Source organism: Xenorhabdus doucetiae (genome assembly GCF_000968195.1).
GTDB classification, from domain to species: Bacteria; Pseudomonadota; Gammaproteobacteria; order Enterobacterales; family Enterobacteriaceae; genus Xenorhabdus; species Xenorhabdus doucetiae.
Genome location: NZ_FO704550.1, coordinates 1,672,468 through 1,729,307, shown reverse-complemented (window position 1 = coordinate 1,729,307; position 56,840 = coordinate 1,672,468). Strand labels below are relative to the sequence as shown.

Sequence of the window (56,840 nt, the reverse complement as noted above, 5' to 3'; positions counted from 1 at the left end):
AAACGCGCAGCTTCCAACTGCACTTGCAAATCTTCACTCGTCAGCCGTTTGTTATAGGCGAATATCACATCCTTACGCTCTTCTTCCGACAGGATAGATAATGTACGTTCCCATTTTTCCGGGAAAAAACGAGAAGCGCCTTCTTGATAATACCACTGCAATTCTTGGGGACGGAGCAAGAAGATCCCTCGCAATACTAATTCTGACACCCTGTCCGGATGTTTTTCAGCGTAAGCTAAAGACAGCGTTGATCCCCATGAGCCACCAAAAACCAGCCACTTCTCAACGCCCATAAGATGACGCAGCCGTTCAAGATCTTCGATCAAATGCCAGGTTGTATTATTTTCCAGGCTGGCATGAGGCTTAGAACGCCCGCAACCACGCTGATCAAATAACATAATATGGTAACGTTCGGGATCGAATAACCGGCGATGATAGTTTGCTATTCCACCACCAGGGCCACCATGAATGAATACCGCAGGCTTACCTGCCGGATTACCGCACAACTCCCAATAAATCTGGTGCCCGTCTCCCGTCTCTAAGTATCCTGTTTGATACGCATTATAAGCGGGGTAGAGTTTTCGTCGTTCCGTCATAAGGCCCTCTCACTGTTTAAACAAAACGGGATACTCTCCAGTATCCCGCACATATTTACAGAAAAGATAGTGTGACAAATTTTTACTTCACTTCACTATAACTGATAGTCTCTTTTTGACAATCAATGGTGACATTGTAACTTTTGTCTTTTTTTGTCCCCCGGACGATAAGTGGAACCTGTAACGTGTTCGCATCACCCGTAATATCATTGACATTTACCCATGCAATCGGTTTTGACGTGCCTAATTGCTTTCTGTCTTTATCCCAATGATTAATCCGATTTTGTAAAAAATCTTGCTTAACCTGTGCCGCCACTTGATCTTTGGTTAAATTTTGGCAAGAAATAAACTTCGCCACACGCTCGTTTTCAGCCGCGCTTGTAGTAAACGAAACAGCAAGCAGAACACCTGCACTCAATAAACCAATACGATGAATAAACTGATTTGCCTTCATATTTACCTCCTATTACCTTGCAAATAATATGGATTAAAAGTTGCGATAAATTAACATGTAGTAGAAAGTAATTATGTGAGTTTTGTTAAAAATGCGTTGCGATTAGTTTTCGTCATCCTCAAATAAAACAGGGATCTGCTCTTTACCCTGATGCTTTTCGCGCAATTCCTTAGCAACAATGGCAATGGCTTCGCCACTGCCCATCCCTTCGGAAATGAGCTGATGGATCTTTTCTACGGCAGCTTGCTGCTCTTCATGGGATAGTGCCGGCATACCTGAAAACATAGCGATAACCTCAAACAAAACATAACAATTAATGGCAGGCAGCGATTATAGCCTTTTTTATCTCAAGTCAGGAGTGGGATTATGTGATAATCTCCGCCGATTAATATGTTACTCCTTGTGAATTGCCAAACACGATACTGATTCTGTCATGAAAATTGCATTACAAAAACGGCAACTACCTTATTCTCCTGATCTTGCCATTCACTATTTCGCCCCGCTTTCTGCATTACCTTGGGCGATGCTGTTACATTCCGGAACGGCTGAACATCCGCATAATCGCTTTGATATCCTCGTCGCTGAACCTGTGACAACATTTGTCACTCAAGGAAAATCGACCGAAATTAATCATCATGGTCAGGTTGCTCTTTCTCAGGAAGATCCCTTCCTGTTGCTGAAAAACCATCTTCACGCCTCTGGTGTCAATGCGCAGTTTGATCCGGATCTCCCTTTTCAAGGAGGCGCATTAGGGATATGGGGATACGATCTTGGGCGACGCATCGAAAAGTTACCCGAATTAACCGCCAATGAACTGGGCTTCCCGGATATGGCCATCGGTATCTACGATTGGGGGGTCATTATTGATCATCAGCTCCAACAGGCAACATTATTGAGCTACCACAATATTGACGAACGGCTGATATGGCTGGAGTCTTTGCAAGAAAATCGGCAAGAAGATTTTTCTCTGACCAATCCGTGGCAATCCAACATGACAGCCCAGCAATACCATGAAAAAATTGCTCAAATCCACCGCTACCTGCGAGAAGGGGATTGCTATCAAGTCAATTTATCCCAACGGTTCCATGCCAATTATCAGGGCGATGAATGGCAGGCATTTATCCGGCTCAATGAGAGTAATCGGGCGCCTTTTTCTGCCTTTATCCGCTTACCTGAGCACTGTGTTATCAGCATCTCACCTGAACGTTTTATTCTTCTGGAAGATAACCACATTCAGACTCGTCCAATAAAAGGAACGCGGCCACGATTACCAGACCCCGCAGAAGATCAACGGCAAGCCGAGAAATTAGCCAGTTCACGGAAAGATCGCGCTGAAAACCTGATGATTGTTGATCTGCTGAGAAATGATATTGGGCGGGTGGCGACTCCCGGCTCAGTCAAAGTCCCTGAGTTATTTGTTGTCGAACCTTTTCCGGCCGTACATCATCTGGTCAGCACCGTCACCGCAACCTTGCCTGACACCTATCACGCCACTGATTTACTGCGGGCCTGTTTTCCGGGGGGATCAATTACGGGAGCGCCTAAAATTCGCGCTATGGAAATCATTGAAGAATTGGAACCGCATCGCAGACATGGATATTGTGGTGCGATTGGCTATATTAGTTTCTGCGGTACAATGGACAGCAATATTACTATTCGTACCTTACTGACAGAAAAAGGAAAAATTTACTGTTGGGCGGGTGGTGGTATCGTCGCAGACAGCATTGCTGAAAAAGAGTATCAGGAAACATTTGATAAACTCGGGCGGATCTTACCTCAATTAGGGGAACTCTCTCTACCATGATATCGATTTCTGACTTCATCCATCGGTTTCAATTACAGCTTCCTGCACGGCCGGCACATTTGGCGCACAACCCACGGAATGCTGCGGTGTTATTGCCGATCATATGTAAGCCAGAACCCACGCTGTTACTCACTCAACGCTCCGCACATCTCCGCTCCCATGCGGGGCAAATTGCTTTTCCCGGCGGAGCGGCAGATCCGGAAGACGCTTCCCTGATTGCTACTGCCTTGCGTGAGGCAGAAGAAGAAGTCAGCCTGCCGCAGAATAAAGTGCAAATACTGGGGCAATTAGCCCCGTTGGACAGTATCGGCGGTTATTGTGTGACTCCGGTCATTGGGCTGGTTGCCGAACCTATCGTTTTTCGAACCAATCCAGCCGAAGTCGCCGGCATTTTTGAAATTCCCTTGTCTGATGCCCTTTCCCTGCCCCATTATCGCTATCTGGATATAAAACGTCGCAACCAGCAGCGCCGGGTCTATTTTTACTGGCATCAGGAGCATATGATTTGGGGATTAACCGCGGCTATTATTTATCGTTTAGCGCAGCAAGTGCAAAAAACATCCTGAACTGGACAAAAAATGCCATAAAACTGTGCATTACTTATCCATAATCATATCAATTGCTATTATAATTAAAAAAAAACTGTAAACTCCTTTATCAACACTACCAAATAACAGTAAAGTAGCGCGCTTTATATAAATAACTATATCTCTTTCTTCTTAAAGGAGTCTGGCGTGATTAGCGTTTTCGACATGTTTAAGGTGGGTATTGGCCCATCCAGCTCTCATACTGTTGGTCCTATGAAAGCAGGCAAACAATTTGTCGATGATCTTGTAAACCAGGGGGTAATGTCCTCTATCACGCGTGTAGCTGTTGATGTGTACGGCTCACTTTCATTAACCGGGAAAGGTCACCATACGGATATCGCTATCATCATGGGTTTGGCAGGTAATATGCCGGCAACCGTTGATATTGATTCAATTCCAGGTTTTATTCGTGATGTTGAGCAAACTGAACGTTTGCCGCTGGCAAATGGTTTACACGAAGTCGATTTTCCTCGCGATGGCGGTATGAACTTCCGTAGCGATAACCTATCACTGCACGAAAACGGCATGCAAATTCATGCGTTCGCCGGTGACGAAAAAGTTTACAGCAAAACCTACTACTCTATCGGTGGTGGTTTTATTATTGATGAAGAACATTTTGGCAAGCCATCCCAAGATTCCAAACCTGTTTCTTACCCTTACAGTTCGGCGGCAGAATTGCTGATGAACTGTAATAAGACAGGCTTGTCTCTTTCTGGCTTGATGATGAAAAATGAGTTGGATTTACACAGCAAAGAAGAAATTGCTGAGTATTTCGCGGATGTCTGGGCAACCATGCAGGCCTGTATTGAACGTGGCCTGAACACCGAAGGGGTTTTGCCAGGCCCCTTGCGTGTTCCCCGCCGTGCAGCAGCCTTGCACCGTATGCTGACATCCTCAAACAAATTGTCTAATGACCCAATGAATGTGGTTGATTTAATCAATATGTTTGCCCTGGCCGTCAATGAAGAAAACGCCGCCGGCGGCCGTGTTGTTACCGCACCAACCAATGGGGCATGTGGTATCGTCCCTGCCGTCCTGGCCTATTACAACCACTGCATTGAACCGGTGACACCGGAACTGTACACCCGCTATTTCCTGGCGTCTGGTGCCATCGGCATCCTGTATAAGATGAATGCTTCTATTTCTGGTGCGGAAGTTGGCTGTCAGGGTGAAGTTGGCGTTGCGTGTTCGATGGCGGCGGCCGGCATTGCAGAATTACTTGGCGCCAGCCCTGAACAGGTTTGCATCGCAGCAGAAATTGGCATGGAACATAACCTCGGCCTGACTTGTGACCCTGTCGCGGGACAAGTGCAAGTTCCCTGCATTGAACGTAATGCGATCGCTTCAGTCAAAGCGATCAATGCTGCCCGCATGGCACTCCGCCGTACCAGTGAACCGCGGGTTTCTCTCGATAAAGTGATTGAAACCATGTATGAAACCGGCAAGGACATGAACGCGAAATACCGTGAAACTTCACGCGGGGGTTTGGCGATTAAAGTTCAGTGTGACTAATATAAGGTATCACTCACTGATCTTGTGATGAGCGATATTTTTGACTGTTTTTTTGCCATATCTACATGCTAGCCTAAATAATATCCCTGCCATTTGGTGGGGATATTTTTTTTGGCTGAAACGAATTAACAAAGTACATTATTTTCCATTTTCCGCTAAAAATATCACGATTTTTTTATGAAGAAATTAATAAAATGTTACCGGAAACAGAGATAAAAACCCATAACATGCAAATTTACAGTATTTAAAATCTATAATTTCTATTTACAAAGAATAAAACATCGTTTTAGCCTGTCAAAACAGTCTGTCTTAATTTTTCTGACTGACAGCAATTTTCTTAAAGGCTGCAAATGATAATCTAATGACATATTTTCTTATGTAACAAAATATAAAACCACGGGAAATGAAATTTTCAGTGTATTTTCCATACAGTTTTATATTCGTGACTATCCTTTTGATTGATAGGAAGTTCAATACATTAGAAATATTGAGTGTGAGCTTGCAGTAGTTTTAAGTTCAATTGTTATAGAAAGGGGAAAACAAGTGAGTATAGCCATTATGATTGGCACACACGGGGCGGCGGCAGAACAACTGCTGCGTACCACAGAGATGTTGATTGGAGAACAGGAAAATGTCTCTTATATCGACTTTGTATCCGGTGAAAATGCTGATACGTTATTCGAGAAATACAATGAAAAACTGAAGTCGCTGGATACAGGGCAAGGCGTTCTGTTTTTCGTCGATACCTGGGGCGGAAGTCCATTCAATGCCGCAAACCGTATTGTGCTTGATAAAGATAACTACGAAATCGTCACGGGGGTAAATGTCCCGATGCTGGTTGAAGCGTTCATGTGCCGTGATGATGATCCTTCTATGGAAGAGCTGGTTTCCGTTGCATTGGAAACCGGCAGAGAAGGTATCCGGGCGCTTAAAACCGTACAAGCTGAAGAAGAAGAAACTGCAAAACCTGAGCCTGTCAAACCAACCGCTGCACCTGCTGTTTCAGCAACCCCCATTGCAACAACTTCTGCGGGCGGCCATATGAAGATTGCCCTCGCACGTATTGATGATCGCCTTATCCACGGTCAAGTTGCTACCCGCTGGACGAAAGAAACTAACGTCAAGCGCATCATCGTGGTCAGTGATGACGTTGCCCAAGATACGGTGCGTGCTACTTTGTTGAAACAAGTTGCACCTCCCGGTGTCAGCGCACATGTTATCGACGTTGCCAAATGCGTTCGGGTTTACAACAATCCCAAATATGCCGGTGAACGCGTTATGCTGTTATTCACCAATCCAACCGATGTCCTGCGTATTGTCGAAGGAGGTGTCGCCATTGAATCCATCAACATCGGTGGCATGGCTTTCCGTCAAGGAAAAACCCAGATCAACAACGCCATTTCCGTTGATCAAACTGACATTGACGCCTTTGGGAAACTGAACGCTCGCGGTATAGAACTTGAAGCCCGCAAGGTTGCCAGTGATACTCGATTGAACATGATGGATCTGCTGAAAAAAGTTTAAAAATAACAACAGATGTCACTTTACTCACCATTACTGAATAACAAAATTCTTACCAAATTACATTTGGTTACAGGAGAAAAACAATGGACATTACCGTTGTTCAACTTGTGTTGATATTCATCGTTGCCTGTATTGCAGGTATGGGTTCCATTCTTGATGAATTTCAATTTCACCGCCCGTTGATTGCTTGTACATTAATCGGCTTAGTGCTCGGCGATGTGAAAACCGGCATTATCATCGGCGGTACACTGGAGATGATTGCCCTTGGCTGGATGAATATCGGTGCCGCCGTCGCTCCCGATGCTGCATTGGCCTCCATCATTTCGACTATTCTGGTTATCGCAGGTGGGCAAGATGTCGGTGCCGGTATTGCGTTAGCCATTCCTCTGGCGGCGGCAGGTCAAGTTTTGACGATCCTTGTCCGTACCTTGACGGTGGGTTTCCAACACGCGGCCGATAAAGCGGCAGAAAACGGCAATCTTCGTGCGATCAGCGTTCTTCACATTTCAGCGTTAATGCTGCAAGCCATGCGGATCGCCATCCCTGCCCTGATTGTTGCGATATCCGTCGGCACCTCTGAAGTTCAGCACATGTTAAACTCCATTCCCGAAGTCGTCACCAGCGGCCTGAATATCGCCGGCGGTATGATCGTGGTTGTCGGTTATGCCATGGTGATTAACATGATGCGCGCGGGTTATCTGATGCCTTTCTTCTATCTCGGCTTCGTCACGGCGGCGTTCACTGACTTCAACCTGGTTGCATTAGGCATGATTGGTATTGTTATGGCAATCCTGTATATCCAGCTTAGCCCAAAATACAATCAATCACAGGCAGCCGCTCCTGCTGGCCATGCCGCAAACGACCTTGATAACGAATTAGACTAAGAGGATCAATAACATGTCAGAGACAACAAATATGGGTCAGAAGAAGCTGACACGCAGCGATATTCGCGGTGTATTCCTCCGCTCTAACCTGTTTCAAGGTTCATGGAACTTTGAACGGATGCAGGCTCTCGGTTTTTGCTTCTCAATGATCCCTGCCATTCGTCGTTTGTATCCAGAGAATACCGAAGAAAGGAAGCAAGCCCTCAAACGGCACATGGAATTTTTTAATACTCATCCTTATGTGGCGGCGCCTATTCTGGGTGTCACGATGGCAATGGAAGAGCAGCGTGCCAATGGCGCTGACATTGATGACGGTGCTATCAACGGTATCAAAGTCGGTTTGATGGGCCCGCTGGCAGGAGTCGGTGACCCTATTTTCTGGGGAACCGTTCGTCCCGTCTTCGCCGCGCTGGGTGCCGGAATTGCCATGAGTGGTAGCTGGATGGGCCCTGTGCTATTTTTCCTCCTGTTTAACTTAGTCCGGTTACTGACCCGTTACTTAGGTATCGCTTATGGCTACCAAAAAGGATTGGATATCGTTAAAGATATGGGCGGTGGCTTCTTGCAGAAAATGACGGAAGGCGCGTCAATTCTGGGTCTGTTTGTCATGGGAGCACTGGTCAATAAATGGACCAAAGTGAATATTCCGCTCGTGGTTTCAGAACTGCCTGACCCGGTCACGGGTGAGATGAAAATCACGACCGTACAAACCATCCTCGATCAATTAATGCCCGGCCTCATGCCGTTGTTATTAACCTTCGGCTGTATGTGGTTGCTGCGGAAAAAAGTCAACCCATTATGGATTATCGTGGGCTTTTTCGTGCTGGGGATCGTCGGTTTCCGTTTTGGTTTCCTCGGCTAGATCGATTTATTGCCGCATGACAAAAGTCGCTTATTATCTCCTCGCAACGCGGGGAGATAATAAAATATGACGAAGCCCACGCACGATGAAAATAGGGATTAAAAATGGGTTTGCATGATATTGTTTTGATAGTTTTGATTGTATTCATGCTCGCTTTTGCGATTTATGATGAATTTATTATCAATCAGCTCAAAGGCAAGACGTTGTTAAATATCAAACTTAAAAGAAAACAGCGGATTGATGCCCTGATCTTTATCGTTTTGATTGCCATTGTTATTTACAATAATATTACCTCACATGGCAGCCAGTTCACGACTTATTTATTGTCATTTACCATTCTGGTGACATTATACTTAGGTTATATTCGCTCACCGAAATTAATCTTCAAAAAAGACGGTTTTTATTATGCGAACCATTTTTTTTCTTATGAAAGCATTAAAGCCATGAATTTGTCTGAAGATGGTATTCTTATGATGGACTTAGCGCCGCATAAAATATATCTCTCAGTAACAAATTTGGATGATTTAGAAAAAATTTATCAATTTCTTATCAACAACAAATAATTTCACTTATTCACCCTCGTCGTATTTCAAGATGCCTTAATTATCTCCCCCGCACCGCGGAGGAGATAATATGAATAAGAAGATAACGATACGCATTATCATTTTCATATTTGAAATAGGGCGAAATACTTTTTGCCTTTTAGGCTAAATATGATATCGTCCGCTACAGTCATTGGGGAGTAGCCTGTTCCAGAAAATCGCTGGAATATTCGTATCAACATGCTCGTTTGAAATAAAACGTGGTACGAATGCCTAAAGAACCTATACGGGTATAAATCGGTTGGCAAGACCATAGACACATAACAGCGCCATAGGTTGGGGGTGCGTTGTGTGTATATGGAATCACCCAGCCGAGGCTATTTTGATGAATCTTTACGCAACACTTATTCTCGCGCTCGCCCTTTCTATGGATGCTTTTGCCGCTGCCGTAGGAAAAGGTGCCGCCCTGCACCGACCTAATTTCCGCGAAGCTATCCGTACCGGTATTATTTTTGGTTTGGTCGAAGCCTGTACTCCCTTAATTGGTTGGTCATTGGGCCTGTATGCCAGCCAATATATTATGGAATGGGATCATTGGATTGCCTTTTCCTTACTGTTGATTCTTGGCTGCCGAATGATCATCAATGGTTTCAAGCACGAGCCTGAAATTTCCCGTAAGGCCACGCCTCAACGCTACAGTTCAACGACATTAGTCTTTACTGCCATTGCCACCAGTTTGGATGCGATGGCAATCGGTGTCGGGCTTGCTTTCCTGCAAGTTGATATTCTTCACACCGCAATGACAATCGGTCTTATGACGATGATTATGGCGACATTAGGCATGTTAATTGGTCGCTATATTGGCCCGCTATTAGGTAAAAAAGCCGAATTAATTGGGGGATTGGTTTTAATTGCCATTGGCTTCAATATATTATTCGAACACCTTAATTTATTTATGTATGCAGAATAAGCCATTATTTATTGCCAATACTCTCACTTTCGAATAGCAGTTTTATTAACTGTACATCAACCGGAATATCGTTCGCTATATTCCGGCATTGCTTTCCCTTGCCACTACACTTATACAGTTTAATCCGATCGCAGTCGTTTTTTATTATCAGATGCGTCGATATACTTTTAGCGTGAAATCGGCTTCACAATTAAACTGTTCTTTCGATATTAACTGCGTTTTTACTTCGTCTGATGCCCGCCAGGCAAAAGGCGTCATCTGCAATAAATGATGAGCTTGTTCACCACTCAATGACATAGCGTAGGCCAACGTTTCAGTTGAAATTAATTCAAACGCTTCCCACTGTTCATGATTTTCAGGATGCAAATGCACTTCCTGATAAATCAGCTCCTTCAATTGATACAGGTGGCGAGGACCCGGTGTCACCGTCAGCACAATACCCGCTGTTTTTACTACCCTGGCCAATTCCGCGGCCTTGCAAGGGGCATAAATCCGCAAGATACCATCCAGTGAGCTATCCGCAAATGGCAGCCGATGGCTGGATGCCACGCAAAAATTAACCTCAGGATAACGCTTGGCACCATAGCGGACTGCAACTTTCGCCACATCCAATCCATATACCGCCAATTTCCGCTGCAACTGTTCCTGCACTGCGGCGGTGTAATAACCTTCACCACAACCAATATCCAGCAAAGTTTCCGCGCCTTCGGGTAAATATGCGTTAAGCAATTCAATCGCTTTTTGTTGCAGCGCCCAATAATGGCCTGAATGCAGAAACGCCCTTCTTGCCTGCATCATCTCCACACTGTCACCCGGTTCTTTTGAGCGTTTATGCTGCACAGGCAGTAAATTAACGTACCCTTCTTTTGCACAATCAAACTGGTGATTGTTTTCGCAACGCCATTGATGGTGAGCAAACAGTAAGGGTGAGTGACATAAAGGACATTGATAAGACATAACATTTCGCTGGGTAGGAAAAATCAGGGGCGTACTATAGCATATTTTTGTCCCCCATTATTTTGCTAAGCTAAAGAAATTGAATTGACTATTTTCAGCGCTAAATTATTAGTGCTGTACTCTTTGCCTGGAAAATTGCGCTTGCAAAAACGGTAGTAATAATAAACCTATCATGACAGCACAGACAGAAATGGTGATAAATAGCCCCGTCCAGTGGTAATGCTTTAAAATAACCGCAAAAGGATAACCGCCAAGTGCCGCACCAGTATAAGCAAAGAGGCCAACAAACCCCGTTGCGGCTCCCGCTGCATCTTTATGAGAACATTCCGCAGCCGCCATGCCAATCAACAGTTGCGGACCAAAAACGAAAAAACCAATGGTAAAAAACCCAATGGATTGGAAAATCAAACCAGTCACGGGCATCAGCCACAAGGCCGCCACGGACAAAAAAATCCCCATCGCAAATATCAAGTTCATTGGCCCACGGTTACCGCCAAACACGCGATCAGATCCCCACCCTGCCACCAGCGAACCGACAAAGCCACCAACTTCAAAAAGTGATAATACCGCGTTTGCACTCACTAAATCATAGTGGTGATATTCCGTCAGATAGAGATTTCCCCAATCGTTAATGACTGTACGAACGAGATAGACCAAAACGTAACTCAATGAAAGCAGCCAGATATATTTATTGCAAAACACATAGGTTTTCAGGATTTCTTTGGTCGTTAACCCTTGCCCTTGATTTTCCTGTATCTTCTCTAAGTGATCATTACGAAATTGACCAATGGTCGGCAGCCCCATTGTGGTCGGCTTGTCCCGTAGTCGCCAACATAAAAATATTCCGGCCAGAATAGCTAAACAGCCTGGCACAATAAAGCCTTCCCGCCAGCTAAAATGTAACATCAAAAAACTAATGAACAGGGCAATTAGCGCACTGCCTATATGGTGTGACGTATTCCATAAAGACCACCAAAAACCCCGCTCTGAGCGAGAATACCAACTGGTGAGCAATTTGGCACATGACGGCGCTCCCCATCCCTGAAACCACGCATTTAATATCCACAAAAAGGTGAACATCACAATCGAACTGGACAGACCAAAAAAGATATTAATGATCCCCGTGGCAATTAACCCGACGCCCATGAAATAACGCGGATTAGAGCGATCAGAGATAATGCCTGACAAAAATTTAGAACAACCATAAGTGATATAAAACAGCGTCCCAATCAGGCCAATCTCCCCTTTATCAAGGCTGAGATCAGTGATCATGGCGGGCATCGCATAGTTAAAACTTTTGCGGGTAAAGTAAAACAGCGCATATCCCACATAGAGACTCAGCATAATATGCAGGCGCCAGTAACGATATTGTTCCCTGATTTCTTGATCAGATAAGTGCTTATCATGTATTAGCTTGGGTTGAGGGAAAACGGTCATGGCTGGATCTTAAAGTTTAGGCAAAATAATAGACAAATCCGTTCCCGCAGAGATCGAATCATCGGGTCGTTTTTCACTGTGAATGGAGAACGTTCCGCCGAGGGCCTGTACACGCTCTCGCATACCACGTAAACCAAATCCTTTCATATGATCTTCGGCCTTGCAGCCAACACCATTATCTCTGATCAGTAAATGAATCTTTCCCTTAACAGAAAAATGCAATTCAATACGATCTGCCTGAGAATATTTCATCGCATTATTCAGAGCTTCCTGACAAAGACGATATAGCGTAATCTTAGTTGTATCACTGAGTTGCTCGATGGCCATCGCGGAATCCGCTGCCCAATGAATTTCGACGAATATACCATGAGCGTCAAATTCCATATCCCGCAATAATTGTTCAATCGCCTCTTTCAAACCAAGGTCATCAAGAATTTTAGGTCGCAGCCAGCTCAGTAACCCTTTCGTCGTATCATAAACATTCAGGGATAATGATTCGATCGTTTTCGCGCAGTTAGCGCTAATAGGGGCCACTTCTACCCGCTGGATAATATTCGCTTGTGTACGAATAGCGGTAATATTCTGACCAATTTCATCATGCAGTTCACGCGCAATCTCCCGCCTTACCGACTCCTCTGCTTTCACCAATTGACGGGACAGGCTGTGATTACGATAGAGCTGGCGCTTTAACTGTGCATTCAGGTCACGCTGACGCTGCACTGCCATTCCCAACATGATCCCCGTTAGCGTTTGAGCCAACAGGGATAACAAGAGATCCGTGATCTCCAGATTCGAAACACCACTACGCGCGGCAATTAAGGCAATACTGTTCAACAACGTACCGACCACCGCGCCTTGCCAGCCATAACGAAAAGCTAACAGGATAATGGGGATTGCCAGACAGAATGGCGCAAAATAGCGCAACTCATTCGGCAGGCCAACCTGAATAATAATATTCAGTATAAACAATAGGGTATACAGAATAATGGGTTTCAGGTGAAACTGAATCCGCTGGGATACAAGGTTGGCAGTCAGGGGCAGCCAAATCTTTTGAAACAAATAGTGCCATACTAAATAGCACAAAGGGATCAGCATGACACCGCCAGTTAAACTCACCAAAAACGCAATGCTCAAAGCAGAATGATGGTTGCTGATCGCCACCACATTCATCATGGACGTTGTCAGAATAAGACCAGCCATGACCGCGAATCGCTGCCATTGACTGCCACAATAGTAGTGCCTGGCAAACCAAACCAGAGGAACACTGGCCATACTGGCAGTCAACACGGTAAGCCATTGCGGCTGACTCATTAACAGCGCCAAACAGACAGTCAGCCCCCACTCTGAACAATAAATAACCGACCAATAACGCTTGGGTGTATGAAGTGCAATACCGAGGCGTAAGGCAAAAGGAAAAAATAAGATCGCTAGTTCAGAGTCATTGACAAAATAGTAAGCGATGACCCATAAGCAAAACCACCAACAAGAAAACAGTAACCAGCCGCAAAGCGAATTGATCAGATACTGACGCATCAGAGATCACTAGAGGCAAAATAGTTCGCCAAACCCACGTTATTGGTTACCCCTAATTTACTCATCGCATTGGCGCGATGGACATGCACTGTCTTATGGCTTAATCCCAATTCAGCCGCTACCGCTTTCACATCCATGCCGCTCGCCAACATCTCCCCAACTTGCCGTTCTCGTTTAGTCAAGTGTTCCAATGAAACCGGATTGCGCTTTGATGACGTCAAATTAAGGACAATATCCGGCGTAAGATAACAACCATTATTGGCGGTCGTCCGCACCGCTTGGATCAGCTCATCCGGGCTGCAACGTTTACTGAGATAGCCGCGCGCTCCCGCCTTTAACGCATTTTCCACCATCGAGGCAGAATCATGGACACTCAGCATAATGCAGTTAATGCCTGAGGGGAGATCTTTCAGTAGTGAAAGCCCGCTTTCCTCTTTCATCGAAATATCGAGAATACAAACCGTTGCCCCCGATCCCGGTAACCCTTGCCGGGCTTCAGCGCATGAACTGAATTCACCCACCACTTCAATATCGGGCTCTAAATTCAGCAATTGAGCGAATCCCGAACGTACAACAACATGATCATCAACTAATGCTACTTTAATCATCATCATTTATTATCGAATTAAGCGTCGGATTAAACTACTCTTATTAATATCGCTTCGCAACAGTTCACAAAAGGTAGTTTGTAATAGGCGGTTTGCAATAAATAAAAAGTGGAACATGAGGGGAAATAAAGGCAAAGCGTCATGAAAAGATGCTACTGTGGATATACAGCAGCATCCGTACAGGGTTCAGTATGGTTTAATGCGTTTTCTTCGCTTTACGAATTTTTCGCTCTTCCGCAATAGCGACGAAAACAAGTAAGCTAAGGCAAACAAATGCGGAAGCATCAAGGGCAACAAACGTCCCTTTCCAGCCTGTCAAACCAAAGATCGGCACACCGTCAGCAATCATCCCTAAACCGAGCTTGGCAAAGCTGTCACCGATTAAATAAGCAAATGTTCCTTTCACACCATCAGCCACGCTGATCGCCTTCTTCGGTACAAAACCAACCGCCGCCACACCAATCAATAATTGTGGTCCAAATACCAGGAAGCCCAACACAAACAGCGATCCTAAGTACATGTATTCACTGGATGCGTGTTGGTAGAATTCAAGGCAGACAATAATCAAACCTAACGAAACACAGGCCACCAGAGCACGGCGGCCATTCGCCAAGTCTGACAGGTATCCCCACATTAATGTGCCTACCAATGCCCCGATTTCGAACATAGTAAAGCCAGTAATGGCGGTTTCTTTTGATTGCCCTAATTCCTGATACGCATACACGGTTGACCATTGGTCGATACCAATGCGCACGATATAAAGGAAAATATTGGCAAAACAGAGTAACCAGATAACTTTGTTTTTTAATACATACTCAACAAAGATCTCACGTTTGGTCATCTGGTTTTCTTCTGCCGCGATATCTTCTTCGCTGACAGGTTCATCAAATAACTCTTCTACCTTACCCAAACCGTAACTTTCCGGGGAGTCGCTACCATAACGCAATCCAATAAAACCAATGATCAGCGCGATAATCGACGGGAAAATAAACATCCCTATCACATGGCCATTAAAGAAATAGTTGGCACCAAAAAGCGCAACCCCGGCCGCAGCGGCACCACCGGCATTATGTGAGATATTCCAGACACCCAGATAGGTTCCACGCTTGTTACGCGGCGTCCATTTCGTAATAGTAGAATAGCTGGCAGGCCCGCCAATACTTTGGAAAAAGCCACTTAATGCATAAAACGCCACCATCAGGAAAATGCTGATGCTGAAACTCCCCATGCTCATGCTGAACCCTAGCATAGCGATACCAGACAGGATCAGCATAAAGGGCAAGAATTGTTTGGTGTTTTTGCCATCCGCATAATAAGCAACGACGGTTTTACCTATCCCGTAAGTAATCGAAAAACCTAACCCTATCAACCCCAGTTGCGTCATCGACAAACCGTAAGTCGATATCATATCGTTTTGGGCGATGTTAAAGTTTTTACGTACCAAGTACATCGCCATATAGCCAATAAAAACCACCAGATACGACTGTATAAAGGGTTTGAACCACATTTTACGGCGCACTTCCACTGGAAGATCCAGCGTTGGCTTGCGAATTTGTTCTAGAATCTTAAGCATTTGAAATCCTTAGATAACCACGAGAAAAAGGGCCTTTTTGAAGCAGGTGAAAATAAAAAAGGCAAATCGCAAGAAAGCGATACTCTTCGTAGATATATTTTTCGTAAATATAATTTTCGCAGATATAGTTATTATCTGGTCAGTTTAGAAAACTAGAGGAAGATTGGCTTGAGCTAAGGTCTTAGTTGAGTTAGGAATATTTCCTAGTTTTGTACTATTCGGGCATAAAGCGTGAAAGTAATCACACTTTTTGCTCAGTCAGTAAAGGGCAAAGTAAGAGTTATTTCGGGGATCATAGATTCGTTAGCACACAATCATGCAGTGAACTTACTGTGAGCTGAAGTTCTTGCTGGCGATTTTGCCAATCTTCTCCACACCCATTCAAATAGGTCTCGCGCGTATCTGCGGGGGCGAAGACCATCAACCACAGCCGAACCCTGAAGGTAGACAGCTACCAGCGATGCCGCTAATTGCTTTTAAACGATCAACAGTGCTTTATCTGCTTCGGCAGGAATAGTCACTAAACAGCTCATCTTGGTTAAAGGTTTCCAAAATAATTAATTAAGCGCTTGGATTCGCATAGTAAGTGCAATTTCTAAGAAAGGCGGTCAGTTGCTATAGTAGGCATCTTTCTCGCCAAAGGAAAATGCACTATGGCCTATACGCAACTGACCGAAACAGAAAGATACCAGATTTTCGGCTTAAAAGAAGCCGGTTTTACACAACGTTTTATTGCAACGTCGCTTAATCGGGCCCCATCAACAATTAGCCGGGAATTGAGACGAAACCGGGAAGCCGAGAAATATGAACCTGAACAAGCTCAGCGTAAAGCATTAGAACGCCGTCATTCTAAGGTAAAAGCCGTAAAAATCACGCCAGAGATAACAAAGTGGATAAAACAGTTAATTTGGCAAGATTTAAGTCCGGAACAAGTTGTGGGTTATCTCAAGCGGGAAGCGAAAATCTCTTTACATCATGAAACAATTTATCGATTGATTTATAAAGATAAAATAAATGGCGGTGATTTATGGCAACATCTTAGGATAGCGAAAAAACCGTATCGTAAACGCTATGGAAGCCATGAGCACAGAGGAAAAATTAAAAACAGAGTCAGTATTGATAAGCGCCCAAAAATTGTTGATAAAAAGCAGCGTATTGGGGATTGGGAAGGGGATACTATCGTTGGCAAAGATCGTAAAAGTGCCTTATTGACTTTAGTTGAACGAAAATCGTTATTTACGATCATCATTAAACTTGAAGATAAAACAGCAGAAGGTGTTGCCAAAGCGGCGACAAGACATTTATCGATGATAAAACATAAAGTTAAAACAATTACCTTTGATAACGGACTCGAATTTGCCGAACACGAACGGATCGGTAAAAATTTAGAGACAAAAATTTATTTTGCTCATCCGTATTCCCCTTGGGAAAGAGGGATAAATGAGAACATAAATGGATTAATCAGAGATTACTTCCCAAAAGGAACCGATTTTAATAAGGTATCAGAGCGGGAGGTTAACCTTGTGGCAAACCGACTAAATAATCGACCACGTAAGACACGAGATTATAAAACACCGAATGAGTTATTTACAGGAACCCCAACTCATTTACTTCGTTCATTACGGTGTTGCGCTTAATATGCGAATCCAAGGCGAAAAATTATTTGGTTAAGTCAATTTAAGTCCAATTATTATACTTATTATTTGTTTTTTTTATTAAAAACGTTATCAAATTCACATAATCATAAATATTGGGGTTTATTCCTATTATTATTTTTAGCAGAATTTATCGTCTTTTAATGCTCTTAAAACATTATAGTTGCATGTATTGCAAAGGAAAAAATAACACTATGAAAATGAAAGCTCTTGTTGCGGTAGCTGTTTCTACTGTGATTCTGACAGGTTGTAAAAATCTCGATCAAGGAATGCTGGTTCACTCCGGAATGCAATTATTTCAGGCGGCGACGCTGAGTGATTCTGATGTCAGACAGATAACTGACCAAGCATGTAAGGAGATGGATGCACAGAATAAAATTGCACCAGCATCCAGCCAGTACACTAAGCGTCTGAACAAAATCGCCAAAGCCTTAGGTAACGAAGTTGACGGTACTCCCGTTAACTATAAAGTTTACCTGACTAAGGATGTGAACGCATGGGCAATGGCTAACGGTTGTGTGCGTGTATACAGCGGCCTGATGGACATGATGAACGACAACGAAGTTGAAGGTGTTCTGGGTCATGAAATGGGTCACGTTGCGCTGGGCCATTCCCGTAAGGCAATACAAGTTGCTTATGCCGCCGTTGCTGCACGCACCGCAGTTGCATCAGCCGGTGGAGTAGCAAAACAACTAAGCGACTCTCAGCTTGCAGAATTGGGTGAAAAACTGATCAACTCGCAGTTCTCACAGCATCAGGAAAGTCAGGCTGATGACTTCTCCTATGATCGACTGAAAAAACGCGGTATCAAAACTGAAGGTTTAGCAACCAGCTTCGAGAAACTGGCTAAACTGGGCAGTAGTGAAACCAGCATGTTTGATTCACATCCGCCTTCACAGGAACGTGCTCAACACATTCGTGATCGTATCATTGCAGACAAGAAATAATAAGTTCTGTACAGATTGTAGCGGTGTCAGTGGCACCGCTTTTTTATTCATAACTGAATAAAGGTTATGCTATCAAACATTGACAATCAAAACGGTCACTTATTAGTAGAGTCCGGTTTTAACAGCAACATTAGTTAAGTAATGTCTTAAATTATTTGGCCTGTGTATCTCTTTTATCCTGGAATGGCCATCCCTGCTCGCTCTCCTATACATATTATCAATTAAACTATCAACGAGTTGAGGAAACATTTCTTTATTTAAAGCCCCACAAATAGAATGATATAAAAGACCACCACAATTCGGTTCAAATATAAATAATTTGCTACTATCCCAAACGATAACTCCCACGTGATTACTCTGCGATTTGTAACTGTTATAATGATAACCAGGGTGAGAGCTACGGTTATTATCATTATCAATACGCACCATAGATAATATACCATAGCCATTTTGTTCATTTATGCTTACATTTTCTGATAACCTAAGATAATCATCCTGTGATTCACGCTGTTGTTTTTTTATAATATATTGATACATGCTTTTATCATCATGTGAAAATGAATGCCTCAGTTTATCTATATATATTCTTGCAAAATTGAATGACATCTCTGGACATAGTATATCTGAATGTCTTTTAAAGATTAAGTGTGATAAAAGACAAAAACTAATACCAAAACATAATCCTTTTCCTATATTATAATTAGGATTTCGAAGGTATCTTTGATCAAAATGAAAAAATTCATTTATATTAGGATGGCCTATCTCTGTTTGGGTCATACATTCATTCATAACAATTAACTTTAATATACCTTTTATCTTTCAAATTGCAGATTAGTTAACTGCGAGACGAGAACAATTCCCGAACACCAACATGCAATTATCCTATGTTCCTGGAAGTTTGTTCTGTCGCCAAAACTTGAAATCCACGATGTTTGTAACGCTATACTAGGATTAGCATCGTTACAATTAGAATTACAAATCTTTAATATGAATATAAAGGCATAGCAACAAAAGTAATTTCCTGAATTTCGATGACAAAAAATAAAAAACTTCAATGATCGCCCCATTGATGGCTGGATATCATAACGAAAACGGCCGTTAGCGGATAGTGATTTATGTTTTCCATCACGCCAGTATCGTGAGATGATAACGACAATATATTTCGATATTCCACTAAAAAGTGTCACAATACGCCAAGATAACTTTTAGAGCCTATCTTAGGCATCAACTACTGAAAACACATGATACAAGCACCTCCTTTTCATCGTTCATTTTTACATCCCCGCTACTGGCTGACCTGGCTAGGTATCGGCATACTTTATTTACTGGTTTTATTGCCTTATCCCGTGATTTACTGGATAGGCACCCGACTTGGCCGATTATCAATGCGTTTTTTAAAAAAACGGGCTAAAGTTGCAGAGCGCAATCTGACTCTTTGTTTCCCCGATATGCCAGCAGAGAAACGGCATGAATGGCTAGTCAAAAATTTCGAATCGGTTGGAATGGGCGTGTTTGAAACTGGCATGGCCTGGTTTTGGCCTGACTGGAGGATCAAGCATTGGTTCAAAGTCACTGGACGGGAACATATCCAAAAAGTGCAATCCACAGGCCAAGGAATTATCGTCATTGGTATCCACTTCTTAACACTGGAATTAGGCGCGCGTATTTTTGGCATGCTCAATCCAGGTATTGGTGTTTATCGTCCAAATGACAATCCTGTTATAGATTGGCTACAAACTTGGGGACGGCTCCGTTCCAATAAGTACATGCTGGACAGGAAAGATGTTAAGGGTATGATCCGATGCCTGAAAAATGGTGAAATTGTCTGGTACGCTCCTGATCACGATTACGGCCCACGCAACAGCGTATTTGCCCCACTATTCGCGGTTGAACATGCTGCAACCACGACCGGAACTTCAATTCTCGTCCGTTTAGCCAAACCTGCGCTGCTTCCTTTTACGCCCCGAAGATTAGCCAATGGAGAAGGATATGAATTAATTATTCAACCCGCCGTGGAAAATTTTCCGTTACAAGATGAAGGAGAAGCAGCAACATTTATGAATAAGGTGATCGAAAAAGAAATTATGCAGGCCCCTGATCAATATATGTGGTTGCATCGTCGTTTCAAAACTCGTCCCGACGGTATGCCATCTTTGTATGGTGACAACGATAATATTCACTGATAAACACAATCCGGCTGTTATTTTCCAAGTAACAGCCAATACCCTCCGCTCAAATGTTATAAATCTCCATTACCGAGTCAGAAATACTCAGGAAAAGCTTATTATCTTTGTATTAAGATTTTGTTTTTATTGAATAAGATCCCAGTTTTGCAATAAATATTGCATACGCTTTTTATTCAGAGTTCACATATGGATTACCTTAATTTATTATAATCATTAGAGGATTCATATCATCAAGGTGGGATTCCACTTTGCTCAAGTATGATCCGTCCGATAGATATTGATAACTTTATCCATTCAATACTCTTTTCTTGATAGGTGCTGATAACCATTCAGTGTGATTTTAGAATTTAAAGTGTATTGTTTTTAACCAAAAAACCAATTAAAAATGCGAGATCTTGCCCTATGCCTTCTATAGAAACACTTATTACATTTATCAGTATTTCAACTTTCCTGTGCTTCTTGCCTGGCCCTGACAATATTTTAGTTTTAAGTCAATCTGCAATAAATGGACGAAAATCTGGAGTATTAATTACCCTTGGCTTATGTATTGGATTAATAATACATACATCTTTAGTTGCACTAAATGCCTTTTCATAATGCTGAGACTCTGATATTTCTGATTCCTTTCAACGTCTTTTTTCCTGACGCCGTTTTTAAAAAAATTTTCACATTTTTAATCAGTTGCCACATAAATTGGCAACCATGATTACGGGTAACCGTTTCATGTAACGATTGCCATAACCGCTCTATTTTGTTCAACCAGGGCGAATAAACCGGAAGGAATAAAAGTGTCACGCTTGGATTCTGTCGTAACCACGCTTTTACTGACTTACTTTTATGAATAATGTAGTTGTCTAAAATCACGGTGAGCGTTTCTGCGTGACGATATTGGCGTTTTAATTCTTCTAACGTATTGATAAATAATTGAGCGCTTTTCTTCATGTAACCCGTAAAAACAATTTTGTTGGTCCGGACATCAAGACAACCCGCAACGTAGTATTTTTGATTTTTACCCGGCGTATTAATGCGTTTTTGCTGGCCTTTAAAATACCAGCCCGCCCCGATTTTCGGGTTCAAGTGAATATCCACTTCATCTTCATAAACAACAGGATGTTTCTCTGACGCCCGGGAAAGCGCTTCGGTAATGCGGGCCATTTTTTCTTCATATTCCGGATCGGGTAACTTGACTGTCGGGGCCGCTCTTCTCCAGACAATCCCTTGTTGACGGAAATAACGGTAAAGCGTGCTCATTGAAAGGGTGATATTAAGTAACCTTTTGATTAAAAATACAAAAAAGGCCAGGCTCCATCGGGAACCGAGATAACCGAACTGTTGGGGAGAATGTTCCAATAGATAAGACAGAAAAGGCCAAAGTGGGGTTAAATGCCATCGGGTATGGCGGCCTGCCGGTAAACTGAGTAACCCCATCCATCCCAGCTCCCTAAACCGCTTAATCCAGCGCCAGACAGAAGACTCAGCGCAACACAGTTTATCGGCCACTTGGGAGACCGGCTCTCCTTGGCATAACCAGAGTATGCCCATGATCCGGCGGGCATAATTTTTATCTGTGGTTTTTTGAACGACTTTTTTCATCTGGCGCCGTTCATTTCGGGAGGTTGGTGGTAAGATAAGCATAACTCAGTCCTTCCTTTTGCGGTTTCTTTTATTGCAATCAAGACATTCGCAAAAATAGGACTGAGTTTCTTTGAGACTCCTACCATTTTGGCAAGCCATTTAGGAGTTTCAGCACTATTACGATCCAATACGGTAATCTTTGAAATTATCAAATTATTTGGCGCATTTTATTTAAGTTATCTGGCTTGGGGTGCCTTTAAAGCCAAACCTATTCAGGTTAAAGGCAATACTGAAAATTTTAACGATAATAAAAAACTTATTAAAAAAGGTTTGATAATGAACTTATCGAATCCCAAAGTTATTATTTTCTTTCTGGCTTTCTTTCCTCAATTTACCACTAATAATGTGAATGCCATTCCAGTCTCTCTGCAACTATTATGTCTAGGTTTACTATTTGTTTGTATTGCTTTTATTGTATTTGCACTAATATCCTATTTGTCCGGCTTTTTAAATAGTGCTATATCCAATAACCCATCAATACAAACTGCCCTTAATAAAATTACATGTTTAATATTTATAGCATTAGCTGTTAACTTACTGATTAGTCAGTTTTAAACCGTTCCTTAGCATGGTTCAAAGGGCTCACACATTCCTGCGAAAGTCTTTCACCCACAACTGCTGGGTGACTGCATTGCCACGCCAGTGACTGCTAACTTTGCGAATCCTTTCGCTATCTTCCAGCAGCCTTGCACACTATTTCACAGTTTTTGTCCAGCCTCAAAGATAAATTTAATTCTTTATTAACAATGGGATAATCTGATTAATAATAACCACAAGTATCAGCGATATCAGCATAGGAATAGCCATTCCCCTGCTCTTTCTCTAACTTTTGCCTTGTTTCTCTATAGCAATGGCGTTTAGTCTGTTCTCTAAGGTGCTGCATAAATTGGTTGTTTTCCATATAGGGAGAAGTCTTAAGATGTAGTTCACCCCAATCAAAAGGAAATTTCACGTCATTTTTCTGCTTAAATTTATCATGATATTCTTTTAGTTCATCCTCCCGCTTCTCGGCCAAGGCATTATCTTCAGCCAGTTTCTCCGTATTCCAATGTCCATGATCTAAATTGTTTCTCTTTTTCAGATACTCTTCTGAGGGTTTGTTATCCGCTGGTATGTCGCTTTTGTAGCTCAAATCAAAAGCCAAGGCTTGAGAAAAGCAGACTGACAAAATAAAAAATAGGCAATAGGTTCCTTTGATTTTCATCTCTTTCCTTAGGGAATGGTAACAACGAATTACTATTTAATAATCATTATTACCTGAGGTCAACATGCTAATTTCTGTATGTTTTGCAGCCAAATAAGATAACTCTTTACAAATCAATATCATTTCAACATGCTGTATACGGTTTTCCATTATAAAAAAATAAGTGAGATTCTGATGCATTCATACCCTATTTATCATGTCGATGCCTTCACAGAAAAATTGTTTTCAGGCAATCCTGCTGCTGTTGTTTTACTGGACAAATGGCCAGAGGATGAAACACTCATTTCTCTTGCTGCTGAAATTGGCCTTCCTGAAACTGCTTTTTTAGTAGAAAACCATCTGCGTTGGTTTACACCTAAAGTCGAAGTAGATTTATGTGGGCATGCAACATTGGCGACCGCGTTTGTCCTTATAGCCCACCGCAATATTCAAGATAAATCCCTTACATTCAAGAGCCGCTCTGGTGAACTCCGCGTTTCTCACCAAGATGGCATTTTTACATTGGATTTTCCTATCACCGATTGCCATGAAGAAAACGCCCTCATTCCTGTTATCCAAGATGCTCTGGGACAAAATGTTTCTGCCGTGTTTGCTTCACATGATCGCTATATTTGTGTTTTGGATTCCGTAGAGCAAATAACCCATACTCAACCTGATTTTGCTAAGATTGCTGCCCTGCCCTTGCCAGGACTGACTATTACCGCTCTCGGTGATTCATCCGCTGATTTTGTTTCACGCTATTTCGCGCCTGCCAAAGGTGTTGATGAAGATCCTGTCACTGGCTCCAGCCATTGTGTTCTTGCCCCTTTCTGGGGAAAGCGGCTTGATAAAACTGAGCTTCTTGCCCGTCAATTATCCGAACGAGGGGGTGAGATGTTATGTCGAATCGATGGAGATCGTGTTTATCTGACAGGCAAAGCAAAACTCTTTTCATACGGTGAGATACTGCTTGAGAATATATAACGCCTTATTTTTAATAATAATCGGCACAAAGTCACTGTAGATAAGTGTTATTAACAAGAATAAGTAGGGAAAAAATGCCTCAATTATATATGTTCTATCTTGGTGGAAATGCTGGAAAATCCAATATTGAAGTTCACGATGTCCAATTTGCGGTAGTCGAAAAAATAGAGGAAGCGTATCCCCTGTTACGCGAAGTTTGGTTTGGTGATAAAGACAAACTTCATCTGGATGGTTATATGCCCTTAACGTGGGCTGATGGATATGACATTGCAATCAGTCATCAAGAATATCACGGAAAAATGCGACTCTACTTTGTAAATCTTGGTGGTTACCAAAAAGATTCGCTCGCAGAAGCGCATGAGTTCGGGTTCTTTGTCGCCAGCTCAGTAGAAGAAGCAAAAGAAAAAGCGAAAGAAAGCTTACTGTCCGGTTATGGTCAATTACATAAAGATAATCTGAAAGATGTTGATGACTGTTTGCTCCTTGGACAAGTCAATGGCTATCACATCCATTTAACTGAAAATCCTCACGGTCAGCCAGATAAACCTGAATGGCAGGGATATCGCCCTATCGGTATTTAAAGGATTAATTTAATAGGGTCAGCAGAGCATATTCTGCTGACCAACAATGGCAGCCATTAGCCTTGATTACGGACCAATAAATCCGCATTAATCTCCGAGATTGATCTCGCTCCGGTTAAGGTCATCGCCACCCGCATCTCTTTCTCAATCAGATCCAGCAAATTGGAAACCCCCGCTTCACCTGCCGCTGCCAACGCATAAACAAAAGCACGCCCCAATAACACACTATCTGCCCCCAGAGCAATCATTCTCACCACATCCAATCCTGTTCGAATACCGGAATCAGTAAGAATGGTAATCTCATTTTTGACGGCATCCGCAATCGCAGGCAAGGCGCGTGCCGTTGACAGAACCCCATCAAGCTGGCGTCCGCCATGATTTGAAACCACGATACCATCAGCGCCAAAACGGACAGCATCTTTAGCATCTTCTGGATCGAGGATACCTTTAATTATCATCGGTCCCTTCCAGAAATCACGTATCCACTCCAAATCTTTCCATGAAATGGAGGAATCAAAATTACTGCCTAACCAACCCATATAATCTTCCAATTTAGTCGGTTTACCACGATATACGGAAATATTGCCCAGATCGTGTGGCTTGCCCCACAATCCCACATCCCATGCCCATCGCGGATGCGTTATCGCTTGCAAAAGACGGCGCATAGCCGCATTCGGGCCACTCATACCAGAATGTGCATCCCGATAACGCGCTCCAGGAACTGGCATATCAACGGTAAATACCAAATTTTTGACTCCCGCAGCCTGCGCCCTTTCCAGGACATTGCGCATAAAACCACGATCTTTCAGTACATAAAGCTGGAACCAGATTGGGCGATCGATTGCGGGAGCGACTTCTTCAATCGGGCATACAGATACTGTCGATAAAGTAAATGGAATGCCTTTTTTGGCTGCGGCACGCGCAGCCTGTACTTCGCCGCGACGCGCATACATTCCTGTGAGTCCAACAGGCGCCAGTGCCACCGGCATTGACATTTTTTCTCCGAATAGGCTGGTTTCCAGACTCAATTCGGACATATCTTTCAACACACGCTGACGTAACTCAATATCAGATAAATCGGCGGTATTGCGTTTAAGGGTATGCTCTGCATAGGCTCCGCCATCAATATAATGGAACAGAAAAGGCGGTAACTTAGCTTGTGCTGCAACCCGATAATCAGTTGAAGCGGAAATAATCATAATATGTACCTTAATGTTGAAAAGTTATTCGCACAAGATCCTCACGTGGTTATTTTCACAGGATAAGAAATGATTAAATATTATCAGGCTTTCCAACACTAACAACAAAATCGTCAAAATAAGCATATTGTTCCACTGGCGGAGCCCAATCCAGCGTGGAGCCGCCGAAAAAAGAACTCCATTTTATCGCATCAATGAAAACATCATTTTTATTTCTCAATTTAAGACTGTTTGTTCTAAAAACCTCTTGATTATCGACATATTGTATATAGATACCATCGTGTTTGCCGATATTATTTAGTTTTACATATTGTGTCAGGGTATACCACGTATTTTTCTTTAACGAAGTTTCTAATTTAATATAATCACCGCATCGTTCATTTTTTTCAGGATAATAGAGATAACCAAATAACTCGCCTGCTTTTCTCCACATCAAGCGACTACTAAAACCATCGAAACTGTCATTATCGATACAGCCTGATGGGTGATCGCCACCAGCCAAACCCGGTAGTTTTCCACCTTTAACCCACATAAATTCTTTACTGAACATCACTCTATATTGCAACCATAACGCTTTATGCACACCATGAATCGGTACATTAAATGAGGTTCCGGCCTCAGAGCCGACAGTATTGGCAAGATAAGTCAACTCTAACACTTTGTTTTTATCATTTTGAGGATCAATAACGATATTTAATCTTCCCTGATTAAGACCAGATGATAAAGTCGGTGAAATACCCCAGTCAGATTTGAAATCTTTGGCAGAATATTTTCCTATCTTGTGTTCAAAGTCCACATGAACCAAATCACCATTATTGACATTAGAAGTAATGGGAGAATAAGTTGGCACCATAATTAACTCCTTAGTAAATATATTTATACTGTCATACAAAACCCCAAACAGCATAAAGCAAGTTAAAAAAGAACCACAAAATATATTCTTATCTTGTCCCTGTTTAAAATGATAGTCAAATTTTATAGCCAACAAACCATATTTAAAATAACTCACTGGTCTTTTATATTTAATCCCCCCCAGATTAAACCCAATAAACTGGAGGGTTATAAGATATCATTTATCTATATTTATTCTGATAACATATTTTGCAAAATATCATAAACGGGAGACAAACGAGTAAAACCATCCCTATCGAGAAAATGTCCAGCATTAGCAACATTAATCACTTCTGTTTGTAAAGCATGAGCCAGATCCAAAGAGGATTGTGGAGAAACAATTTGATCATTAGAAGAAATAAGCGAAATACGCTGTTTGGTTATTTGACGCAAGAAAGCATAGTCTAACGGCTCAACAGTAAAAGCATTCAATTCTGGTACGGTGATTTGAGGAGAGTCAAATCCAGAAACCAAAATATACCCACCAATATGAAGGTGCTGAGAACATATTGACTCTAAATGCCGTAATACCGCGATACAACCGAGACTATGACCAATAAAAACCGAATTTTTATCTGCCACCGGCACGATATCCATCAACATCTTAGCCCAGGATTCAGGTTTAGGGGCTGATGTGTCAGGCATTGCAGGTACGAACACTTCTGCACCTTGTTCAGTAAGTTTCTCTTTTAACCAAGGGAACCAATTAGATGAAGGTGAAGCAGTATATCCATGAATAATAATTATTTTTTTGCCAGAAAACTGACCGCTACTGCTTACTTTTTCTGATGCCATTGCTTTATCCTATTTAATCATTGAGCCATTTATGGAGGTAAGACACCTAATTATTAAGAAATTGGGACTAATATAAGTCAATAATCGGGTATATGTTTATAAGTTAGCCACAGTTTAAATCATACACTCAGAATAAAATGCTTTACCTTTGTACTGAAAACGACAGGTTGCTCGATCGGAAACATATGCGTTACCCCCGTAATAACTTCCGATTGGCAATTGGGAATGTTTCTTGCTGCTGACGCACTAACAAGCTGAAACAACGGACGAGAGAATTCACCATAAGCAACATGGGTAGGCAATTTTATCGTCGCCAGTGCGTTTGCATTTATATTGGGTTTTTCATTCTGATTCAGTTGCTTAATTACCGTATCTGCTTGGGCTAACTGAGCCATGCGCACAGCCTCAGGCTGTGAGGAAAAATAACCTTTTTGATTACCTGAACCATCAATCAAAATTTCCACCATCTTAGGCAATTTTATTTTCCCTGCTAATTCAAATAAAGGGCCAAACATAGCCTGAGCATCCGCCGTAAATAGTGCTAATTCGTCCGCAGTTAAATAAGATGGATATCCAAGCTCATAAAGAAAAAGGCTACGAAACAGTTCAGGTGCTTTTAATACTGCCAATAATGCCACATCAGCGCCATAAGACCATGCAACCAAATGTACCGGAGAACAGCCTATTTTTCTGATTACTTCAATAACATCATTAGCATGTGTTTCAATACCAAAATCACCTATTTTCGCAGAACCACCAAAATGACGCAGACTCAGAGCCATCGGCGATACCCTATCTTCCAGCTCCATCATATGTCGATTCCACATACAACTATCAGCCAACGCACCATGCAGAAACAATAAAGGCGTTTTATTATTCTCATGATCATGAAAATACGCAAGTTGAGCACCGTTGACAGTAATTTTCTTTTCTTGATATCCGATCATGACTTTCCCATTACTATAGCGTATAAACTTATTTTATAAGATATTTATACAATGAATCTTCCAATTTACTGTTTTATAAGTTGCTTAGATTATAAGCTTAAATTTGCCCGCTAGCTCTCTGGCCTGTTTTTCAAGCCAAGAAATCATCTCGTTATTATTGAACAAGTAAAAATGCCCTCCTGTGAAAATTTGGTGTTTTACTGATGCAGGTAACACTTGCCACCATTCCGCCAACCGAGAAACAGGAACTCTATTATCCCGATCACCTCCGAGTACATAAGCAGGGACATTCAACTTCACCTTCGGTAATCGAGATAAAGAATCCAGCAAGATAAGATCATTTTTCATTATTTCGATCACATAATTACGCAATTCGGGGTTAGCAAGAACATCTGCCGGTGTCCCCTCACATTGCTCAAGGATATTCAAAACATAGGAGTCAGAATATTCCTCACATGGCTCATGTTTGAAACCTTCAGGATCACTAAAACTACGGGCAGAGATAATAAGTGCTAACTGTCTTTTGGGTAATTCATTCTCAAGCCTACGGGTAACCTGATACGCCAGTTCTGCCCCCAAACTGTGTCCAAACAGTAATAAAGGTTTATCTTCCCCTAACCTTAAACGCTTTATTGAAACAAGAATATCAGATAAAACAGTTTCAATATCCACCTGAAAAGGCTCGGAAACACGCATCCCTCTGCCTGCAAGTTCCAGACAATAAACCTCAATAAATTCCGATAACTTATGAGCTAACTCGATGTAGGAAAAACAAGAGCCGCCAGCGTGATGCAGAAATAATAGCTGCACTCCAGCGTCTGGCCTTTTAATCGCAGAAAATAAAACTGAATCAGACAAAATTAAGTTCCTTTAGCAGTATAAATGGGATGTTTTTTGTTAATAGGAAATGAATTATGTTGAACTAGAGATCTCATCACTCCCTGATAATTGTTATTTCCCAAAAAATGAAATAGGAGATCCCCTATGAATTCTTCAAGTTATTGCTTTGCAATTGGCCACTATAACCTGAAATCAATCAGTTATAAACAACCCTGAAAGATATTCATTAGGTACAGAATAATAACTATCTATTTCTTTTTCTATAACAGAAAAAATTGATTAGTTTATAATTATTAATTGGCTCGAAATGTAAAATTTGATGTAGCAAAGGCATAGAGCCTATCAAATTAGACTCTATATATTTTAACCTATGGCCTTAACTTATCGCGCACAGCCATCAGCGCAAACCCTAATAAGTTCAAACCGTCCCACGTCAGAGGATTATGGATATTAAGGGTGTCTTCTGATAACCCGATCCCCCAAATACGGTCAACAGGACTAGCCTCAACTAATATTTTATCCCCGGTATTCAATAGAAAATCTGCCAATGGCTTGTTTTGAGAAAACTTTGCCAAATTTCCTGCAATCACTATTTTCAACCGATGTTCATCCCAAATCGACTGATTAAACCCACGAATTTCGCGCCCATAGGCTTTTGCTGTCCCTGGATTTTTCGCATTGATAATTTTTTTCAGCACTTCGTGATCATTAAACAAACGTGCTTTCCCTGCCATCATATAATGTTCCGCACTGGAATATTTTACATCATCAACAGTAAATTGAGCTGGATACCACTGACTTAAACAAGATTTGGTTATGTGGTTGGAATGATCGGTTTTATGCCCCCAGAAAAAAAGATATCTTAGTTTTTTTCCTGATTGGTACAAATCACATAACGTTTTAATATCCATATTAACTCTCTATAATACGCAAATTTATCTTTAATACATAAACACCCTCTATCATACAAATTTTTTTATGTTTGTCGATGTATATTTCAGTGATTCAATTGATATAGCATGAAAATAATTAGTGCAAAAGATAGCAGGTAAAAAATGATTACATATTACTTTGAAATTATTTCATATTCAATTTACGCCCGATAACAAATACAGAAACTAATCCCACCAAATCAAGGGTGATTAGCGTGCCGGCAAACAACATTTCTCCCCTAAAAGCAAAAACCGTCGCAACGATTAAGATAAATATCGTAATGAAAAAGCCCATCCATTGCCCTCTTCTATCTCTATTTATTAATCCATCCAGCGCCTTATTCTGCTTTTCATGTTGAAAAACCTGCTCTTTTTCTTTAAGAGCGAATACTCTTTCAGCATAACCTGGTAAAATCGATTCATAATTCTTCAATACTTCAGGGGATGGAAATGAATCAACACAATGAGATATCTCTTTATTTTCAAGCAAATATCCATTTGGTGAATCATTATCTAAAGTATCGCAGTAATCATTTGCCGGCATAATGTCAAGAATGCTCCCTATCGCTCTGAAGTATTGACCAATGTTAGAGTTCACGTTTTCTCCCTCAACAATATACACAAAAAACATTTTAATAAAATCAGCGACATAATTAACACTAACCTATAATAGAAATGAATTAATCATACTCCTGATATTTTTTTGTTCACAATAAACTTTGCCTTTGGCTGGGAAATGGGCGGCACTCTTCAGCTCTGTAGGTTCCATCTTCCTGACGAATCAAAAATATTTTACGCCCCGAACGCAATGCCTTACTAATCGCTGTTTGATGAACCCCCACCAAACGCGCAGCTTTAACTTGGCCATTCAACTTTACATATTCTGATAATGAGATTTTTTCCATCTGCTTCCTCCTCCTCTCTCAGAATAATATCTAAAGTACTAAATATTTCAATACTTTTAGTATTTATCATTTTAATAGCATTGGTATTAAAATGAAGTCATGAAGAAGAAACTCACAGCAGAACAACTTGCAGATGCAGCACGCTTAAAAGAGATATTTGAGTCCAGGAAAAAACAACTTGGCATCTCTCAAGAAACGCTTGCAGAAGAAATCGGCAAAACACAAAGTGCAATTTCACACTATCTCAATGGGATAAATGCCCTTAATTTAGAGATGGCGGCTTATTTTGCCCAAAAATTGGCAGTCCAGATTGCGGATTTCAGTCCAGCGCTGGATAAACAAGCCAGGAAACTGGTCTCTGTTCTTTATGGTGATAATGCTGCTTTTGCTGGTCATACACGCACCCATCAGAAATACCCACTACTCGACTGGGTAAATGCAGGTAATTGGTTCGAAGATACCGCATCAAAATATCAAACAAGTCGTACTGAAAAGGGATATGAAACTTCTGTTGAATGCTCACAACGTGCTTTTTGGCTGGAAGTAAAAGGTGATTCAATGGTATCGCCGAATGGGCTAAGCATACCACAAGGCATGATCATTTTAGTTGATCCAGAAGTTAAACCAGCTCCCAACAATTTAGTCGTAGCGAAACTTGATGGAGAGAAAGAACTGACTTTCAAGCAACTGGTTACCGAAGGATATGATACTTTTTTAAAACCATTGAATCCTCAATACAATATGATTTCTCTAAGTAATCACGTGCATATTGTCGGAGTGGTTGTGGACGCGAAGATTGGAAGATTGCCTTAAGTTATGGCATAACGTAACTTTGGCTATATGTTAAAAGGCCAGCTTAATGCTGGCCTTGTCTTCAATCATCTTCACTGATTAATTTAGTATTCAATTCTTTTTTTATTGGTGATTTAATGTGCTCCATATCCCTAATGTTTTTTTGTACAGCAATGGAACCGAATAAACACAAGAAAAAAGCAATCCCATAAAATCCTTTTTCACTTGGCAATAAGTCAGCATTAAACAAACCAATCGCCATTAATGCTATAGAGGCAGAAAAAGCGATAATACAAGCAATATAATATGCTTGTGTTGTAGGTATATTATCAATTTTATCTCTTACTGTTTTTTGGATTGAAATTGAAGAAAACAACCCTAAAAGGAGTATTACAAAATAATATCCTTTCTCATTTAATTGCATATCTGAACGCCAAAGCCCTGCGAGGTAAACACTTATCCCACCAATAACCGCAATCCAAGAAATTAAGTTAAAGGCATTAAATCCTGTAAATTTGTTAAGTACTCAAGAGAAATTAATTGCAAATTGGTTACCATAACCGCCCAATAACGTATTTAATTCATTCTCCATTGTCTCCTGAGTCCAAGTGATAAAACGTCGCCAATGGTATTTGGCTTGTTTCCAGACGATTTCAATCAAATTCAGCTCTGGGCTGTAGGCGGGAAGGTAGAATAAAAACAGGTTGTGTTCTCGTAACCAGCTATTTCTGATTTTTTCTTCAATCCCGTGATGGATACGCGCATTATCCAACACTAAAAATGTCAGGCGGTTGTCCCCTTGTTGGGCGAGCTGCTCTAAAAAATCAATCACGTCATCTCGCGTGATACTGCCTGACGTTGTCTGGTAAAACAGCGTGTTATCCGTGTAATTTAACGCCCCCAGAACTGACCGCCTGTCATGCTCTTGAGGCTCAGTTTCATGGGGCTTACCCCGTGGACTCCATCCATATTGCACCGGAGGAGATGCGGCAAAACCCGCCTCATCAAAATAGACCAAACGGTAATGGCCTAACTGTGCTCCAGCCTTAATTTTATTCAGCAAGGCGGATTTGTTAGCAAACTCCGTTTCGTTGCGCTTTTTTTAAGCGATAGACGGGTGCGTTTATAGGTGAGCCCCTGCTTTTTCAGGGTATTTGCCAGCGTTTCAAGCGTACAAGGCAGGGGCCCATGCTTTGCCTCAACGCACTGGGCTATCCGTGCGAGAGTTAGGGACTCTGCACAGGCAGCTTCGACCGCAGTGGCAATCATTTCAGGCGTCATAGCGAGATACCGGCCTCCAGCATGACCGCCTAATAATCCCGCTATCCCTGAATTGTGCCACATGTGAACCCAATTATAGATAACCCGGAGACTGCATCCTATTTCAGCGGTGATCTGGGACGGCTTGCTCCCTCTGGCAAGCATGAGCAAACCCGTTCCTCGCGTACGGATATCCCGGTGGGGATGATTCAAAGCGAGTTGTTGCAATGTTATTCGTTCAGGCTCAGAAAGTATTATCTTCGATTTCATAAGGACAGGCAGAAAATCAGGTTATCGTGTTATCGATTGTAACAGTAATGCAGATAGTTTATCTGATTAACTTAACATCAATAATAATAATTTATATTTTATCTACATATTTAATTTATTTTTTCTCCAATAATGAAATATCCTTAACTCTATTATCCAAAGGGTTATCAGTTACAACGATCCTCATTATTTTACTTGGTTTTTTTTGGCGAAAAATATGGAAGCATATACCAATTCTTTCAAAAATCCTGTTTCCAGATCTCAATGGAAAATGGGATGTAACTATCCATTGGCAAAAGAAAAAATATGATAAATGTGAAAATTGTAAAAAATGTGATCTTTGCTCAAAGCCAGAGAAAGATATCTCTGAAGGTGAATGCGAGATAAAACAGTCATTATACAATATAAATATGATAATAAGAACAAAATCATCAAACTCAAAAACATTATCAGTAACCCCGATAAGAAGTTCTTCACTAGAAAATATAACTTTATATTATATTTATCAAAATGAAATTAAAAATGAAATCAAAGAACCCCTTATTTATCAAGGTGCTGCAATTTTAGAAATCAAATTGGATAGTAATACTCTAGAAGGAAACTATTTCACATCAAGAGATACCATTGGTAAATTTACATTAAAAAGACCATCAAATAAATAAACTAATATCGTACAATTTAATTAATAGCTGCCAGTAATTTATGCTGGCAGTATAAAAACTAAATTACACAGCAATTACGAGCCTTACGTTCGATAAGCTGACCATTCATATCGAAATATCGGCTAGGCCAAATTTCAGAGGGATGTATGCCGAGATAGTTCGCGATTATCCACTCACCTTTAGGCCACGGCCTACTGAGAGTATTTGCCAGTGTAGATGAACTAAGCCCCGCCTCACGGGAAACAGCCGCTAAGGTTGTACCACGCTTGCGTAATGCAGCAATAATATCAGCTTGATGCCAGTCATTTCTAACGTTATTCATTCCTGCTACCCCTTTCCATTAATTAATAATTGATGGTGGTGATTCAGACAGGGTTCGCAGTACCGGGGATTACCATCCGGCGAGGCCGAAGCCTCCCCCGCCTGAACCACCATTGAAAGGGTGATAGCAGACGCACTGGTAGAGGAACTTACTACCAGTGGGTAATCCTTACAAGGCTGCGAAACCTTACCATTGGATTTTGCCAATGGCGGGAGCACTTTAACGAATTGGTTTATCAAATTCAATAAGCGAATCAGTAAAACCGCTTAACTTTTTACGTTATATCCCATTAAACGCCTTAAGACGCTGCTGCTGCTCTTCACTTAAGCTAAATACAAACTCTTCATGCTCAATTTGCCACGTGCTAAAACTCATCAAAAACGCAATAGCCGGATCTATCTTGTTCGCGGACTTTTTCTTGTTCGGCTTGATATTGGCGTTTGCGTCGGTTTCCATCACCACATTGGACATCGCCCATGCGAGAACCGGATCGCCGTTGTGACGAATCACCTTGCGGTTAACGAACACCTCAGCCGATTTAGCCACCGGGCTAAAACTCATATAGGTTTGCGGGAACGGTTCGACATCCAAACCAGCCCCTTGTAGCTGAGTTCTTAGGTGCGTGGCGTTCCATGTGTCGAAACCGACCAGCTTGATATCAAACTGTTGGCTGTCTTTGAGAATGTCATCCCGGATACGGTCATAATCAATGCAGTCGCCTGCGGTGGTGCGTATCCAGCCCGCTTGTGCCCATTGACGATACACCGCCCGGTTCTTATTGGCCGGGTTCTGTAACTGCGCTTCAGGCAGGTAATGACGGGTCAGTAATAACAGTTCATTGTCCACGGGGAAGGTGTAGCAAACACTGGTAATATCCCCTGTTGAAGACAAATCTAATCCGGCGTAGCACTCCAGTCCTTTAAGGTCGTTTTCATCGTAATCTGTCTGGCAGGCGTTCCAAGCCCCTTCGCCCATCCACGGCGTTTCACCCTGACACCAGATATTAAAACGTTTGGTTAACATCTCTGTCCATTGTGAGGGAATGCCGCGCGCTTTCTGGATGGTGTCATGCAAGGATGCACTGTCTACTGAAACATTGAGATTGGGATTGGCCTTAATCCAAAGGGATTCGTCATCAATCTCGTGCTCGTCGTCCAGTTCGTAAATCAGGGCAAACAGGGATTCATTTTGCTCTTCGCCATCCAGTATCTGGCAGCAATAATCATAATGCTGCTTACAGGCGGATATCACGTTACTGCCTGCGGTGGTAATGGCAAACAGGAGTCCTTCGGGACGGGCACCCATCCCCAATTCAAGGGCAGAGTAAACGGCATTATCAGGGTGCAAGTGGTATTCATCGACAATCGCCAGACTGGGGTTGGTGCCCTCAATGGTGGCGGCTTTGGCGGCCAGTGGCTTTAACAAGCTGTTACTCTTCGTGTAGGTCACTTTATGTTGCTGGATGGATACCCGTTTTTTCAGGGGCTTAGATAACAGGCTCATCTGGCGGGCATCATCAAACACAATACGAGCTTGGTCTCGACTCACGGCGGCGGTGTAAATATCCTGCTGCCCCTGTTCCATCACTAAGAACCAGTTCGCCAGTATCGCGGCCACGGTGGATTTCGCATTTTTGCGCGGCACCTGAATGTAAGCACTGCGGTATTTCCTGCGCCCCGTCGCCTTTACCTTGAAGCCGAACAGGTTAGCAAAGGCGAATTGCTGCCACGGTTCAAGCACAATGGGCTGACCGCGTAAGTGGCCTTTGACGTGCGGACAGAGACGGGAGAAGCCAATAAAACGCTCCACAACCTCGCTGTCAAACACATAAAGCGGGTTATTCCGGTCGTTATAATAGCGTTTCACCGCCTGTTTCAGACGGTTGCAGGCCGGAATGGTGCCATTTTGGATATCAAGGGCGTACTGTTCCCATACGTTCATAAGCGATCTAACTCGTCCTCTGCCTCCGTTTCCACCGGGTTTCTACGCCGTGATACCGGGTCAAAGCCAAGCAGGGAGGACATTTTAATCATGATTTTTTCCGCATCTGCCTTGGCCTTTAATGATGGGTTACTGGTCGCTGCACCGCGTGAACCTTCCACCGCAAACCCGCGCCGTTCAATGTCTTCAATGGCTTTACGGTAGATCGCGTAGTTGACGCAATACAGCTCTAAGTTGTTCCAGTCTGCCGGGCTGAGGTCGTCACGCTCATTTAACAGTTTCGCTTTCGATTTCCATTGCTCGGCGGCGATGGCGTTTAAGTAAACCGGGGGTTTAGGTGCTCTTGCCATAATGTTTTGATTCCTATGAAATTACTGCTATCTAAAAAAGTACCGCGCATAAAAATTTGAGGACGGCGGTGGTGCCACGAAAGGGGGTACTTGTCATTTTTGATACCCCCACTCCCTCTATAGGCTCTCTCAACGATTCCGAAAGCATTCCATTAGCTCCCGGTCACGCTGTGTTGTACGCCTCACCATGAGCTTCTCAGGCGCAATCTGTTTTGATTGCTGATAGCGTTCACCGTACTTTAATAAGCCCTTAACTAATTGTTCGGTCTCTTGTTCGTTCATGATTGATACATCCAGTCATTACGCCTTGCCGCTCGTTCTTCCTGTTCCCGGTAGTGTCCCTGTTTTCGTTTCTCTTTCGTCGTGGGGTCAGTCGTGACCGTCTTTCGACTATGGCAGCTACTGCATAAGGGCTGGTGATTGAAGTCAGGCCAGAACAGCACATCACTGCCGCCATTAACAGGGATGATGTGGTCAACAATGGTTGCCGGGGTGTAGATACCCAACTTAAGGCAGTGGACGCATAACGGGTTAGCTTTCAGGAATTGCAGGCGGTATTTATCCCATGCAGGGGTATAGCCGCGCTCACGCCTTGAGCCTCGTTTGCTGTCCTGCATACGCCGGGCTTCCCGTCTGTGCTCATCACATCGGCCGGATTTTACCCGCTGTTTGCAGCCGGGATAGGTACAACGTTTTAAGGGTTGCCACGGCATTAGTAGACTCCGATATCACGGTAGACAGACCACAGGGATTTGATGGTAAACGGCACTTCTTTAAGCTCAAGGTCGGTTGCCATCTCCCTATTTTCATACAACAAGCCAATATAAAGCAGGCAGCCTATTTTGATTGCGGGGGTGAAAGTTAAGCCATTATCAAAGCGCTTGCCGATATGCTGCTGGCAGACTTCCAGTGCGGCTTCTGCATAGCCCATCAATAACGCATCGTCGCGGGTGTCGTTTTCATCCACCCGGCAATGTTGCTTGATTTCACTTAAGGAGATTTCAATATCAGGCATGTTTCACGCCTCCCTTGCAAAGCAGTTCTAAGCGGGTATGTTTCGGATCTGGGATAACGGCAATAATGGCAAAGGTCTTACCATGAGTGCTGGCTCCCTGATAGACAATACGGTTTGTTGTGGTGATATCATCGCGGTAACGTAGCCAGATACGCACAGTGGCTTCGGATAACACTGCACCGGAAGCCACCAGTTCCCGCCCACTAATGGGCTGTACTTCCGCCCAGACTTCGGCAACATCTTCCCAGTTGTTTATTACTCCACCAAATTTATCTTGTGTGCTTTTGTTTTTCTGAAGGGTGATCCGGTGTCTCAATCTGCCTGCCCTCATGCCTTGCCCTCCGGTGGTTGCTTGATTTCGACGGTTTGCTTCCATGCCTGGCTGAATTCATCACCCCCTTCACGCGGCGATAAGCCCTCCCGTTCACGGGCTTCATTCGGGCACATCACCCCCGACTTAATCGCCGTCTCATAACTTTGGAAGCGTTCCCGTGGGTTAGCACGCAGTAAGTCGGCCGTATCAAACTCCACCTGATAACGTATCCCCCGTTTCGGTGAAGCCATCAGCAAGGCTGACTTGATTTGTTGCTCAAAGTTGGCAAGCCACGGGCGCATGGTGATAGTCAGAAAAGCGCGTGATGCCTCGCTAAAGTTGCTGTAAGTGCTGTTTGAATACTCTTGCAAAAAGATCGGGCTGACATTGAACATCCGGGCGATATCGTCAATGGTGAAACGGCGGGAGGCCAGCCACTCCGCATCTTGGTTACTCATCCCCAATTGCTGGTACTCCATCCCGCCCTCAAGAATAGGCGTCTTACCTGCATTACGGGCACCCTTATAACGTTCGAGGGCTTCCAGTGCCTTAGCGCCCTTGGTGCCATCCAGCCAATCAGCGGATTTAATTACCCCCGCCGCCATCATGCCCTCTTTCATAATGCTGGCGCCGTGGCGTTGTTGTGCCAGCCCCAAGCCCAAGGTTTCGCGGCAAATAGTGACGGGTGAGCGGCCAAGAAAGCCGTCTTCGGTGGCATAGCGCAGGTGCAGGACTTCTTCCTGTAAATAGGTTTTTACCTTGCCGCTATAAGGTTCGGTAATGGTGTAGGCGAACCGGTGATCGGATAACCGTTGCGGCACGACCGCAGAAGGAGGATAAGGGTGGAGAGATTGCGGCTGACCATCCCGCCCCCAGACAATCACTGCATACGCATTGCCATTTAACAGGCAATGACGCATCAGGGTTCGCTTGAACTGGTACGGGGTCTGGCAGTCATTCGGGCACTCATTGAGCAAGTAATCCACCGGGTGATCGCTCAGCCATTCGCGGGACTCTGTGCCGTTTTGGTGCGCAACCCGATAGAGGTAACAGGGCATGGAGGCAACGGCTTCACTAATGACAGTAACGGCATTCATCACGGCGGGTAATCCCTCTGCCGTGGACGGTGAAACATGCTCCCCCGATTTAGTGTTAGATACGCCCGCCAGAGAAAGAAACTCCTCCATCGTCATACTACGGGTTTCAGGCGCTCTTCGCTTAAACGGCCACATGGTTACACCTCGGACAATTGCAGCCAGTAATGACGCAAATCAGCCACACGGGGCGTAACCCCATTGAGTGAGCGCTTGGCAATCTCTACGCCGCTCTCAGGGTAGGCGGGCAGGCTGGTGATAGTGATTTCCCGTAATTCAGCCTCCAAGACGGTTCTGATATACGGTTCCTGACCAATATCCCACTGATCCTTCAATACCCTGAATCCGAAGCTAACGCCTGAAATATCGCCACGTTCAACCAAAGTCAGCACATCGCGGCCTAATTGGGTATCCGGCGGGGTTAACTCGAAGCGTAACCCGGTAGCATCTTCACTAAGCTGTAAGGTGCCGGATGTGGTGCGGCCTAACAGGTTCATATGATCATGCTCATAAAGTGCCAAAACATCAGTACCCGCCGTTAGACTGGCACGAAAGGCATTCGGGGCGAACTGTTCCACGAACTCATCCCACAAGAGATGGGAGCGGCTGTTCCACCGGATCGCGTAGCCGACCAGCTTTTTATCTGCCGCTGACAAGGAGGCGGTGCGGATTTCAAAATCATTCTTCATCTTATGGACTCCAAGACGGAAAAGGGGCGTTGTGCCCCTCTCGCTTATTTGCCGGCTTTCAGTTCCAGCACCTTGATTGCGTTGGAGTCCACCAAACCGCCACCCAGATACTTATCAGTGTGCACCTTATAAAATCCCGGTTCGGTGATATTGTCGGGACGGGTGCGGGTGCCTGTTTCATGGTCAACAATGAAGTAACCGCGCTTGAAGTCACCCAGACCGATAACGTTATCCGGCATAAATTCGAGATAGTGGACAGGCAAGCCCAGCAGCATATCGGGATCACCGGCTTGCAAACGTTCCCGCCAGATATAATCCCCGTTGCCGTTTTTCAGCTTCTGCACCTTGGCGGCGGTCGTGGAGTTCATCACCCAGACAGCATTCTTGCGGTACTTGTTCTTAAGCAAAAACTTAAGGTCAATCAGGCTGTCGGCCTCAAGGGTGGCGACCTCCAGCTTTTGCAGGGTGCCGAAAGCGCGCGTTTTGTCGGCTTGGGAATCACGGGGATAAGACAGGAAGCCCTTGGCTTTTTTGCTGCCGTCACCACTGACAAGATCCGTTTCTTCGGTATCCACAAAGGTGTCGGCAATCTCAGCAGTCAGCCAGCCCAAGATATCCACGTCGCTAAAATCGATGATTTCTTGCGTGGTTTTGGGGTAAGCGTAGATCGGGAACAGCTTAATACTGACCTCTTCCATCTTCGGCGTGGACGTCTCACCGCGTGCCTTACCCTCTTCCCCGTGTGCCACCGCTGCCCCACCGACTGAAACCAACTGTTTGTATTCGTTGCTGCGCGTAGTCTTGAGGGTACAGATCCGGCGCATAACCGACTCATCCGCCAATTGCTGCATAATCTGCCTGTTTAGCTCAGGAATAACGGTATAGCCGCCCTCGGACGGCACACCCGTAGACAAAGTACGGGTTTCACCAGTCACGATATAGTGGCGCAGTTCGTCGTTGCTGAGTTTTTCACTGGTCGGCTGGATCTTCGCCTGATGGCATTCTTCATCAGCAATTGACTCATAGCGGGCAATTTCGGCGTTCAGTGCATCGGACTGGCTGCGCAGTTCGTCGAACTGTTTAGCTTCATCTTCGGTCAATGAGCGTTTTTCAGTTTCGGCTTTAGTGAGCAGGGAGCGCATTTGTTCAGTGAAGGTTGCCTTTTGCTGGCGTAATTCAAGTAGCTTTTTCATGGTGTTTTGCGGTTGGTTATTCTGCTTAAGACACTATTTAACATCATGAAAAATGATAAAAAAGCCCCTGACATTCAGAGGCTCAACTTGCGAAAACATGAGGACAGAATATTTACAAAATCTTACACTTTACAAATGGAAGTATTGGAGGATTTGACTCCACCATTTTTTTTCTTTCACTGGTATGGTGTATTCATCCTGACAACGACCACCAGATACATTCAAATAAGCGTAATATTTATTTTTACTCATGAGTTTCTTTTCAGGTAAAATATGTTCACCTCCCGCAATTCCATTTGAGAGACAAAATGGGGAGCTTTGCCCTATATAATTATATTCTTTATCATAAAGAACGACGTATTCAGGCTGATAGTGAAAAATCCATGAATATATTCCAATGATATTTACTGGTAACACATAATAATATTTTGCTATAAAATCACCATTATTCATTTCAAAGTTTTTATATGAAAAAAAGAATGTTACATGTGATAAAAAAAACCACCATAGAAAAATTGCAGTAATTACGATATGCTTTATGTATTTAACTATTTTCATACATGACCTTTAAATGGGCAGGCGGAGCCATCCAATGTACATCTGAGAAAACAATATAATCTCCACCTTCACCATGTATTTTCTGCCATTCTCTAAAATCCCTATTAAAAACCGGAACAAACCCGTAATACTCTCTATATAGCTTACCCCACTCTTCACCAAAAAAACTGGTCAAATACTTAGGAGATTCACTAAGAGGAAGCATACCTTCACGCCCCCAAATACCTAACGGTTCATGACCTCCAGAGAAGTTATAAGCATCCTTAATGAAAAAACCTATTTGATCCACTAAGAATTTCTTTTTTTTCTGTGATAAATCATAGTATCCTCGGACACAAAGCTCCATATTGCTTGCCCCGATAGCTCCCTTAAAATCGTCATTAGTATCAAACTTCCCACCAAAATCCAGAGAGTTAATTTGAGTGGTAAAGTCTATGTCAATTATGTCATCATTATAGCCTATATAAATTTTATTTGACGAAGGATTCATCTCTTTATTTCTTTCTAATAATGGACCAAAAAGCCTTCCATTACTTTTATCGTTACCCAATCTAGTAATAATTAATTCATTAATTGCATCTTGTACTCGCTCATACTTTAATGCCCATTCCATTTTTACAATTGAATCATTGTAATGTTCTTTAGGTATATCCGTTGCTTTTCCTAAAATATACTTCTTCCTTAAATTATCGTCCATTTCAAAAAGTGGCCTATTAAACCACTCTCGCATTAATTTTGATGCCATTTCCCATCCCATTTTATTCATGATGTCGGGAAGTTGGTTAAGAGATATTTTATCATACTCAAGATCTGTATTAGCTCCACCTTTAACAGTTTTAGTTTTTAAAATGCTCATTTATCCATCCCCATTTTTGTTTGAAATAAATATTCGACTTCAACATCTTCTTCTTTTTTGGAATTTATATATTCTGTAACACCTAATTGTTTTGAAATACCTTTTATTGAACCTTTGTTTGTTTTTATTCCATAGGCTATATCGCTGCATACACTCCCATCAGCTTTATTTTTCACCGTAAACTTATGGCTGAATAAAGCCTCTGTTGCGGTTTTCAGCAAAGAATCAAATCCCGAAAGCAGGGGCCTTTCTTCTTCACGCCCCTGCAACTGCGATATCGCATAGCCTGTTGTCCCTGCCGCGCGATGCGTGAATGATATCGACTTATAATCAAGCCGTACCGTTTCATACGGGATCTGGTCATTGTCATCTATCGAATGCGGGTAGTGACAGGAAAAATCAACAATGGTTGCGCCTGTCAGTTTGATCTCATAAAAAAATTCCAACTGTCCGGCAAGGTTTACGCGGTAACACTTAAAAAGGGCATCCAGCAACTCGTTCTTGTCTATCGCCAACCCCAGCAACGGGGAGGATTTATCAATGGGTTTGGTAAAGCTGACCGGAAGATGATTGACGTTCTGATCACGTGTCATCATGTGGCTGAGGTGCAATACCTGTATTTCATCTTCCCGCCCGGCCTGATAGCGGTTACCGATAGATTCCGGCGTTGAACAACCCGCCGAGATTAAGCCTTGTTTCTTGCCCTTTAACGACAAGTAAATGAGATATGACATTCCTGTCTCCTGTAATCTGATTTTCAATGGATGCTCATTACAGCATCAATTAAACAGGATATAACAGCAATGCTTATCTATTCCAGCGTGAATAAAAGATCACCAGAAAAATTGTGATTAACCTCTCTGCTTAAATAAAATCAGATAATTACCTAATTTAAATTTCAGATAGCACCCTAATAAAAAAACAAATTGATGCACTAAATTTATCTTCTTAGATTCCTCCGGCTTTTATTTGCCTGCCAGAAGATACCTCCCCTGAAAATCTTTTTGTCCCTCTCAACTGTACACCCTGTGCATTTACCTCTGAATGCCTTGTCCTGCCTGAGTTTGTGGCGGTGTACATGATATACACCAACTGTGCACGACTGTTCACCCTGACGATAAATAACCGATGTATAAGGTGTATAGTTGGTGCACAGTTAAAAGATAACTATACACCTTATTTTTACCTTTAATATCATGTAATTATTCCTTTTGGTGTACAGGGTGTACAGTTAACACTAAAAGTTTATCTGGGGGGTTAACCTCTGCGCAGCTCAGGCACTGCCGGAAGCCATTCTTCGGCCTCTTCGGATAACGCCACGTTATACTAATAACCTTGCTTTGTCCTGACTTTTCGATAGTCCTTCCGGTACTCCAGCATAATTTTGGGGATTGAATCACCAAATTTTGACAGGGTTAACGGCCGTTCAAATCCGTGCGCTTCCATAAAAAACAAATAAGCATGATAAAGATAAATACGCGGTACCCGTGGGCTGATATTTTTATTCCCCATCTTCATCCCAGCAATATTATCCGCGGACACCAGATAACCACAAAAGCGATATAAGGGATCTGAATGGCATTTCACTGATAACGCTTCGCTGGAATCCCGTTGTGCCTGTAGTAATTTTATGGCCTTATTCTGGTCGGCAAATTTGGTTAATAAATGGCGAATAATTATCGGTAGTTCCCGGCTGATTTTCTCCGGCAATTGTGGATCTTTTTCTGATTCCTTGACCGGAATATTAAACGGGAATATTACTCGTCTTCTGGCAATACCGCCATTGCGCTCGGTAAAGCTCATCGGTTCGTTATTGGTGGCTAATACCACGGCTTTAATAATCGTGGAAAACTGTTTTTCATATTTCCCGTCAACTTCAATCAGGTCACCGCCTGTAATGGCTTTAATGCCCGCCCCCTCACCGACATATTTAACTTGATCGGGCAGCGTAATTAAACTCTTACCTACAAATTGATAACGGCCTCTCGCTTCATCCAGCGCTTTCATATTGCCACTGGCGGTATTGTGTTCACCCGCTAATAACGTCGCGATATACGTAAATACACTCTTGCCGCTGCCACCTTCCCCCGTAACTTCAATAAATAACTGCCAGTCATAACGGTTTGCCAGGATCATAAACAGGGCGGCATTAATGCGCGCCATCTTATCTTTATCCTGACCTGCCGCATGAGACAGCCAGCGATAAAAATAAGGGGCATGAGCCTGTAAGTTTTCACCGGCCGCAGGTTGGGTAAATTCAATGCCGTTATGGTTCATTAGCCAATGTGCCGGCTGATGTGGCCTGAATACCTGTTCTGACAAGTCATATACACCGTTACTAAACCCAATTAAATCACGGCGTTGTTCACCAATAACCGGAATTTGTAATTTCATGGCGCTGATAGCGTTGTTGATCCCATTGGGGCTATAAGGGGTTTCATGCTGATTGAAGATTGCCACCATTGCGCGGAGCAGTTCACTGTCCGGCACCGTCTCCCATGTTGCGCCATTATAGTGATAGACCATCTCACTTTCAGGATTGACCGCCACTTTGCCGTAGTATTCAGCAAGCAGTTCCCCGCGTTGACTGGCGGCCATTTGTGCCAGATGGGGACTTTTTTTCTTATTTTCGTGGATCACGGCTGCTTCTGCGTTCACTGCCTTTTTCTCCCCCACCTGATATAGCCCGTTACTGAATGCCTGCTTTGCTGCCTCAATGCCGTGGCGCTGGCGATAATCGTCCCAATCGGCTTTATACTCTGTCGGGGGTAGCGTTACCCAGCCATTAATCGCTTTGGCGGTCTTTTCTGCCGCTATCTTGCCGACGTTCTTCTTGGGTTTGCCGTTTTTGTCCAGCTCTCCCGGTTCGTGCCAATCGTTATCGGCCGCAAGAATAATCTTCGCGTCTGGCCACCGTTCTCTGACCTGTTCGGCCACGTTAGGTAAGTTGCTTTCATCAAGCGCCGCCAGTATCACACCCTCATGCAATTGACTAACCGTTAAAGCTGTTGCGTAACCCTCGGTAATGATGCACGTATCCGGTGTGCCGGTTATCTCAGACACTGGGATAACACTTCCCTTTTTCTGTGAGCCTGCAACAAGGCGCTTCTCACCATTGGGCTTGATGGTTTGCGCACCCGTGATAGTGCCGTTCAGAGTCTGGATGATCAGCAACAAAATCCCTTCTTTCAATAGCCGTTGTTTGGGGCATTGCAGCCCCTTTTTCGCCAGATAGCTGGATTGCCCAAGCGTGGCTTGAGACAAGAGCCTGTTCACTTTTTCGATTATTGAGGGAGCCTCTGATTTTGGAGATTCCTTTCTGGCGGGCTTGGATTCCGGTAAGGGCAGAGCCAGCGCCCCCGAAACTAACTTAGCGGCTTCAAAGACAGTAATCCCTTTAGCCCTTGCCACCAAATCCAGCCCATCACCGTGATTGGGGTGATCACACTGGCGACAATGCCAGTCGCCATTACCGTGATCGTCGATGAAGTGAAAGCGGTCAGTTCCCCCACATATCGGGCAAACGCCATGCTTACCCTTTGCCGGAACGTCAACGCCACAGGCTGGCAATAGACTCTGCCAATGATTCATGGCGGATTTTTTTACAGTATGGATAACGTCTATTGGGCGGATTTCTTCATTATTTTTACGGCTGTTATATCCATATGCAGATGATTGACTCATGGCTTATTCCTCATAAACAGCCGCTTGAAGCGCATGATAGACTTCCTGATTGATATCACAGGCCAACGCAATCAGGTTATTTAAATCGATGGAACATTCAGACTTGGCTTTTTCAAGAATGACGTAAAATAAGGAGGCCGCCAGCCTTGTATTGTGCATGGCTTGATCCAGTGATATCGGCGCTCTGCGCTCGTACACGCTGACGATTTCAGTATCAACGGTTTCACCATCTGGCATACAAACACTGCGAATATTTTTGGCGGCTTTCTCCGCACCACGCAAGGTCTTGTATTTGTAGCGGACAGTTTCTTTTTTTATCTCGCCTGTGTGCTGATTTGTCATGGTGACAATGATCTTAAACATGTCTTACCTCCTGAACGGAGATAAGGTGCACCGGGTGAATATCTACCAGCCGTTGATTGCTTGATGCTATTAGGCATATAAATTTAAGGCGAGTTTGGGTATGCTGTTGTACAGCCATAATCGTTACCTCAACTAACGGTTTGGTTAGATGCCCCGATAGTGTTAGCAGCACTTCGGGGCTTCGTTGTTTTACAGTTGACATAAATGTGTTATACACTGTCAGACACAAACAACATACCCTTTGAGTATTACATATGTCAAACACTAATTTACCGAGAGGCAACAAACAAATTGCTTTCAGAGTTGAGCCACAACTAGAACAAGCAATGAGGGAAGCAATGAAGATTGATGGTGATGAGTCTATATCTGCATGGATAAAACGAATTATCCGCAAAGAATTACAATCAAGAGGTATAGAATCTAACTCTTGAACTAACCAACAATAAAACCACTGGTTAACTTTCCCTCTAAAAATGGGGAAATTACGGGTAGTATTCGCAGTACTGCCCTTTTCTTTTTTCCCCCAATAAATCACTAGGTAATTAATTGAGATATCAAATTCCTTATTTTCAGCGTAGGGATACCCGTCACGGTTATTAGCCATGTTTTTCTTTATCATGATTTTTTATTTAATTACTGTTTTTTTCGGCTGTATGGATTATTAATATTCTCTATTACTGGCGGATTACGTATCCACCATAAAATATCACTTAAAAGCCACCCACAGGAATTACGCCCGAAATGGCAGCGAGGGGGAAATAAACCTAAATTTTCTAATTTATAGCAATGTCCTCTTGATATGCTGGTTAATCTTCTTCGTTCTGCTTCTCTTATTCTTCGCTCGGATTCACCATAGGCAGCAAGAATATAACGCCTACCTTCATCAGTAGGTGAATCATATACTTTCATTGAACTACCTCGCCGCGAGATTCAGCGATACGCTGATCTATCCAGCCATCAATTTCTGATTCAAGAAAAGCGACTGAACGTGACCCAATTTTAACCTGCTTCGGAAATTTATCATCGGCAATAAGTCTGTAGATCCACGCCTTGCTGTAACCTGTTCTGCGCTGAACTTCTGATAAACGGATAAGACTTTCTTTAGATGTATTGATAGATAGCATATAACCCCTGTTAGCTTGTCCATATTTGATATTTGTAGACGTTATTAGAACAGGGGTTATTAAAGCAGAGTTATAACATTAAATCTTGGTATTGAAATAGTACGTTATTTCATACAAAGATCGTTTCTTTATTTTATGGATTCGACAAATAACCATTTTAGGTTATTGCATCAATCTATTTCCGGCGTTTCTTAGCAAAGTCATACGGTGTTATGTACTTTTCCCTGTTGGCATCCAGATAATCAGCCCACCATTGAACCATTAACCGTCGCTCGTCCAAATGTTTAGAAGTATGAATATATGCAGCCCGAACATTTTTCCTTTCCACATGGCTTAACTGGCGTTCTATTGCGTCATCGTTCCATAATCCCGATTCGCCCATCGCACCACGCGCCATTGTTCTAAATCCATGACCACAAACTTCTGTTTTGGTGTCGTAACCCATACCACGTAAGGCATTATTCACGGTACTTTCGCTCATGACTTTTGTTGGATCATGGTCATTAGGGAACATGACCTCACATTCTCCACTCAAACCCTGCAAGGTTTTAAAGAGAGATACGGCCTGACGACTCAGCGGCACAATATGCTCAGTTTTCATTTTCATACCCCGTTCGGAGAATTTAACGCCTTCAATGGCTTCTCTTGTGGCCGGGATTTTCCAGACAGCATTTTCAAGATCGAGTTCTTCCCAACGGGCAAATCTCAACTCACTGGAACGGACAAACGTCAATAAAGTTAATTCCAATGCAATTCTGGTAATCAAACGCCCACGATAGCGAGAAATACGGGTCAAAAATTCAGGTAAGCGTTCATGAGGTAATGCGGGATGATGCTTAGATTTTACTGTGCTGAGAGCACCCGCCATATCATTGGCTGGATTAGATTCAAGAATATCATTCTGAACAGCATATCGCATGATGGATGTCACACGTTGCTGTAATCGCTGGGCGATATCGTGTTTACCATCAGCATCAACGGATTTGATAGGCGCTAAAAGTTGGCTTGTTCTTAAAGTGGAAATATCGAGCTTGCCAATATGAGGAAAAATATAGTGCTCAAGGCTGCGCAGAATGCGATTGCTGTGATCTTCACTCCACCGCTTATTGCTGGCGTGCCATTCTCGGGCTACTTGTTCAAAAGGAGGTGCCCCTTTTGATTCGGCTTGTGCCCCTCTTTTCTCTGCTTTGGGGTCAGAACCTTGGGCTATGAGTTTTTTGGCTTCATCCCGTTTAGCTCGCGCATCAGCTAAAGACACTATAGGATAAACACCAAAAGCCAGTCGATCTTCTTTCTTATCGGTAGGGCGGCGGTACTTCATGCGCCAGTATTTAGAACCGCGAGAAGTGACCTCCAAATACAGGCCGCCACCATCAGCAAGCTTATAGGTTTTCTCTTTGGGTTTTGCTGTTTCGATTTGTCGTGCGTTTAGTTTCATTTTTGGGGGCACTTTTAAAATAGAAGTGTAGGTTCCCCCGATTATGCCCCGTGGTGCATGTTGATTGCAATAGACCAAAGTAGACATAAAAAGAAAAGACCTGATTGATTTATCAGGTCTTTCTAGGAGTTAGTTTACTTGAGTAGACGTTAGTAAACTTATGTTTGGTGCCCAGGGCGGGACTTGAACCCGCACAGCCTTAAGGCCGAGGGATTTTAAATCCCTTGTGTCTACCGATTTCACCACCTGGGCTAAATTTGGAGGCGCGTCCCGGAGTCGAACCGAGGTTGACGGATTTGCAATCCGCTGCATGGCCACTCTGCCAACGCGCCTTTTTTGGAGCGGGAAACGAGACTCGAACTCGCGACCCCGACCTTGGCAAGGTCGTGCTCTACCAACTGAGCTATTCCCGCCTTTCCTCGAACCACTTGATTTACTTAACTTGTTTTTGTAAATCTCATGTGCCGTTCGATGCGTTGCATTCTACTTACTTCATGAAATGAGTCAACACAATTATTTATAAAACTCGTTCGTTCGTTGTTTTTTGCGCCACTTCGATCACCCTTCACGCAAATCATCCCATGCAGCGCTCAAATATTGAAACATTGACCAGAACGTCAGGACCGCAGCGGCATATAATAAGACGAATCCGCCTACTTCAAATTCAATACAAGGGCGCCATAATAAAGCAACCAATGCCGCCATTTGTGCTGTGGTTTTTATTTTTCCCATCCAAGAAACCGCTACACTACTGCGTTTTCCCAATTCCGCCATCCACTCACGCAGAGAGGATATTATGATTTCACGCGCAATCATGGTCGCGGCAGGCAGTGTGATCCACCACGTGTGGTAATGTTCTGCAATCAGTACCAGCGCAGTAGCAACCATCACTTTATCCGCCACCGGATCAAGAAATGCGCCAAAACGTGTTGTCTGTTTCCACAAACGGGCAAGGAAACCATCAAACCAATCTGTTGCAGCGGCGATAATAAAGATAATGGCACATAACATCGGTGCCCATTGGAATGGCAGGTAAAATGCCAAAACAAAGAACGGAATTAAGGCAATACGGAACAGGGTAAGCCATGTTGGAATATTCAATTGCATAATGCTTAGTAACTATCTGGCCATGTAAAGTTTATCAGTATGGTGCATCAATACTTTTAGTGTTTCAACGCATTATAGATTTTTTCTGCCAGTGCGTAAGAAATAGAAGGCACTTTTGCGATCTCTTCTACACTTGCGTTGCGTAAAGGCTGCAATCCACCCATATATTTAAGTAACATTTGTCTACGTTTTGGCCCAATACCATCTATTGACTCCAATGTACTGGTCTTTTTCACTTTTTCCCGACGCTGACGATGCCCTGTGATGGCATGGTTGTGAGATTCATCACGAATATGTTGAATAACATGTAACGCCGGAGAGTCAGGAGGAAGTGCCATTCCCTCTCCTTCCGCTTTAAAAAACAGCGTTTCCAACCCCGCCTTACGATCACTACCTTTCGCAACACCAATCAGCTTAGGATGCGTTTTATTCCATTCAACCTCCAGAGAATCAAAAACGCCAATCGCACGTGCAAGCTGCCCTTTACCACCGTCAATAAAGATAATGTCCGGGATTTTTGTTTGATCGATCGCTTTGCTATATCGACGGCGCAAAACTTGGTTCATCGCAGCATAATCATCTCCCGGAGTGATGCCGGTAATATTATAGCGGCGGTATTCTGCACGAACTGGCCCATTACCATCAAAAACAACACAAGAGGCAACCGTTTGTTCTCCCATCGTATGGCTGATATCGAAACATTCCATACGTTGGATTTTTTCAAGACCGACAAATGCCGCCAGTGATTCCAATCGCTGATGAGTTGTCGATTGTTGGGAAAGTTTGGTTATCAAGGCTGTTGCGGCGTTGGTGCGTGCCAATTTTAGGTAACGCGCCCTATCGCCCCTTGGCCGTGACTGGATAGAGATTTTTCTGCCCGATATTTCAGAAAGTGATGCTTCCAACAGTTCTTTTTCAGGTAGTGCAAAGTCCAACAAAATTTCTGTCGGCAACGTCCTGTTTTGGCTTCCCTGAAGATAAAATTGACCCAAGAAAGTCTGTACGACTTCATCTAATTTCGTATCAGCCGGAATTTTGGGATAATAACTTCGGCTACCCAATATTTTTCCCTGCCGGATAAATAAAACATGTACACAAGCCATCCCCGCGTCGAAAGCGACACTGATAACATCAAGATCATCACCTTCTCCGGAAACAAATTGTCGCTCAGTCACTTGCCGTACGGCTTGGATCTGATCGCGATAACGAGCAGCGTCTTCAAATTTGAGCTGTTGACTCGCTTGTTCCATTTTTCCAACCAGTTCATTCAATACTTGCTGATCTTTCCCCGCCAAAAATAAGCGAACATATTCAACTTGCTGCTGATATTCTTCATCCGTGACGAATCCCTTAACACACGGAGCAAGACAGCGGCCAATCTGATATTGCAAACAAGGCCTTGAACGATTGCGATACACGCTGTCTTCGCATTGGCGAATAGGGAATAGTTTTTGCAATAAAACCAAAGTGTCACGTACTGCATGAGAATTAGGGAATGGGCCGAAGTATTCGCCCTTCGCATGCTTGGCTCCACGATACAGAGTTAGACGGGGATGGGTATCACTACTCAGGAAAATATAAGGATAAGATTTATCATCTCTCAACAGTACATTGTAGCGAGGCTGATGCAACTTGATGTAGTTATGTTCGAGCAGAAGCGCTTCTGTTTCTGAGTGGGTAACGGTGACATCTATCTGGACGATATTTTTCACCAAGGATTCTGTTTTGCGACTGCTGACTTGTGCCCGAAAGTAGCTAGATAACCGTTTTTTTAGATCCTTGGCCTTACCAACATAGATCACTGTGCCAGTGATATCATACATACGGTAGACACCCGGCTGGCTGGTGACTGTTTTTAAAAATTCCTTTGAATCAAATAGTTCCACCACGACTGTTCACCCATCAAATATTATTATCCACCGTGAGTTACCCTATTCTGGGCATCAAATAATCCACAGCGTATCGCCATATGGGTCAATTCTACATCACCTTTGATATTTAGTTTACTGAACATCCTATAACGATAACTATTTACCGTTTTGGGACTCAAATTAAGCAACGTAGAAATCTCATTCACTTTACGCCCCTGAGTTATCATTATCATGATCTGCAATTCCCGCTCGGAGAGTTCATCCAACGGGTTTTCTTTTTGCGGTGATAACTGATCGAGCGCCATCTGCTGGGCAATATCTGGGGAAATGTAACGCTGCCCGGCATAAACAGCCCGAATTGCATTGACCATATCCTGAGGAGTTGCAGCCTTGCTCAAATATCCCCTGATCCCTGCCTGCATCACTTTCGTAGGCAAAGAACTTTCAGTATGGATAGTTAGCATAATCACTCGTGTGTCAGGCGAATAACGGATGATTTTCTTGGCTGCTTCCAGCCCTCCCATACCAGGCATTCCCATATCCATAATGACAACATCCGTGCTGTTTGATCTACACCATCTGACCGCATCTTCTCCACTGCTGGCTTCTCCTACGACTTTAATTCCTTTTACATCATCAAGGATGCCTTTTACACCAATGCGAACCAGTTCATGGTCATCAACTAATAAGACACTAATCAAACAACATCTCCACTAACGTAATACCCACTAAAATAATGATAAATTGACAGCAGACAATATCCTCTTCGAATGATATCAAAACTCTTTGGATGAGATTATGGATTATACTAACATTAATGCAAAACAGAAAGAAAATTGTTACATATCAATGAAATGAACTTTTTAAGGATTTTATTTATTATTAAATATTTAAAAACAACATTTCACTAAATTATTCGTAACAATCTATTTTAATCCAGAACAATATGAGGGTAATATTTCCCTCATATTACGGTACTTATTTAAATAAGTTAAGAATATCTTCTTTAGTCAGCATCGGGGTTTTTTCAACAAAATTATAATACGCTGGCTTGCTATCCACATAAATTTGACGAGATAATTTACCAGGGTTACCATTATCAAACAAAGCAACCGGAACATAATAAGTACTTGGATGGTGTAAATGGTAGAAAAGATGTGTGCCGCATTTTTTACAAAAAGCTCGCTCTGCCCATTCGGATGATGAATATGTTGAAATGTTTTCAATTCCTTCTATTTTTAAATCGTCCTGACAGTCTACAGATAAAAATGGACCGCCATTCCATTTTTGACATGTCTCACAATGGCATACGTTAATATCTTCAATCCGTTGATGGGTTTTCACATTTACTGCACCGCATAAACAACGACCTTGATTCATCATTTCACTCTCTACCTGTAATCAATTTATAGGGAAAAATCTTATATCTGAGATTGACTAAACCTACCACTATATTTCATCAAGAATACACTATTCACCACAATAACTTTCTTATTTTCAGCTATACAAATCTGCTTCAGTGCCTTCAAGTTGCAACTTGACAGGAAAAAAATAAATTATTTATCTTTTATGTCCTCATTATCCTCTTCTTCATCATCAATATGCCAACTGTGCAATATTCGGTGGACGAAAGGCGTCACGACCATTCCTACAGCGATAAAAAAGATAGCCTGAAGAAATAATCCATAAATGGCAGCGAAATATTTTCCCAGTGTGCTGGCCGGTTCAATATGCAGGTTTTGCGTTCCAATCATTGAGACAGAATTCAATATTGCATCAGGAATAGCATGACTTTCAATCAAGAAAAAACCCAGTACGCCAGGGATAATACCGATCAGAAAGATGATGAACGCATGAAAAAGAAAGCGTAGTATCCGTAAAAGAAATCGGTCCAGGCTAATTAATTTATCAGTAAATTTTTCCATATCAGATCTCCACTAATAAATTAGTCACCCTGGTGATTGTATGTTAGTTTTTATTTTTATCAATGATCCGTTATCACTAACGATTGCTTAAAATACCTTTAAATAGTTTATCCCCGGTGATACTTCCCTGTCCCAAAAATACGCCTACGATAGTAATAACAACACCAATCACTTGTGGCAAACTGGGTATATTTCCCATCATTACCTGTATAATAAGTGCAAAAATGGGCACAAAGTTAAAAAATATCGCCGTCTTTCCTGCCCCACGAATAGCAACGCCCATATTCCAAAAAAGATAGGCAATAGTGGAACCCCCAATACCTATATAAAGACAGGCCAAATGACTTTCAAATGTTGCGGAAGATAATGCAGTAACCGGTGATTCTACAAAAAACGCAATAAACACCAATATGATCGCACCAAAAAGCATCGTCCAGCTAGTCGTTTCCAATGGTGTCGCATCTTTGACAAGTACCCGTGTTCCTACGGTGTAAATTGACCAACCAAGGCTGCCGATAAAAATAAGAATATCGCCGGTGACCACCTGAGCCATACCACCTAAGTTCAATTCACCGTTGGTAATAACCAAAGCAACCCCCAACAAACTGATCACCATACCCACAACTCGCAGTAATCCAGGTAACCGACGATTTATAATAGCCTCCAGTATATTGGCAGAGATAGGCGTCGTTGCCACAATCAGGGCTGCCGTGACGGGATTGGAACTTTGCAGACCAACAAAAAATGCCCCATTAAATCCCGCCACGCCAATCGCGCCAAGCACAATAAATGTCCACCAATTTTGTTTCAAGACCTTGCCGTGAATCCCTTCTTTCCATGCCAAGAAAATAAAAATACAGATCACCGCGTAGAAAAAACGTTCAACAGAAGCTGTCCACGGTGGCAAACTTGCCAGTGCAAATTTCGTTACCTGAAAATTTGATCCCCAAAAGAATGTTGCAATTAATGTTAGCGCAATCGCTAACTGTGGTGTCGTTCTCATATTCATTACCTTAATTCATTGAGTTATTTCAAACCAAGTACCTCTTGATAAAATCATTGTGGCATCTTTCAAAATTGAAATATTTAGGCAATATTGATAATCAATTTTTCATAAATGGAAAACACATCATGCAATCACTGATTTGGGATGACATTAGAATATTCTTGGCAGTCGTGAGAGCAGGTACGATCAGTAAAGCGGCCGAGCTTCTTGGTATTGGTGTAGCAACCGTTTCGAGAAAAATTGAACGTCTGGAAAATACCTTCGGAATGCCGTTATTTCTGCGGCATCAAGCGGGTTATCGGCTAACGGAAGATGGCGCAGAATTGCTGGAAAAAGCCAAAACTATGGAGAGCGCTGCAAGTTCATTTTTATTTGAAGCCGATATACGGGCGGCTATTGCCGGAAGTGTACGCCTTGCGACACTCGAAACATTGGCCAATTATTTAATTATGCCAAACTTGCCGGCTCTACAAAAAAATCATCCAAACCTGACATTAGAAATCACAACAGATATCTATCCGGTGAATCTTCACCGCCGTGATGCCGATTTAGCTCTTCGTATTATCAGGCCGGAGCAAGGCCATGTTAATGTCCGACAACTGGGAACCTTAGGGTTTGGTCTCTATGGAAGCGAAACCTATTTGGCTACCTGCCCTTCCGGTATATTTAGGGATGAATACAGCGACGCACATTTTATCGGCTGGATAAATGAGTATTCGCAACTTCCTTCAGTTAATTGGCTTAAACAAGCCCTGCAAGGGCGCCCACTTTCGGTTGCAACAACATCGATTTGTTCTCAAATTGCAGCGGCAAATGCGGGTTTGGGATTAGCCGTACTACCTCATATTGCAGCCAATGACACTGGGCTGACTTGTATTTCGCCTGATTTGGGCATAGATAAACCCATCTGGCTGGTTATTCAATCTGATTTAGCTCATTCTCCCAGAATACGAAAAGTTGCAGACTTTTTGGCAGATGTAGTTTTTCAAAATCAAGCTAAACTTTCAGGTCAAACATAGCCTAAGATGCCAGAACCGTCTCTCTGGGATTGTTGGCATTTTTTTATTGGGTAGATAACAAAAGATAAATCATCCAATAAAAAATAAATTTGGTTTATTATTTTACATTGAAGTTATTTCAATAAAAAACAACCTGATGAGCTATCCAATATAAACAGAGTTCTTTATTGCAAATTAAAAACATTTAATATAAATTTAATTACAAAAGTGACATAAATGTCGTTTTAATGGCGAAAAATTAAATGAAAGCACAAAAAACACAACAATATATCTTAAAACAATCACTGAGTGTTTTTATTAAAAAAGGTTATAATCAAGTCACAATGACGGATATTATCAGTGAATGCGGTCTCAGCCGAGGTGGCGTTTATCGTTACTTCCAATCGACTAAAGAAGTTTTCATCGCACTAGTGCGCCAAATGAATTCAGACCTGGCAGAAAATGGGGTTAAAGATTTCACTGAAT

The 56,840-nt window shown here is 42.8% G+C and carries 63 protein-coding genes, 3 tRNA genes, 2 pseudogenes and 1 riboswitch (2 of these 69 only partly in view); of the genes and pseudogenes, 19 read left to right on the top strand and 49 right to left on the bottom strand.

Going from position 1 to position 56,840, the window contains the following annotated elements; translation table 11 throughout:
• The 3 genes from pip to XDD1_RS08005 form a co-directional block, all read right to left on the bottom strand.
• On the bottom strand, positions 1-596 hold the 5' portion of the coding sequence (gene pip / locus XDD1_RS08015) for a prolyl aminopeptidase (protein WP_045970194.1). 358 nt of this gene lie to the left of the window's left edge; only the first 596 of its 954 coding nucleotides appear in the window; it begins with the start codon at positions 594-596; its stop codon lies beyond the left edge, outside the window.
• 82 nt (positions 597-678) lie between these two features.
• Positions 679-1,050 carry a protein YebF gene (gene yebF, locus XDD1_RS08010; RefSeq protein ID WP_045970192.1) on the bottom strand — a complete coding sequence of 124 codons (372 nt, stop codon included), beginning with the start codon at positions 1,048-1,050 and terminating at the stop codon, positions 679-681.
• Positions 1,051-1,152: 102 nt separating this feature from the next.
• Complete coding sequence (locus XDD1_RS08005; protein WP_045970190.1) at positions 1,153-1,335, bottom strand: YoaH family protein; 183 nt, start codon at positions 1,333-1,335, stop codon at positions 1,153-1,155.
• 148 nt (positions 1,336-1,483) lie between these two features.
• Between XDD1_RS08005 and pabB the strand changes: the two genes are divergently transcribed.
• From pabB to mntP, 8 genes are all read left to right on the top strand, one after another.
• Positions 1,484-2,854: an aminodeoxychorismate synthase component 1 gene (pabB, locus tag XDD1_RS08000; RefSeq protein ID WP_045970188.1), complete on the top strand. Its 1,371-nt coding sequence runs from the start codon at positions 1,484-1,486 to the stop codon at positions 2,852-2,854.
• Positions 2,851-3,420, top strand: coding sequence for a CoA pyrophosphatase (locus XDD1_RS07995; RefSeq protein WP_045970186.1), 570 nt, complete (start codon positions 2,851-2,853; stop codon positions 3,418-3,420). The genes pabB and XDD1_RS07995 overlap by 4 nt, the downstream gene beginning before the upstream one ends.
• A 168-nt stretch (positions 3,421-3,588) precedes the next feature.
• Positions 3,589-4,953 carry an L-serine ammonia-lyase gene (locus XDD1_RS07990; protein ID WP_045970184.1) on the top strand — a complete coding sequence of 455 codons (1,365 nt, stop codon included), beginning with the start codon at positions 3,589-3,591 and terminating at the stop codon, positions 4,951-4,953.
• A gap of 543 nt (positions 4,954-5,496) precedes the next feature.
• Positions 5,497-6,477 (top strand): PTS mannose transporter subunit IIAB, encoded by a 981-nt coding sequence (gene manX, locus XDD1_RS07985; RefSeq protein ID WP_071827252.1) that lies wholly within the window; start codon positions 5,497-5,499, stop codon positions 6,475-6,477.
• 83 nt (positions 6,478-6,560) lie between these two features.
• Positions 6,561-7,361 carry a PTS mannose/fructose/sorbose transporter subunit IIC gene (locus tag XDD1_RS07980; protein ID WP_045970181.1) on the top strand — a complete coding sequence of 267 codons (801 nt, stop codon included), beginning with the start codon at positions 6,561-6,563 and terminating at the stop codon, positions 7,359-7,361.
• A gap of 13 nt (positions 7,362-7,374) precedes the next feature.
• Positions 7,375-8,223: a PTS mannose transporter subunit IID gene (locus XDD1_RS07975; RefSeq protein WP_045970179.1), complete on the top strand. Its 849-nt coding sequence runs from the start codon at positions 7,375-7,377 to the stop codon at positions 8,221-8,223.
• A 104-nt stretch (positions 8,224-8,327) separates the two neighbouring features.
• A complete protein-coding gene (locus XDD1_RS07970) occupies positions 8,328-8,786 on the top strand; it encodes a DUF986 family protein (protein WP_045970177.1) in 459 nt (152 codons plus the stop codon).
• Positions 8,787-8,946: 160 nt separating this feature from the next.
• Positions 8,947-9,103: riboswitch (yybP-ykoY riboswitch) on the top strand.
• 47 nt (positions 9,104-9,150) lie between these two features.
• Positions 9,151-9,735 carry a manganese efflux pump MntP gene (gene mntP / locus XDD1_RS07965; protein ID WP_045970175.1) on the top strand — a complete coding sequence of 195 codons (585 nt, stop codon included), beginning with the start codon at positions 9,151-9,153 and terminating at the stop codon, positions 9,733-9,735.
• Between the two features lie 147 nt (positions 9,736-9,882).
• Here mntP and rlmA read toward each other — a convergent pair whose 3' ends face one another.
• The 5 genes from rlmA to uhpT form a co-directional block, all read right to left on the bottom strand.
• The gene (gene rlmA / locus XDD1_RS07960; protein ID WP_045970173.1) at positions 9,883-10,692 is read right to left on the bottom strand and encodes a 23S rRNA (guanine(745)-N(1))-methyltransferase; all 810 of its coding nucleotides are present in this window, start codon (positions 10,690-10,692) and stop codon (positions 9,883-9,885) included.
• A gap of 108 nt (positions 10,693-10,800) precedes the next feature.
• On the bottom strand, positions 10,801-12,129 hold the full coding sequence (uhpC, locus tag XDD1_RS07955; RefSeq protein WP_045970171.1) for an MFS transporter: 1,329 nt from the start codon (positions 12,127-12,129) through the stop codon (positions 10,801-10,803).
• 9 nt (positions 12,130-12,138) lie between these two features.
• Positions 12,139-13,662, bottom strand: coding sequence for a signal transduction histidine-protein kinase/phosphatase UhpB (gene uhpB, locus XDD1_RS07950; protein ID WP_045970169.1), 1,524 nt, complete (start codon positions 13,660-13,662; stop codon positions 12,139-12,141).
• A complete protein-coding gene (uhpA, locus tag XDD1_RS07945) occupies positions 13,662-14,270 on the bottom strand; it encodes a transcriptional regulator UhpA (protein ID WP_045973404.1) in 609 nt (202 codons plus the stop codon). Before uhpA ends, uhpB begins: the two co-directional genes overlap by 1 nt.
• A 196-nt stretch (positions 14,271-14,466) precedes the next feature.
• A complete protein-coding gene (gene uhpT / locus XDD1_RS07940) occupies positions 14,467-15,843 on the bottom strand; it encodes a hexose-6-phosphate:phosphate antiporter (RefSeq protein WP_045970167.1) in 1,377 nt (458 codons plus the stop codon).
• Positions 15,844-16,496: 653 nt separating this feature from the next.
• Between uhpT and XDD1_RS07935 the strand changes: the two genes are divergently transcribed.
• Positions 16,497-17,480, top strand: a complete 984-nt coding sequence (locus tag XDD1_RS07935; RefSeq protein WP_045968417.1) for an IS30 family transposase — start codon at positions 16,497-16,499, stop codon at positions 17,478-17,480.
• Between the two features lie 212 nt (positions 17,481-17,692).
• Positions 17,693-18,445: a metalloprotease LoiP gene (gene loiP, locus XDD1_RS07930; RefSeq protein WP_045970165.1), complete on the top strand. Its 753-nt coding sequence runs from the start codon at positions 17,693-17,695 to the stop codon at positions 18,443-18,445.
• A gap of 102 nt (positions 18,446-18,547) precedes the next feature.
• On the opposite strand, the gene XDD1_RS07925 is transcribed toward loiP, so the two are convergent.
• On the bottom strand, positions 18,548-19,222 hold the full coding sequence (locus XDD1_RS07925) for a hypothetical protein (RefSeq protein ID WP_045970163.1): 675 nt from the start codon (positions 19,220-19,222) through the stop codon (positions 18,548-18,550).
• Positions 19,223-19,686: 464 nt separating this feature from the next.
• Between XDD1_RS07925 and XDD1_RS07920 the strand changes: the two genes are divergently transcribed.
• Together XDD1_RS07920 and XDD1_RS20365 are read left to right on the top strand one after the other, a co-directional pair.
• Positions 19,687-20,628, top strand: coding sequence for a Kdo(2)-lipid IV(A) acyltransferase (locus tag XDD1_RS07920; protein WP_045970161.1), 942 nt, complete (start codon positions 19,687-19,689; stop codon positions 20,626-20,628).
• A gap of 405 nt (positions 20,629-21,033) precedes the next feature.
• The gene (locus XDD1_RS20365) at positions 21,034-21,228 is read left to right on the top strand and encodes a LysE family translocator (protein WP_071827250.1); all 195 of its coding nucleotides are present in this window, start codon (positions 21,034-21,036) and stop codon (positions 21,226-21,228) included.
• On the opposite strand, the gene XDD1_RS07915 is transcribed toward XDD1_RS20365, so the two are convergent.
• A complete protein-coding gene (locus tag XDD1_RS07915) occupies positions 21,223-22,266 on the bottom strand; it encodes an IS630 family transposase (RefSeq protein ID WP_045970159.1) in 1,044 nt (347 codons plus the stop codon). The two genes, XDD1_RS20365 and XDD1_RS07915, sit on opposite strands and share 6 nt — an antisense overlap.
• Positions 22,267-22,353: 87 nt before the next feature.
• Here XDD1_RS07915 and XDD1_RS07910 point away from each other — a divergent pair, with 87 nt between their 5' ends.
• Positions 22,354-22,821: a LysE family translocator gene (locus XDD1_RS07910; protein WP_052705661.1), complete on the top strand. Its 468-nt coding sequence runs from the start codon at positions 22,354-22,356 to the stop codon at positions 22,819-22,821.
• A 205-nt stretch (positions 22,822-23,026) separates the two neighbouring features.
• Here XDD1_RS07910 and XDD1_RS07905 read toward each other — a convergent pair whose 3' ends face one another.
• A complete protein-coding gene (locus tag XDD1_RS07905; protein WP_045970157.1) occupies positions 23,027-23,470 on the bottom strand; it encodes a hypothetical protein in 444 nt (147 codons plus the stop codon).
• Between the two features lie 174 nt (positions 23,471-23,644).
• Between XDD1_RS07905 and XDD1_RS07900 the strand changes: the two genes are divergently transcribed.
• On the top strand, positions 23,645-24,433 hold the full coding sequence (locus XDD1_RS07900) for a PhzF family phenazine biosynthesis protein (RefSeq protein WP_045970155.1): 789 nt from the start codon (positions 23,645-23,647) through the stop codon (positions 24,431-24,433).
• 74 nt (positions 24,434-24,507) lie between these two features.
• Complete coding sequence (locus XDD1_RS07895) at positions 24,508-25,014, top strand: DUF1543 domain-containing protein (protein WP_045970153.1); 507 nt, start codon at positions 24,508-24,510, stop codon at positions 25,012-25,014.
• 56 nt (positions 25,015-25,070) lie between these two features.
• Here XDD1_RS07895 and lldD read toward each other — a convergent pair whose 3' ends face one another.
• From lldD to XDD1_RS07855, 8 genes are all read right to left on the bottom strand, one after another.
• On the bottom strand, positions 25,071-26,213 hold the full coding sequence (lldD, locus tag XDD1_RS07890) for an FMN-dependent L-lactate dehydrogenase LldD (RefSeq protein WP_045970151.1): 1,143 nt from the start codon (positions 26,211-26,213) through the stop codon (positions 25,071-25,073).
• Between the two features lie 73 nt (positions 26,214-26,286).
• Positions 26,287-27,222, bottom strand: a complete 936-nt coding sequence (locus XDD1_RS18405; RefSeq protein ID WP_156979650.1) for a polysaccharide lyase — start codon at positions 27,220-27,222, stop codon at positions 26,287-26,289.
• Positions 27,223-27,296: 74 nt separating this feature from the next.
• A complete protein-coding gene (locus XDD1_RS07880; protein ID WP_045970149.1) occupies positions 27,297-27,899 on the bottom strand; it encodes an RBBP9/YdeN family alpha/beta hydrolase in 603 nt (200 codons plus the stop codon).
• Between the two features lie 119 nt (positions 27,900-28,018).
• Positions 28,019-28,846 carry an alpha/beta fold hydrolase gene (locus XDD1_RS07875; RefSeq protein WP_052705659.1) on the bottom strand — a complete coding sequence of 276 codons (828 nt, stop codon included), beginning with the start codon at positions 28,844-28,846 and terminating at the stop codon, positions 28,019-28,021.
• 84 nt (positions 28,847-28,930) lie between these two features.
• Positions 28,931-29,704 carry a thioesterase II family protein gene (locus XDD1_RS07870; protein WP_045970148.1) on the bottom strand — a complete coding sequence of 258 codons (774 nt, stop codon included), beginning with the start codon at positions 29,702-29,704 and terminating at the stop codon, positions 28,931-28,933.
• A 350-nt stretch (positions 29,705-30,054) separates the two neighbouring features.
• Positions 30,055-30,597, bottom strand: coding sequence for an NADAR family protein (locus XDD1_RS07865; RefSeq protein WP_045970146.1), 543 nt, complete (start codon positions 30,595-30,597; stop codon positions 30,055-30,057).
• A 166-nt stretch (positions 30,598-30,763) separates the two neighbouring features.
• The gene (locus XDD1_RS07860; protein WP_045973400.1) at positions 30,764-31,216 is read right to left on the bottom strand and encodes a DUF2335 domain-containing protein; all 453 of its coding nucleotides are present in this window, start codon (positions 31,214-31,216) and stop codon (positions 30,764-30,766) included.
• A 109-nt stretch (positions 31,217-31,325) separates the two neighbouring features.
• Positions 31,326-31,523, bottom strand: a complete 198-nt coding sequence (locus XDD1_RS07855; protein ID WP_045970145.1) for a Cro/CI family transcriptional regulator — start codon at positions 31,521-31,523, stop codon at positions 31,326-31,328.
• A 99-nt stretch (positions 31,524-31,622) separates the two neighbouring features.
• Here XDD1_RS07855 and XDD1_RS07850 point away from each other — a divergent pair, with 99 nt between their 5' ends.
• Positions 31,623-32,336 (top strand): LexA family protein, encoded by a 714-nt coding sequence (locus XDD1_RS07850; protein ID WP_045970143.1) that lies wholly within the window; start codon positions 31,623-31,625, stop codon positions 32,334-32,336.
• Between the two features lie 61 nt (positions 32,337-32,397).
• Here XDD1_RS07850 and yiaA read toward each other — a convergent pair whose 3' ends face one another.
• The 3 genes from yiaA to XDD1_RS07835 are packed head-to-tail and all read right to left on the bottom strand — an operon-like array spanning position 32,398 to position 33,845.
• Positions 32,398-32,802 (bottom strand): inner membrane protein YiaA, encoded by a 405-nt coding sequence (yiaA, locus tag XDD1_RS07845; RefSeq protein WP_045970141.1) that lies wholly within the window; start codon positions 32,800-32,802, stop codon positions 32,398-32,400.
• A gap of 39 nt (positions 32,803-32,841) precedes the next feature.
• On the bottom strand, positions 32,842-33,378 hold the full coding sequence (locus XDD1_RS07840) for an IS630 family transposase (protein WP_084720900.1): 537 nt from the start codon (positions 33,376-33,378) through the stop codon (positions 32,842-32,844).
• Entirely contained in the window at positions 33,372-33,845 is a 474-nt protein-coding gene (locus tag XDD1_RS07835) for a helix-turn-helix domain-containing protein (RefSeq protein WP_045968011.1), read from the bottom strand. Before XDD1_RS07835 ends, XDD1_RS07840 begins: the two co-directional genes overlap by 7 nt.
• Positions 33,846-33,871: 26 nt before the next feature.
• On the opposite strand from XDD1_RS07835, the gene XDD1_RS07830 reads away from it, so the two are divergent.
• The gene (locus XDD1_RS07830) at positions 33,872-34,507 is read left to right on the top strand and encodes a Cap15 family cyclic dinucleotide receptor domain-containing protein (RefSeq protein WP_148886210.1); all 636 of its coding nucleotides are present in this window, start codon (positions 33,872-33,874) and stop codon (positions 34,505-34,507) included.
• Positions 34,508-34,565: 58 nt separating this feature from the next.
• Here the strand turns inward: XDD1_RS07830 and XDD1_RS07825 are convergent, their stop codons facing one another.
• The 27 genes and pseudogenes from XDD1_RS07825 to XDD1_RS07700 form a co-directional block, all read right to left on the bottom strand.
• Positions 34,566-34,829 (bottom strand): helix-turn-helix domain-containing protein, encoded by a 264-nt coding sequence (locus XDD1_RS07825; protein ID WP_045970137.1) that lies wholly within the window; start codon positions 34,827-34,829, stop codon positions 34,566-34,568.
• A gap of 279 nt (positions 34,830-35,108) precedes the next feature.
• Positions 35,109-36,770 carry a terminase large subunit gene (locus XDD1_RS07820; RefSeq protein ID WP_045970135.1) on the bottom strand — a complete coding sequence of 554 codons (1,662 nt, stop codon included), beginning with the start codon at positions 36,768-36,770 and terminating at the stop codon, positions 35,109-35,111.
• Positions 36,767-37,120 carry a phage terminase small subunit P27 family gene (locus tag XDD1_RS07815; RefSeq protein ID WP_045970133.1) on the bottom strand — a complete coding sequence of 118 codons (354 nt, stop codon included), beginning with the start codon at positions 37,118-37,120 and terminating at the stop codon, positions 36,767-36,769. Before XDD1_RS07815 ends, XDD1_RS07820 begins: the two co-directional genes overlap by 4 nt.
• A 278-nt stretch (positions 37,121-37,398) precedes the next feature.
• On the bottom strand, positions 37,399-37,833 hold the full coding sequence (locus XDD1_RS07810; RefSeq protein WP_045970131.1) for an HNH endonuclease: 435 nt from the start codon (positions 37,831-37,833) through the stop codon (positions 37,399-37,401).
• On the bottom strand, positions 37,833-38,135 hold the full coding sequence (locus tag XDD1_RS07805; RefSeq protein WP_045970129.1) for a head-tail connector protein: 303 nt from the start codon (positions 38,133-38,135) through the stop codon (positions 37,833-37,835). Before XDD1_RS07805 ends, XDD1_RS07810 begins: the two co-directional genes overlap by 1 nt.
• Positions 38,128-38,466 carry a phage head closure protein gene (locus XDD1_RS07800; RefSeq protein ID WP_045970127.1) on the bottom strand — a complete coding sequence of 113 codons (339 nt, stop codon included), beginning with the start codon at positions 38,464-38,466 and terminating at the stop codon, positions 38,128-38,130. The genes XDD1_RS07805 and XDD1_RS07800 overlap by 8 nt, the downstream gene beginning before the upstream one ends.
• Complete coding sequence (locus XDD1_RS07795) at positions 38,463-39,680, bottom strand: phage portal protein (RefSeq protein WP_045970125.1); 1,218 nt, start codon at positions 39,678-39,680, stop codon at positions 38,463-38,465. Before XDD1_RS07795 ends, XDD1_RS07800 begins: the two co-directional genes overlap by 4 nt.
• 2 nt (positions 39,681-39,682) lie before the next feature.
• Positions 39,683-40,231: an HK97 family phage prohead protease gene (locus tag XDD1_RS07790; protein ID WP_045970123.1), complete on the bottom strand. Its 549-nt coding sequence runs from the start codon at positions 40,229-40,231 to the stop codon at positions 39,683-39,685.
• Between the two features lie 44 nt (positions 40,232-40,275).
• Entirely contained in the window at positions 40,276-41,424 is a 1,149-nt protein-coding gene (locus XDD1_RS07785) for a phage major capsid protein (RefSeq protein WP_045970121.1), read from the bottom strand.
• 129 nt (positions 41,425-41,553) lie between these two features.
• Positions 41,554-41,982: a DUF6201 family protein gene (locus XDD1_RS07780; protein WP_045970119.1), complete on the bottom strand. Its 429-nt coding sequence runs from the start codon at positions 41,980-41,982 to the stop codon at positions 41,554-41,556.
• Entirely contained in the window at positions 41,969-42,838 is an 870-nt protein-coding gene (locus XDD1_RS19900; RefSeq protein WP_045970117.1) for a DUF6402 family protein, read from the bottom strand. Before XDD1_RS19900 ends, XDD1_RS07780 begins: the two co-directional genes overlap by 14 nt.
• Before the next feature lie 275 nt (positions 42,839-43,113).
• Positions 43,114-43,572 (bottom strand): annotated as a pseudogene (locus XDD1_RS19895) (Hcp family type VI secretion system effector); the annotation flags it as partial.
• 595 nt (positions 43,573-44,167) lie between these two features.
• Positions 44,168-46,429 (bottom strand): annotated as a pseudogene (locus XDD1_RS07765) (primase-like DNA-binding domain-containing protein); the annotation flags it as partial.
• A 96-nt stretch (positions 46,430-46,525) separates the two neighbouring features.
• Entirely contained in the window at positions 46,526-46,885 is a 360-nt protein-coding gene (locus tag XDD1_RS07760) for a hypothetical protein (RefSeq protein ID WP_045970113.1), read from the bottom strand.
• Entirely contained in the window at positions 46,878-47,504 is a 627-nt protein-coding gene (locus tag XDD1_RS19635) for a hypothetical protein (protein WP_167541612.1), read from the bottom strand. The genes XDD1_RS07760 and XDD1_RS19635 overlap by 8 nt, the downstream gene beginning before the upstream one ends.
• Before the next feature lie 14 nt (positions 47,505-47,518).
• Positions 47,519-47,794: an AlpA family phage regulatory protein gene (locus XDD1_RS18815; protein WP_071827249.1), complete on the bottom strand. Its 276-nt coding sequence runs from the start codon at positions 47,792-47,794 to the stop codon at positions 47,519-47,521.
• The gene (locus tag XDD1_RS07750) at positions 47,791-48,009 is read right to left on the bottom strand and encodes a helix-turn-helix transcriptional regulator (protein WP_045970109.1); all 219 of its coding nucleotides are present in this window, start codon (positions 48,007-48,009) and stop codon (positions 47,791-47,793) included. The genes XDD1_RS18815 and XDD1_RS07750 overlap by 4 nt, the downstream gene beginning before the upstream one ends.
• Positions 48,010-48,184: 175 nt before the next feature.
• The gene (locus XDD1_RS07745) at positions 48,185-49,447 is read right to left on the bottom strand and encodes a tyrosine-type recombinase/integrase (RefSeq protein ID WP_045970107.1); all 1,263 of its coding nucleotides are present in this window, start codon (positions 49,445-49,447) and stop codon (positions 48,185-48,187) included.
• A gap of 165 nt (positions 49,448-49,612) precedes the next feature.
• Positions 49,613-49,699 (bottom strand) — tRNA-Leu (locus XDD1_RS07740).
• 6 nt (positions 49,700-49,705) lie between these two features.
• A tRNA-Cys gene (locus XDD1_RS07735) sits at positions 49,706-49,779 on the bottom strand.
• 5 nt (positions 49,780-49,784) lie between these two features.
• Positions 49,785-49,860, bottom strand: a tRNA-Gly gene (locus XDD1_RS07730).
• A 145-nt stretch (positions 49,861-50,005) separates the two neighbouring features.
• Positions 50,006-50,554, bottom strand: a complete 549-nt coding sequence (gene pgsA / locus XDD1_RS07725; protein WP_045970105.1) for a CDP-diacylglycerol--glycerol-3-phosphate 3-phosphatidyltransferase — start codon at positions 50,552-50,554, stop codon at positions 50,006-50,008.
• A 56-nt stretch (positions 50,555-50,610) separates the two neighbouring features.
• Positions 50,611-52,443 carry an excinuclease ABC subunit UvrC gene (gene uvrC, locus XDD1_RS07720; RefSeq protein WP_045970103.1) on the bottom strand — a complete coding sequence of 611 codons (1,833 nt, stop codon included), beginning with the start codon at positions 52,441-52,443 and terminating at the stop codon, positions 50,611-50,613.
• A 23-nt stretch (positions 52,444-52,466) separates the two neighbouring features.
• Entirely contained in the window at positions 52,467-53,126 is a 660-nt protein-coding gene (uvrY, locus tag XDD1_RS07715; RefSeq protein ID WP_045970101.1) for a UvrY/SirA/GacA family response regulator transcription factor, read from the bottom strand.
• A 277-nt stretch (positions 53,127-53,403) separates the two neighbouring features.
• A complete protein-coding gene (locus XDD1_RS07710) occupies positions 53,404-53,808 on the bottom strand; it encodes a GFA family protein (protein WP_331710076.1) in 405 nt (134 codons plus the stop codon).
• A 173-nt stretch (positions 53,809-53,981) separates the two neighbouring features.
• Entirely contained in the window at positions 53,982-54,350 is a 369-nt protein-coding gene (locus tag XDD1_RS07705) for a hypothetical protein (RefSeq protein ID WP_045970099.1), read from the bottom strand.
• Between the two features lie 76 nt (positions 54,351-54,426).
• Entirely contained in the window at positions 54,427-55,353 is a 927-nt protein-coding gene (locus XDD1_RS07700; protein ID WP_045973398.1) for a DMT family transporter, read from the bottom strand.
• Positions 55,354-55,481: 128 nt separating this feature from the next.
• Here XDD1_RS07700 and XDD1_RS07695 point away from each other — a divergent pair, with 128 nt between their 5' ends.
• Together XDD1_RS07695 and XDD1_RS18400 are read left to right on the top strand one after the other, a co-directional pair.
• Entirely contained in the window at positions 55,482-56,375 is an 894-nt protein-coding gene (locus tag XDD1_RS07695) for a LysR family transcriptional regulator (protein WP_045970097.1), read from the top strand.
• Between the two features lie 242 nt (positions 56,376-56,617).
• Positions 56,618-56,840 carry the start of a TetR/AcrR family transcriptional regulator gene (locus XDD1_RS18400; protein ID WP_052705658.1) on the top strand. It continues 290 nt past the right edge of the window, so only the first 223 of its 513 coding nucleotides appear in the window; the start codon lies at positions 56,618-56,620; its stop codon lies beyond the right edge, outside the window.

What these genes read in the sequence shown, in the direction of transcription:
- XDD1_RS19635 (WP_167541612.1), bottom strand. Translation starts at nt 47,504, where the DNA reads ATGATAAAGAAAAACATGGCTAATAACCGTGACGGGTATCCCTACGCT.
- XDD1_RS07850 (WP_045970143.1), top strand. Translation starts at nt 31,623, where the DNA reads ATGAAGAAGAAACTCACAGCAGAACAACTTGCAGATGCAGCACGCTTA.
- loiP (WP_045970165.1), top strand. Translation starts at nt 17,693, where the DNA reads ATGAAAATGAAAGCTCTTGTTGCGGTAGCTGTTTCTACTGTGATTCTG.
- XDD1_RS07835 (WP_045968011.1), bottom strand. Translation starts at nt 33,845, where the DNA reads ATGAAATCGAAGATAATACTTTCTGAGCCTGAACGAATAACATTGCAA.
- XDD1_RS07745 (WP_045970107.1), bottom strand. Translation starts at nt 49,447, where the DNA reads ATGAAACTAAACGCACGACAAATCGAAACAGCAAAACCCAAAGAGAAA.
- XDD1_RS07700 (WP_045973398.1), bottom strand. Translation starts at nt 55,353, where the DNA reads ATGAGAACGACACCACAGTTAGCGATTGCGCTAACATTAATTGCAACA.
- XDD1_RS07695 (WP_045970097.1), top strand. Translation starts at nt 55,482, where the DNA reads ATGCAATCACTGATTTGGGATGACATTAGAATATTCTTGGCAGTCGTG.
- XDD1_RS07750 (WP_045970109.1), bottom strand. Translation starts at nt 48,009, where the DNA reads ATGCTATCTATCAATACATCTAAAGAAAGTCTTATCCGTTTATCAGAA.
- XDD1_RS07900 (WP_045970155.1), top strand. Translation starts at nt 23,645, where the DNA reads ATGCATTCATACCCTATTTATCATGTCGATGCCTTCACAGAAAAATTG.
- XDD1_RS07820 (WP_045970135.1), bottom strand. Translation starts at nt 36,770, where the DNA reads ATGAACGTATGGGAACAGTACGCCCTTGATATCCAAAATGGCACCATT.
- uhpB (WP_045970169.1), bottom strand. Translation starts at nt 13,662, where the DNA reads ATGCGTCAGTATCTGATCAATTCGCTTTGCGGCTGGTTACTGTTTTCT.
- lldD (WP_045970151.1), bottom strand. Translation starts at nt 26,213, where the DNA reads ATGATTATTTCCGCTTCAACTGATTATCGGGTTGCAGCACAAGCTAAG.
- pabB (WP_045970188.1), top strand. Translation starts at nt 1,484, where the DNA reads ATGAAAATTGCATTACAAAAACGGCAACTACCTTATTCTCCTGATCTT.
- uhpT (WP_045970167.1), bottom strand. Translation starts at nt 15,843, where the DNA reads ATGCTTAAGATTCTAGAACAAATTCGCAAGCCAACGCTGGATCTTCCA.
- XDD1_RS07925 (WP_045970163.1), bottom strand. Translation starts at nt 19,222, where the DNA reads ATGACCCAAACAGAGATAGGCCATCCTAATATAAATGAATTTTTTCAT.
- rlmA (WP_045970173.1), bottom strand. Translation starts at nt 10,692, where the DNA reads ATGTCTTATCAATGTCCTTTATGTCACTCACCCTTACTGTTTGCTCAC.
- XDD1_RS07855 (WP_045970145.1), bottom strand. Translation starts at nt 31,523, where the DNA reads ATGGAAAAAATCTCATTATCAGAATATGTAAAGTTGAATGGCCAAGTT.
- uhpC (WP_045970171.1), bottom strand. Translation starts at nt 12,129, where the DNA reads ATGACCGTTTTCCCTCAACCCAAGCTAATACATGATAAGCACTTATCT.
- XDD1_RS07975 (WP_045970179.1), top strand. Translation starts at nt 7,375, where the DNA reads ATGTCAGAGACAACAAATATGGGTCAGAAGAAGCTGACACGCAGCGAT.
- XDD1_RS08005 (WP_045970190.1), bottom strand. Translation starts at nt 1,335, where the DNA reads ATGTTTTCAGGTATGCCGGCACTATCCCATGAAGAGCAGCAAGCTGCC.
- mntP (WP_045970175.1), top strand. Translation starts at nt 9,151, where the DNA reads ATGAATCTTTACGCAACACTTATTCTCGCGCTCGCCCTTTCTATGGAT.
- XDD1_RS07800 (WP_045970127.1), bottom strand. Translation starts at nt 38,466, where the DNA reads ATGAGGGCAGGCAGATTGAGACACCGGATCACCCTTCAGAAAAACAAA.
- XDD1_RS07920 (WP_045970161.1), top strand. Translation starts at nt 19,687, where the DNA reads ATGATACAAGCACCTCCTTTTCATCGTTCATTTTTACATCCCCGCTAC.
- XDD1_RS07825 (WP_045970137.1), bottom strand. Translation starts at nt 34,829, where the DNA reads ATGAATAACGTTAGAAATGACTGGCATCAAGCTGATATTATTGCTGCA.
- XDD1_RS07710 (WP_331710076.1), bottom strand. Translation starts at nt 53,808, where the DNA reads ATGATGAATCAAGGTCGTTGTTTATGCGGTGCAGTAAATGTGAAAACC.
- XDD1_RS07995 (WP_045970186.1), top strand. Translation starts at nt 2,851, where the DNA reads ATGATATCGATTTCTGACTTCATCCATCGGTTTCAATTACAGCTTCCT.
- XDD1_RS07815 (WP_045970133.1), bottom strand. Translation starts at nt 37,120, where the DNA reads ATGGCAAGAGCACCTAAACCCCCGGTTTACTTAAACGCCATCGCCGCC.
- XDD1_RS07760 (WP_045970113.1), bottom strand. Translation starts at nt 46,885, where the DNA reads ATGTTTAAGATCATTGTCACCATGACAAATCAGCACACAGGCGAGATA.
- XDD1_RS07795 (WP_045970125.1), bottom strand. Translation starts at nt 39,680, where the DNA reads ATGTGGCCGTTTAAGCGAAGAGCGCCTGAAACCCGTAGTATGACGATG.
- XDD1_RS07905 (WP_045970157.1), bottom strand. Translation starts at nt 23,470, where the DNA reads ATGAAAATCAAAGGAACCTATTGCCTATTTTTTATTTTGTCAGTCTGC.
- XDD1_RS07810 (WP_045970131.1), bottom strand. Translation starts at nt 37,833, where the DNA reads ATGCCGTGGCAACCCTTAAAACGTTGTACCTATCCCGGCTGCAAACAG.
- XDD1_RS07780 (WP_045970119.1), bottom strand. Translation starts at nt 41,982, where the DNA reads ATGAAAATAGTTAAATACATAAAGCATATCGTAATTACTGCAATTTTT.
- XDD1_RS07705 (WP_045970099.1), bottom strand. Translation starts at nt 54,350, where the DNA reads ATGGAAAAATTTACTGATAAATTAATTAGCCTGGACCGATTTCTTTTA.
- XDD1_RS20365 (WP_071827250.1), top strand. Translation starts at nt 21,034, where the DNA reads ATGCCTTCTATAGAAACACTTATTACATTTATCAGTATTTCAACTTTC.
- XDD1_RS07865 (WP_045970146.1), bottom strand. Translation starts at nt 30,597, where the DNA reads ATGGATATTAAAACGTTATGTGATTTGTACCAATCAGGAAAAAAACTA.
- XDD1_RS07875 (WP_052705659.1), bottom strand. Translation starts at nt 28,846, where the DNA reads ATGATCGGATATCAAGAAAAGAAAATTACTGTCAACGGTGCTCAACTT.
- XDD1_RS07805 (WP_045970129.1), bottom strand. Translation starts at nt 38,135, where the DNA reads ATGCCTGATATTGAAATCTCCTTAAGTGAAATCAAGCAACATTGCCGG.
- yebF (WP_045970192.1), bottom strand. Translation starts at nt 1,050, where the DNA reads ATGAAGGCAAATCAGTTTATTCATCGTATTGGTTTATTGAGTGCAGGT.
- XDD1_RS18815 (WP_071827249.1), bottom strand. Translation starts at nt 47,794, where the DNA reads ATGAAAGTATATGATTCACCTACTGATGAAGGTAGGCGTTATATTCTT.
- XDD1_RS07970 (WP_045970177.1), top strand. Translation starts at nt 8,328, where the DNA reads ATGGGTTTGCATGATATTGTTTTGATAGTTTTGATTGTATTCATGCTC.
- XDD1_RS07895 (WP_045970153.1), top strand. Translation starts at nt 24,508, where the DNA reads ATGCCTCAATTATATATGTTCTATCTTGGTGGAAATGCTGGAAAATCC.
- XDD1_RS07935 (WP_045968417.1), top strand. Translation starts at nt 16,497, where the DNA reads ATGGCCTATACGCAACTGACCGAAACAGAAAGATACCAGATTTTCGGC.
- XDD1_RS07790 (WP_045970123.1), bottom strand. Translation starts at nt 40,231, where the DNA reads ATGAAGAATGATTTTGAAATCCGCACCGCCTCCTTGTCAGCGGCAGAT.
- XDD1_RS07915 (WP_045970159.1), bottom strand. Translation starts at nt 22,266, where the DNA reads ATGCTTATCTTACCACCAACCTCCCGAAATGAACGGCGCCAGATGAAA.
- uhpA (WP_045973404.1), bottom strand. Translation starts at nt 14,270, where the DNA reads ATGATTAAAGTAGCATTAGTTGATGATCATGTTGTTGTACGTTCGGGA.
- pgsA (WP_045970105.1), bottom strand. Translation starts at nt 50,554, where the DNA reads ATGCAATTGAATATTCCAACATGGCTTACCCTGTTCCGTATTGCCTTA.
- XDD1_RS19900 (WP_045970117.1), bottom strand. Translation starts at nt 42,838, where the DNA reads ATGAGCATTTTAAAAACTAAAACTGTTAAAGGTGGAGCTAATACAGAT.
- XDD1_RS07980 (WP_045970181.1), top strand. Translation starts at nt 6,561, where the DNA reads ATGGACATTACCGTTGTTCAACTTGTGTTGATATTCATCGTTGCCTGT.
- XDD1_RS07785 (WP_045970121.1), bottom strand. Translation starts at nt 41,424, where the DNA reads ATGAAAAAGCTACTTGAATTACGCCAGCAAAAGGCAACCTTCACTGAA.
- XDD1_RS07880 (WP_045970149.1), bottom strand. Translation starts at nt 27,899, where the DNA reads ATGGCATCAGAAAAAGTAAGCAGTAGCGGTCAGTTTTCTGGCAAAAAA.